54 protein-coding genes (1 of these 54 running past the window's edge) are annotated in these 54,365 nt (G+C 67.4%); 30 read left to right on the forward strand and 24 right to left on the reverse strand.

Annotation, left to right across the window (positions count from 1 at the left end; all coding sequences use genetic code 11):
- Nucleotides 1–41 precede the first annotated feature (41 nt).
- The 3 genes from glnK to DOM67_RS02235 all read right to left on the reverse strand — a co-directional run bounded on the left by glnK (nt 42) and on the right by DOM67_RS02235 (nt 2,234).
- Nucleotides 42–380 (reverse strand): P-II family nitrogen regulator, encoded by a 339-nt coding sequence (gene glnK, locus DOM67_RS02225; RefSeq protein WP_035476361.1) that lies wholly within the window; start codon nt 378–380, stop codon nt 42–44.
- A gap of 236 nt (nt 381–616) precedes the next feature.
- Nucleotides 617–1,867: an ammonium transporter gene (locus tag DOM67_RS02230; protein WP_110674057.1), complete on the reverse strand. Its 1,251-nt coding sequence runs from the start codon at nt 1,865–1,867 to the stop codon at nt 617–619.
- A gap of 28 nt (nt 1,868–1,895) precedes the next feature.
- Nucleotides 1,896–2,234, reverse strand: coding sequence for a P-II family nitrogen regulator (locus DOM67_RS02235; RefSeq protein WP_035476366.1), 339 nt, complete (start codon nt 2,232–2,234; stop codon nt 1,896–1,898).
- Nucleotides 2,235–2,517: 283 nt separating this feature from the next.
- On the opposite strand from DOM67_RS02235, the gene DOM67_RS02240 reads away from it, so the two are divergent.
- From DOM67_RS02240 to rhtB, 4 genes are all read left to right on the forward strand, one after another.
- Nucleotides 2,518–2,838, forward strand: a complete 321-nt coding sequence (locus DOM67_RS02240; RefSeq protein WP_110674058.1) for an accessory factor UbiK family protein — start codon at nt 2,518–2,520, stop codon at nt 2,836–2,838.
- Between the two features lie 216 nt (nt 2,839–3,054).
- On the forward strand, nt 3,055–4,578 hold the full coding sequence (locus DOM67_RS02245) for a YifB family Mg chelatase-like AAA ATPase (RefSeq protein ID WP_110674059.1): 1,524 nt from the start codon (nt 3,055–3,057) through the stop codon (nt 4,576–4,578).
- A gap of 156 nt (nt 4,579–4,734) precedes the next feature.
- Complete coding sequence (locus DOM67_RS02250) at nt 4,735–5,349, forward strand: HAD family phosphatase (protein ID WP_110674060.1); 615 nt, start codon at nt 4,735–4,737, stop codon at nt 5,347–5,349.
- 195 nt (nt 5,350–5,544) lie between these two features.
- On the forward strand, nt 5,545–6,168 hold the full coding sequence (gene rhtB, locus DOM67_RS02255) for a homoserine/homoserine lactone efflux protein (protein ID WP_110674061.1): 624 nt from the start codon (nt 5,545–5,547) through the stop codon (nt 6,166–6,168).
- A gap of 16 nt (nt 6,169–6,184) precedes the next feature.
- Here rhtB and DOM67_RS02260 read toward each other — a convergent pair whose 3' ends face one another.
- The 3 genes from DOM67_RS02260 to DOM67_RS02270 are packed head-to-tail and all read right to left on the reverse strand — an operon-like array spanning nt 6,185 to nt 8,933.
- Nucleotides 6,185–7,363: an aminotransferase class I/II-fold pyridoxal phosphate-dependent enzyme gene (locus DOM67_RS02260; protein WP_110674157.1), complete on the reverse strand. Its 1,179-nt coding sequence runs from the start codon at nt 7,361–7,363 to the stop codon at nt 6,185–6,187.
- Between the two features lie 38 nt (nt 7,364–7,401).
- Complete coding sequence (locus DOM67_RS19725) at nt 7,402–7,878, reverse strand: hypothetical protein (protein ID WP_157958771.1); 477 nt, start codon at nt 7,876–7,878, stop codon at nt 7,402–7,404.
- 38 nt (nt 7,879–7,916) lie between these two features.
- Nucleotides 7,917–8,933: an alpha/beta hydrolase gene (locus DOM67_RS02270; RefSeq protein ID WP_110674062.1), complete on the reverse strand. Its 1,017-nt coding sequence runs from the start codon at nt 8,931–8,933 to the stop codon at nt 7,917–7,919.
- Between the two features lie 254 nt (nt 8,934–9,187).
- On the opposite strand from DOM67_RS02270, the gene DOM67_RS02275 reads away from it, so the two are divergent.
- Both DOM67_RS02275 and DOM67_RS02280 read left to right on the forward strand, forming a co-directional pair.
- The gene (locus DOM67_RS02275) at nt 9,188–11,356 is read left to right on the forward strand and encodes a malate synthase G (protein ID WP_110674063.1); all 2,169 of its coding nucleotides are present in this window, start codon (nt 9,188–9,190) and stop codon (nt 11,354–11,356) included.
- A gap of 424 nt (nt 11,357–11,780) precedes the next feature.
- Nucleotides 11,781–12,197: a PaaI family thioesterase gene (locus DOM67_RS02280; protein WP_035476385.1), complete on the forward strand. Its 417-nt coding sequence runs from the start codon at nt 11,781–11,783 to the stop codon at nt 12,195–12,197.
- A 21-nt stretch (nt 12,198–12,218) separates the two neighbouring features.
- Here DOM67_RS02280 and DOM67_RS02285 read toward each other — a convergent pair whose 3' ends face one another.
- On the reverse strand, nt 12,219–12,617 hold the full coding sequence (locus DOM67_RS02285) for a DUF423 domain-containing protein (RefSeq protein WP_110674064.1): 399 nt from the start codon (nt 12,615–12,617) through the stop codon (nt 12,219–12,221).
- Nucleotides 12,618–12,883: 266 nt separating this feature from the next.
- On the opposite strand from DOM67_RS02285, the gene DOM67_RS02290 reads away from it, so the two are divergent.
- From DOM67_RS02290 to trmB, 4 genes are all read left to right on the forward strand, one after another.
- Nucleotides 12,884–14,356: an alanine/glycine:cation symporter family protein gene (locus tag DOM67_RS02290; RefSeq protein WP_110674065.1), complete on the forward strand. Its 1,473-nt coding sequence runs from the start codon at nt 12,884–12,886 to the stop codon at nt 14,354–14,356.
- Between the two features lie 159 nt (nt 14,357–14,515).
- Nucleotides 14,516–14,716 carry a sulfur carrier protein ThiS gene (thiS, locus tag DOM67_RS02295; RefSeq protein ID WP_035476393.1) on the forward strand — a complete coding sequence of 67 codons (201 nt, stop codon included), beginning with the start codon at nt 14,516–14,518 and terminating at the stop codon, nt 14,714–14,716.
- A 28-nt stretch (nt 14,717–14,744) separates the two neighbouring features.
- Nucleotides 14,745–15,542, forward strand: coding sequence for a thiazole synthase (locus DOM67_RS02300; RefSeq protein ID WP_110674066.1), 798 nt, complete (start codon nt 14,745–14,747; stop codon nt 15,540–15,542).
- A 64-nt stretch (nt 15,543–15,606) separates the two neighbouring features.
- Entirely contained in the window at nt 15,607–16,332 is a 726-nt protein-coding gene (gene trmB / locus DOM67_RS02305; protein ID WP_110674067.1) for a tRNA (guanosine(46)-N7)-methyltransferase TrmB, read from the forward strand.
- A gap of 152 nt (nt 16,333–16,484) precedes the next feature.
- Here trmB and DOM67_RS02310 read toward each other — a convergent pair whose 3' ends face one another.
- Entirely contained in the window at nt 16,485–17,426 is a 942-nt protein-coding gene (locus DOM67_RS02310) for a DMT family transporter (RefSeq protein ID WP_110674068.1), read from the reverse strand.
- Between the two features lie 93 nt (nt 17,427–17,519).
- Here DOM67_RS02310 and DOM67_RS02315 point away from each other — a divergent pair, with 93 nt between their 5' ends.
- On the forward strand, nt 17,520–18,440 hold the full coding sequence (locus tag DOM67_RS02315; RefSeq protein WP_110674069.1) for a LysR family transcriptional regulator: 921 nt from the start codon (nt 17,520–17,522) through the stop codon (nt 18,438–18,440).
- A 292-nt stretch (nt 18,441–18,732) separates the two neighbouring features.
- Here DOM67_RS02315 and DOM67_RS02320 read toward each other — a convergent pair whose 3' ends face one another.
- Nucleotides 18,733–19,653: an AEC family transporter gene (locus tag DOM67_RS02320; protein ID WP_110674070.1), complete on the reverse strand. Its 921-nt coding sequence runs from the start codon at nt 19,651–19,653 to the stop codon at nt 18,733–18,735.
- 87 nt (nt 19,654–19,740) lie between these two features.
- Here DOM67_RS02320 and DOM67_RS02325 point away from each other — a divergent pair, with 87 nt between their 5' ends.
- The gene (locus tag DOM67_RS02325) at nt 19,741–20,313 is read left to right on the forward strand and encodes a hypothetical protein (protein WP_157958772.1); all 573 of its coding nucleotides are present in this window, start codon (nt 19,741–19,743) and stop codon (nt 20,311–20,313) included.
- 202 nt (nt 20,314–20,515) lie between these two features.
- Here the strand turns inward: DOM67_RS02325 and DOM67_RS02330 are convergent, their stop codons facing one another.
- Both DOM67_RS02330 and DOM67_RS02335 read right to left on the reverse strand, forming a co-directional pair.
- Nucleotides 20,516–21,283, reverse strand: coding sequence for an FKBP-type peptidyl-prolyl cis-trans isomerase (locus tag DOM67_RS02330; RefSeq protein ID WP_110674072.1), 768 nt, complete (start codon nt 21,281–21,283; stop codon nt 20,516–20,518).
- Nucleotides 21,284–21,371: 88 nt separating this feature from the next.
- A complete protein-coding gene (locus DOM67_RS02335; protein ID WP_157958773.1) occupies nt 21,372–21,941 on the reverse strand; it encodes a TIGR02444 family protein in 570 nt (189 codons plus the stop codon).
- A gap of 67 nt (nt 21,942–22,008) precedes the next feature.
- On the opposite strand from DOM67_RS02335, the gene DOM67_RS02340 reads away from it, so the two are divergent.
- Both DOM67_RS02340 and chaB read left to right on the forward strand, forming a co-directional pair.
- On the forward strand, nt 22,009–23,922 hold the full coding sequence (locus tag DOM67_RS02340) for an ATP-binding cassette domain-containing protein (protein WP_110674073.1): 1,914 nt from the start codon (nt 22,009–22,011) through the stop codon (nt 23,920–23,922).
- A gap of 93 nt (nt 23,923–24,015) precedes the next feature.
- A complete protein-coding gene (gene chaB / locus DOM67_RS02345) occupies nt 24,016–24,246 on the forward strand; it encodes a putative cation transport regulator ChaB (RefSeq protein WP_110674074.1) in 231 nt (76 codons plus the stop codon).
- A gap of 250 nt (nt 24,247–24,496) precedes the next feature.
- Here chaB and DOM67_RS02350 read toward each other — a convergent pair whose 3' ends face one another.
- Both DOM67_RS02350 and dtd read right to left on the reverse strand, forming a co-directional pair.
- Entirely contained in the window at nt 24,497–25,273 is a 777-nt protein-coding gene (locus DOM67_RS02350; protein WP_110674075.1) for an SDR family oxidoreductase, read from the reverse strand.
- 150 nt (nt 25,274–25,423) lie between these two features.
- Complete coding sequence (gene dtd / locus DOM67_RS02355) at nt 25,424–25,861, reverse strand: D-aminoacyl-tRNA deacylase (RefSeq protein WP_110674076.1); 438 nt, start codon at nt 25,859–25,861, stop codon at nt 25,424–25,426.
- A 284-nt stretch (nt 25,862–26,145) separates the two neighbouring features.
- Here dtd and DOM67_RS02360 point away from each other — a divergent pair, with 284 nt between their 5' ends.
- Both DOM67_RS02360 and DOM67_RS02365 read left to right on the forward strand, forming a co-directional pair.
- Nucleotides 26,146–26,766, forward strand: a complete 621-nt coding sequence (locus DOM67_RS02360; protein WP_110674077.1) for a TRAP transporter small permease — start codon at nt 26,146–26,148, stop codon at nt 26,764–26,766.
- Between the two features lie 126 nt (nt 26,767–26,892).
- On the forward strand, nt 26,893–28,176 hold the full coding sequence (locus tag DOM67_RS02365; protein WP_110674078.1) for a TRAP transporter large permease: 1,284 nt from the start codon (nt 26,893–26,895) through the stop codon (nt 28,174–28,176).
- 303 nt (nt 28,177–28,479) lie between these two features.
- Here DOM67_RS02365 and dctP read toward each other — a convergent pair whose 3' ends face one another.
- Together dctP and thiD are read right to left on the reverse strand one after the other, a co-directional pair.
- The gene (gene dctP / locus DOM67_RS02370) at nt 28,480–29,523 is read right to left on the reverse strand and encodes a TRAP transporter substrate-binding protein DctP (protein WP_110674079.1); all 1,044 of its coding nucleotides are present in this window, start codon (nt 29,521–29,523) and stop codon (nt 28,480–28,482) included.
- Between the two features lie 224 nt (nt 29,524–29,747).
- Complete coding sequence (thiD, locus tag DOM67_RS02375) at nt 29,748–30,593, reverse strand: bifunctional hydroxymethylpyrimidine kinase/phosphomethylpyrimidine kinase (protein ID WP_110674080.1); 846 nt, start codon at nt 30,591–30,593, stop codon at nt 29,748–29,750.
- A gap of 355 nt (nt 30,594–30,948) precedes the next feature.
- Here thiD and DOM67_RS02380 point away from each other — a divergent pair, with 355 nt between their 5' ends.
- From DOM67_RS02380 to nuoN, 13 genes are all read left to right on the forward strand, one after another.
- A complete protein-coding gene (locus tag DOM67_RS02380) occupies nt 30,949–31,404 on the forward strand; it encodes an NADH-quinone oxidoreductase subunit A (protein WP_110674081.1) in 456 nt (151 codons plus the stop codon).
- 116 nt (nt 31,405–31,520) lie between these two features.
- On the forward strand, nt 31,521–32,198 hold the full coding sequence (locus DOM67_RS02385) for an NADH-quinone oxidoreductase subunit B (RefSeq protein WP_035476123.1): 678 nt from the start codon (nt 31,521–31,523) through the stop codon (nt 32,196–32,198).
- A gap of 88 nt (nt 32,199–32,286) precedes the next feature.
- A complete protein-coding gene (nuoC, locus tag DOM67_RS02390; protein WP_110674082.1) occupies nt 32,287–34,068 on the forward strand; it encodes an NADH-quinone oxidoreductase subunit C/D in 1,782 nt (593 codons plus the stop codon).
- 19 nt (nt 34,069–34,087) lie between these two features.
- Nucleotides 34,088–34,591 carry an NADH-quinone oxidoreductase subunit NuoE gene (gene nuoE, locus DOM67_RS02395; RefSeq protein WP_110674083.1) on the forward strand — a complete coding sequence of 168 codons (504 nt, stop codon included), beginning with the start codon at nt 34,088–34,090 and terminating at the stop codon, nt 34,589–34,591.
- A gap of 31 nt (nt 34,592–34,622) precedes the next feature.
- Complete coding sequence (gene nuoF / locus DOM67_RS02400) at nt 34,623–35,963, forward strand: NADH-quinone oxidoreductase subunit NuoF (protein WP_110674084.1); 1,341 nt, start codon at nt 34,623–34,625, stop codon at nt 35,961–35,963.
- 15 nt (nt 35,964–35,978) lie between these two features.
- Nucleotides 35,979–38,768, forward strand: a complete 2,790-nt coding sequence (gene nuoG / locus DOM67_RS02405; protein WP_110674085.1) for an NADH-quinone oxidoreductase subunit NuoG — start codon at nt 35,979–35,981, stop codon at nt 38,766–38,768.
- Nucleotides 38,765–39,748 carry an NADH-quinone oxidoreductase subunit NuoH gene (gene nuoH, locus DOM67_RS02410; protein ID WP_110674086.1) on the forward strand — a complete coding sequence of 328 codons (984 nt, stop codon included), beginning with the start codon at nt 38,765–38,767 and terminating at the stop codon, nt 39,746–39,748. The genes nuoG and nuoH overlap by 4 nt, the downstream gene beginning before the upstream one ends.
- Before the next feature lie 12 nt (nt 39,749–39,760).
- Nucleotides 39,761–40,309 carry an NADH-quinone oxidoreductase subunit NuoI gene (gene nuoI, locus DOM67_RS02415; protein WP_035476127.1) on the forward strand — a complete coding sequence of 183 codons (549 nt, stop codon included), beginning with the start codon at nt 39,761–39,763 and terminating at the stop codon, nt 40,307–40,309.
- 196 nt (nt 40,310–40,505) lie between these two features.
- The gene (gene nuoJ, locus DOM67_RS02420) at nt 40,506–41,150 is read left to right on the forward strand and encodes an NADH-quinone oxidoreductase subunit J (protein ID WP_110674087.1); all 645 of its coding nucleotides are present in this window, start codon (nt 40,506–40,508) and stop codon (nt 41,148–41,150) included.
- Nucleotides 41,147–41,455: an NADH-quinone oxidoreductase subunit NuoK gene (nuoK, locus tag DOM67_RS02425; protein WP_035476129.1), complete on the forward strand. Its 309-nt coding sequence runs from the start codon at nt 41,147–41,149 to the stop codon at nt 41,453–41,455. Before nuoJ ends, nuoK begins: the two co-directional genes overlap by 4 nt.
- Nucleotides 41,452–43,317, forward strand: coding sequence for an NADH-quinone oxidoreductase subunit L (nuoL, locus tag DOM67_RS02430; RefSeq protein ID WP_110674088.1), 1,866 nt, complete (start codon nt 41,452–41,454; stop codon nt 43,315–43,317). Before nuoK ends, nuoL begins: the two co-directional genes overlap by 4 nt.
- Nucleotides 43,318–43,407: 90 nt before the next feature.
- A complete protein-coding gene (gene nuoM, locus DOM67_RS02435; RefSeq protein WP_110674089.1) occupies nt 43,408–44,934 on the forward strand; it encodes an NADH-quinone oxidoreductase subunit M in 1,527 nt (508 codons plus the stop codon).
- Nucleotides 44,935–44,945: 11 nt separating this feature from the next.
- Complete coding sequence (nuoN, locus tag DOM67_RS02440; protein ID WP_232825110.1) at nt 44,946–46,388, forward strand: NADH-quinone oxidoreductase subunit NuoN; 1,443 nt, start codon at nt 44,946–44,948, stop codon at nt 46,386–46,388.
- A gap of 298 nt (nt 46,389–46,686) precedes the next feature.
- Here the strand turns inward: nuoN and DOM67_RS02445 are convergent, their stop codons facing one another.
- Together DOM67_RS02445 and DOM67_RS02450 are read right to left on the reverse strand one after the other, a co-directional pair.
- Nucleotides 46,687–47,517 carry an endonuclease/exonuclease/phosphatase family protein gene (locus DOM67_RS02445; RefSeq protein ID WP_110674090.1) on the reverse strand — a complete coding sequence of 277 codons (831 nt, stop codon included), beginning with the start codon at nt 47,515–47,517 and terminating at the stop codon, nt 46,687–46,689.
- A gap of 4 nt (nt 47,518–47,521) precedes the next feature.
- Complete coding sequence (locus DOM67_RS02450; protein WP_110674091.1) at nt 47,522–48,160, reverse strand: thiol:disulfide interchange protein DsbA/DsbL; 639 nt, start codon at nt 48,158–48,160, stop codon at nt 47,522–47,524.
- 283 nt (nt 48,161–48,443) lie between these two features.
- Here DOM67_RS02450 and yihA point away from each other — a divergent pair, with 283 nt between their 5' ends.
- Nucleotides 48,444–49,064, forward strand: a complete 621-nt coding sequence (gene yihA / locus DOM67_RS02455) for a ribosome biogenesis GTP-binding protein YihA/YsxC (protein ID WP_110674092.1) — start codon at nt 48,444–48,446, stop codon at nt 49,062–49,064.
- Nucleotides 49,065–49,111: 47 nt separating this feature from the next.
- On the opposite strand, the gene DOM67_RS02460 is transcribed toward yihA, so the two are convergent.
- From DOM67_RS02460 to argH, 7 genes are all read right to left on the reverse strand, one after another.
- Complete coding sequence (locus DOM67_RS02460; RefSeq protein ID WP_110674093.1) at nt 49,112–49,843, reverse strand: HAD family hydrolase; 732 nt, start codon at nt 49,841–49,843, stop codon at nt 49,112–49,114.
- A gap of 5 nt (nt 49,844–49,848) precedes the next feature.
- Nucleotides 49,849–50,751, reverse strand: coding sequence for a tyrosine recombinase XerC (locus DOM67_RS02465; protein WP_110674094.1), 903 nt, complete (start codon nt 50,749–50,751; stop codon nt 49,849–49,851).
- Complete coding sequence (locus tag DOM67_RS02470) at nt 50,735–51,475, reverse strand: DUF484 family protein (RefSeq protein ID WP_110674095.1); 741 nt, start codon at nt 51,473–51,475, stop codon at nt 50,735–50,737. The genes DOM67_RS02465 and DOM67_RS02470 overlap by 17 nt, the downstream gene beginning before the upstream one ends.
- A gap of 130 nt (nt 51,476–51,605) precedes the next feature.
- Nucleotides 51,606–52,439 (reverse strand): diaminopimelate epimerase, encoded by an 834-nt coding sequence (dapF, locus tag DOM67_RS02475; protein ID WP_110674096.1) that lies wholly within the window; start codon nt 52,437–52,439, stop codon nt 51,606–51,608.
- Nucleotides 52,439–53,701 (reverse strand): diaminopimelate decarboxylase, encoded by a 1,263-nt coding sequence (lysA, locus tag DOM67_RS02480; RefSeq protein WP_110674097.1) that lies wholly within the window; start codon nt 53,699–53,701, stop codon nt 52,439–52,441. The genes dapF and lysA overlap by 1 nt, the downstream gene beginning before the upstream one ends.
- Nucleotides 53,698–53,931 (reverse strand): lipoprotein, encoded by a 234-nt coding sequence (locus tag DOM67_RS02485; RefSeq protein ID WP_110674098.1) that lies wholly within the window; start codon nt 53,929–53,931, stop codon nt 53,698–53,700. The genes lysA and DOM67_RS02485 overlap by 4 nt, the downstream gene beginning before the upstream one ends.
- Nucleotides 53,921–54,365, reverse strand: the 3' end of a protein-coding gene (gene argH, locus DOM67_RS02490; protein WP_110674099.1) for an argininosuccinate lyase. Its footprint extends 968 nt past the window's final position; only the last 445 of its 1,413 coding nucleotides appear in the window; its start codon lies beyond the right edge, outside the window; the stop codon is at nt 53,921–53,923. Before argH ends, DOM67_RS02485 begins: the two co-directional genes overlap by 11 nt.

Here is a 54,365-nt window from a genome sequence, read left to right on the forward strand (position 1 = left end):
CGACGAGGGCTTTTTCGCGGTTGCGGGGTGAGCGCTTGCGCTTACACCGCGTCCTTGCCGGTCTCACCGGTACGGATACGAATCACCTGCTCCAGCGGCGAGACGAAGATCTTGCCGTCGCCGATCTTGCCGGTATTGGCGACCTTGGTGATGGCATCGATCACCTGGTCGCTCATGCTGTCGTCCACGGCCACTTCCAGCTTGATCTTGGGCAGGAAGTCGACCACGTACTCGGCACCACGATAGAGCTCGGTGTGGCCCTTCTGACGCCCGAAGCCCTTGACCTCGGTGACGGTGACGCCCTGCACCCCGATCTCGGACAGGGACTCTCGCACATCGTCCAGCTTGAAGGGTTTGATGATGGCGGTGACCAGTTTCATGGGGGAATTCTCCTCGCGTGCGTGGCGCTCTGTCTGAACGGATCGTCTCGTCGCGGTGTGCGGACGAGGCCTGTGCGAATGGGTGTAGCTCCAGGCTTGGCCCAGCCCTGGCCTAGCGCCTCTGACGACTGCCCGGCGACTCTCTCTATCTTAAACATACACCGCGATGGGCGGGAATGAAAAAAGGCCCCCCGAAGGGGGCCAGGGGAGCACGCCAGCTCACTCGGTGAATCGGCTCACTTCTTGCCGACATTGAATTCAGGATAGGCTTCCATACCGCACTCGGCGATATCGACACCTTCGTACTCTTCCTCTGCGGAGACGCGCAGTCCCATCACCGCCTTGATGATGCCCCAGACCACCAGACTGGCGATGAAGGTCCAGGCGAAGATCGAGGCAATACCCAGCAGCTGTGCGCCGAAGGACGCATCGCTATTGGAGAACGGCACCGCGATCAGGCCCCAGATACCCACCACGCCGTGCACCGAAATGGCGCCCACCGGGTCGTCGATCTTGAGCTTGTCGAGGGTGACGATGGCGAAGACCACCAGCAGGCCACCGACGGCACCGATCAGCGTCGCACCCAGCGCGGTAGGGGCCAGCGGTTCGGCGGTGATCGCGACCAGACCGGCCAGGGCGCCGTTGAGGGCCATGGTCAGGTCGGCCTTGCGGAACCACAGCTTGGCCAGGATGATCGCGGCGATCACACCACCGGCAGCGGCGGCGTTGGTGTTGACGAAGACCTGAGCGACCGCGTTGGCTTCGTCGACGTTGGAGACCATCAGCTCGGAGCCGCCGTTGAAGCCGAACCAGCCCAGCCACAGGATGAAGGTACCCAGCGTGGCCAGCGGCAGGTTGGCGCCCGGGATGGCGTAGATGGCGCCGTTCTTGCCGTACTTGCCCTTGCGTGCACCCAGCAGCAGCACGCCTGCCAGCGCGGCGGTGGCGCCACACAGGTGAACCACACCGGAGCCGGCGAAATCCTGGAAGCCGGCGGCGTCGAGGAAGCCACCGCCCCATTTCCAGTAGCCCTGAACCGGGTAGATGAAGCCGGTCATGACCACTGCGAAGGCCATGAACGCCCATAGCTTCATGCGTTCGGCCACGGCGCCGGAAACGATCGACATGGCGGTCGCGACGAACACCACCTGGAAGAAGAAGTCGGAGCGGGCCGAGTAGTAGACGTCGCCGCCGCTGCTCATCACGTCACTGACGCTGTGCTCGGCACCGATCAGGAAGCCCAGGCTGGGGATGACGCCGCCGCTCTCGCTGGAGTACATGATGTGGTAGCCGACCAGCAGATACATGGTACAGGCGATGGCATAGAGGACGACGTTCTTGGTCAGGATCTCGGTGGTGTTCTTGGCGCGCACCAGGCCGGCCTCGAGCATGGCGAACCCCGCCGCCATCCACATCACCAGCGCCCCGGTCACCAGGAAATAGAAGGTGTCGAGCGCATAGGAAAGTTGTACGACTTGATCGTTCATTCTGTGTGTCTCCTCGTTCCGCGCCGTTTTATACGGCGTCGGCCCCGCGTTCCCCGGTGCGAATCCGGATGACGTCTTCGAGTGGCGTGACGAACAGCTTGCCGTCACCGATCTTGCCGCTGTTGGCGGCCTCTCGGATGGCGTCCAGTACCCCGTCGACACGATCGTCTTCGACGGCGACCTCGATCTTCACCTTGGGCAGGAAGTCGACGACGTATTCCGCGCCGCGATAGAGTTCGGTGTGGCCTTTCTGACGGCCGAAGCCCTTTACCTCGGTGACCGTGATGCCCTGGACGCCGTTATCGGCCAGCGCCTCACGTACGTCATCGAGCTTGAAGGGTTTGATGATGGCGGTGATGAGCTTCATCCCTTGTCTCCCGTAGTCGGCTTGCGCCTGAACGGACCACGCAGAAGCCATGCCAGTTGGTGATAACGTCTTTACAATCATTCACTTATTTCTTGTCTTGAAGGTTGTCAGGTCTGCCATGGCGAGCGTGCCTCGGTTGTCCGCACCAAATTGATGCGCGGTGCGTGGTCCGCTGCACTGAGAAAGAGCGGCGGCCGGGCCATGGCGTCGGCAGGCATCCGGCGCGCGCCGGTGGCGCAGTTTGCGTATGCTGAAGGGCAGTCACGAATCAGGAGATCACACCATGTCGACACACGACCGTTTCGAGCGTCTGGCCAAGCAGCTCGGCGACAAGCTGCAGGGCGCCTCCCAGGCCCCGGGCGACATCCAGCGCAACGTCCAGGGGGTGCTGCGCGGCGCCATGGAGCGCATGGATATCGTCTCGCGCGAGGACTTCGACATCATGATGGACGTGCTCACCCGCACCCGGGAGCGGGTCGAGGCGCTGGAAACGCAGGTGGCGGCGCTCGAGAACGCCCTGCACAGCGAGCGCGCCTCCCAACCCGACACGGCGGCGCTGGCTGAGGACGATACCGACGGCAGCCGCGATGGCGCCCAGCCCTGAGTGGGGTGATGGTCAGCCTTGAGCGGGGTGATGGACAGCCCTGGGCGGGTTGATCGACACCCCTGAGCGGCGTCTTGACTCACCCGCGCTAAAGGGCCGGGCGGTAAAGGCGATAACAGGATAATCGGCCCCTTATCCTGTCCGGGCCGGCGGTGACGAGCCGCCGGTCCGCCTGTGTCCCGGGCATCCGCCGGGACGCGCCGTCACGGAGGCGACATGAGCCTAGCCATCGTGCGCACGCGCGCCAGCCTCGGGCTGGAGGCGCCGCAAGTGCTGATCGAAGTGCACCTCAGCAACGGCCTGCCGGGGGTGACTCTGGTGGGGCTGCCGGAGACCGCCGTGCGCGAGAGCCGCGAGCGGGTGCGCAGCGCACTGCTCACCGCCGGCTTCGAGTTCCCCACCCGTCGTATCACCCTCAATCTGGCGCCCGCCGACCTGCCCAAGGATGGCGGCCGCTTCGACCTGCCGATCGCGCTGGGGATCTTGATGGCCTCAGGCCAGATACCGGTAGAAGCGGCGCAGCAGCTGGAGGTGATCGGCGAGCTGGCGCTGGATGGCACGCTGCGCCCGGTCACCGGTGTACTGCCGACGGCGCTGGCTGCGCGGGCCGCCGGGCGGGGGCTGATCGTGCCCTCGGCCAACGCCGACGAGGCGGCGTTGGCCGAGGGGTGCCAGGTGTTCGCGGCGGCGCATCTGCTGGCGGTGGTGGGGCATCTGCTGGGCCGCGAGCGGCTCGCGGCGCACCAACTTGGGACACCGCCGCGCGCCGAGATGGTTCAGCCTGACATGGCCGATGTCAAAGGCCAGCACCAGGCGCGCCGGGCGCTGGAAGTGGCTGCGGCCGGTGGTCACAACCTGCTGCTGGCGGGTCCGCCGGGCACCGGCAAGACCATGCTGGCGAGCCGGCTGGCCGGCATCCTGCCGCCGCTGAGCGGTGACGAGGCGCTGGAGGTGGCGGCGGTGCGCTCGGTGTGCGGGCTCTCGATCATGGATCGCTGGGGCCAGCGCCCGTTTCGTAACCCGCATCACACCTCGAGCAGCGTGGCGCTGGTGGGCGGGGGCTCCAAGCCGCGCCCCGGCGAGATCTCGCTGGCGCATCACGGCGTGCTGTTCCTGGATGAGCTGCCCGAGTTCGACCGCCACGTGCTGGAGGTGCTGCGCGAACCGCTGGAGTCGGCCCAGATCCTGATCTCGCGGGCCAATCACCAGCGCCGTTTTCCGGCCCGATTCCAGCTGGTGGCGGCGATGAACCCGTGCCCCTGTGGCCACCTTGGCGATCCGCGCCAGCGCTGCCACTGCAGCCCGGCGCAGATCCAGCGCTATCAGTCGCGGCTCTCCGGGCCGCTGCTCGACCGTATCGATCTGCAGGTGGAGGTGCCGGCGCTACCGGCTACCCAGTTGACCGACCAGACGCCGGGCGAGTCCTCGGCCAGCGTGCGTCAGCGGGTGCTGGCGGCGCGCGAGCGTCAACGCGCCCGGGGCTGGCTCAACGCCCAGCTGCCCGGGCCCGAGCTGGAAGCTGCCTGTGCCCTCAGCGTGGCCGAGCGCGAGTGGTTCGCCGGCGTGCTGGACCGGCTCAAGCTCTCGGCCCGCGCCTACCACCGGGTGCTGCGTGTCGCCCTGACCCTGACCGATCTGGGCGAAGAGTCGCGGGTCGGGCGACCCCAACTGATGGAAGCGATCGGCTACCGTCAGTTGGACCGGCTGCTCAACGCTGGCGATCCGCTGCGGGGGGGATAGGTAGGTCTCGTCAGGCATGAGGCGTCACGCTCTGGTCTATGGGTTGTCATGAGCCGGGGGTAAGTTTCCGTCCAGCATCGGCTTGCTATCAGTTTTCATGGCTCAAGGCTGACTCAGGCGATGCCCGATACCTTCTCAACCAGGAACCGATCATCCATGGCAGCAGAGATTCAGCACATCGTCTTCGACATCGGCAAGGTGTTGATCCATTACGATCCGCACCTGCCCTATGCCCGGCTCATTCCGGACGAGGCCGAACGGCAGTGGTTCTTCGACCATGTCTGCACCCACGCCTGGAACATAGAGCAGGACCGCGGCCGCCGTTGGGAGGATGCCGAAGCTTTGCTGATTGCCGAGCATCCCGACCGGGCCGAGGAGATTCGCCATTTCCGTCGCTACTGGCACGAGATGGTGCCCCATGCCTATGACGACAGCGTCGCGCTGATGCTGGGGCTCATCGAGGCGGGTCACGATGTGACGCTGCTGACCAATTTCGCCGCAGACACCTTCGTCGAGGCGCGCGGCCGGTTTCCGTTCCTCGATCGGCCCCGCGGCGTCACCGTGTCCGGCGAAGTCGGCCTGATCAAACCCGATATCGCTATCTACGAAACCCACGCGACATCGTTCGGCCTCGATCCGCAAAAGAGCCTTTTCATCGACGATGCGCTGGTGAACGTCGAGGGCGCGCGCGCCGCCGGCTGGCATGCCGTCCATTTCACCGGCGCAGAGACGCTGAAGCGCGACCTCGCCGGCTACGGGATCAGGGCCTGACCTGCGTTGCCGATCGGGGGCCGCCGGTCGGTGCGCATCTGGACGCCATCGTTCGCGGCGCAGCGTCGGGTTGTGCACCCATCCTGAGCTGTCTTGTCTGGCGCCTGTGGCGAGCACATACGTGCCTTGGGTGTCGCCAAGCGGTCATTGCCCACCGGTAGACTAAATCCCCCCTACGATGGAGAGAGTAAGACGATGACCTTTGGCGTCTGGCTGACCTTTCTGCTGGCGGCTTGTCTGGTGAGCCTGTCTCCCGGCGCCGGTGCCATCAACACCATGAACAGCGGCATGACCCGAGGTATTCGCGCCACCCTGCCCACCATTCTGGGGCTGCAGCTGGGTTATGCGATCCAGATCCTGGTGGTGGCGGTCGGTCTCGGAGCGGTGTTGGCCTCTTCGACCACCGCTTTCCTGGTGATCAAGTGGATCGGGGTCGCCTACCTGGTGTGGCTGGGTATCCAGAAGTGGCGCACGAGCGGCGCGATCTCGACCCAGCGCGGCGCGCACCGAACCCCGCACCGGCAGTTCTGGCAGTCCGCGCTGGTCAATCTGACCAACCCCAAGGCGACGGTGTTTCTGGTCGCGCTGTTCCCGCAGTTTCTCAGCGCGGGCGAGCCAGGATCCCACGCCACCCAGCTACTGGTGATGGGGGCCACGCTGCTGGGGGTCGATATCCTTGTCATGGGCGGCTATGCGGCGCTGGCCAGCCAGTTCAAGGCCTTCATCACCTCGGCCACACGCATGCGCCTCATCAACCGTGTCTTTGGTTCGTTCTTCATCCTGGCGGCTGGGGTGCTGGCACTCTATCGTCGTACCTGAGCCGGAATCGAGAGGTTCAGCGCAGTGCCTCGGCGATGCCATCGAGCCGCCCCGGCACCAGGGCGTCTTCCAGCGCGCTGATCCGCAGCAGATGACCCAGGGCCGGATGCGCCGGGCGATGGATCAGGGTGCCCTCGTCGAGCAGACGGCGGTGCACGGCCGCGGCGCGCTCGGCGCTGTCGAGGCGCACGGCCACGAAGTTGGTGGCGCTGGGCAGCACCTCGGCGCCCTGCGCTGCGAGCCAGCCGGCAAGGGCCTCGCGCCGCTGGATGACCGCGGCGACATGGGCGCGGGTCTCCTGCGGGTTTGCCAGCAGGGTCTCGGCCGCCGCCTGCGCCAGCGACGAAACCGCGTAGTGAATCCTCACTTTCATCAAGACGGCCAGGATCTCCGGCGGGGCGATGGCGTAGCCGACGCGCAGCCCGGCCAGCCCGTGGGCCTTGGAGAAGGTGCGCAGGCGTATCACCCCCGGCCACACCGCACTCGCCGCCGGTGCCCAGGCGTCGTCGCGGAAGTCGTGATAGGCCTCGTCGAGCACCAGGGTGCAGTCGTCGGGCAGGGCGTCACGCAGGGCCAGGATGTCGGCGTCTTGGTGGAGATGGCCGCTGGGATTGTCAGGGTTGGCCAGATAGACCACCCGCGCGCCTTCGCGCACCGCCGCTGCGGCCAGGGCGTCGAGATCCGGCGCCAGGCGACCGGTGGCGCTGGCGTAGTCGACCTCGATCTCGCGGCAGCCGTGGCCGCGCACGAAGTAGCTCCAGGTGGGATAGGTGCCGGCGCTGGTGATCACCGGGCTGCCGGTGTCGCATGGTCCGGAATCACAGGGTCCAGAGTCACAGGGGCCAGAGTCACAGGGTCCAGAGTCACAGGGTCCAGAGTCACATAGTGCGCGCAGCGTCAGCGCCATCAGGCTGTCGGCACCGGCGTCCACCAGCAGGGCGTCGCGGGGCAGGTCGAGGGCCTGGCCCAGGCAGGTGCGCAGTGACCACGCCTCGGCGTCGCCGTAGGTACGCGCCAGGGCCGCGAGCTCGGGGCCGAAGCGGGCACTGAGCGCCTGGTGCGGCATGTCGAGCCCTTCATTGGAGCCGATCCGGTGCGGCAGCGCATGGCCGAGCCTGCGCTCCAGCGCGGGTAGCCCGGGGAAGGGGTTGTGCGGTCCATCCTGGGTGTCGAGGTGGCGGGCAAAGCGTGACATGGGCTCTCGGTCTGGCTGGAAATGAAATTGGAGATGGTTCAGGGCGCGCCGCGGGAGCCGGGCAGGGCGTCGAGATCGAGCGCGCCGCTGGCCTGCCACTGCCAGTGCTCGGACGGCGTGGCGACATGCGTCAGGTCGAAGCGTAGCCGGTAGGGTTGCAGGGTGCGGTCGCTCAGGGCCAGCGGCGGTGAGTCGGCGCTCAAGCTGGCCTGCAGCAGCCACTGGTCCGGGGTGGCGCCGTCGAGCTGTGCCGGCACCCAGTCGAGCACGTGGGGGGAGTCCTGCTGGCTCAGCAGGGCGCGCCCGAGGGCCTCGTTGAGTGCCGCGGCCGAGATCGGCAGGCGCGCGGCGACCTCCGCCGGACCCAGCAGCACGGTGATCGTCGGCGTACGCGCGGCGGGCCAGGGCGGTTTCTCCAGCAGCCCCGTGGCGGCGCTCGCCGCCAGGCCGCGCAGTGCCTGGCGCGGCGTCTCGGGGGCGCTCGAGAGGCCGCTGCAGGCGCTCAGCAGTGTCATCAGGCCAAGCCCGACGAGGGCTCTGGGCGCCCAGCGGCTCACGGTGTCGCTTCCGGGGGCTGTCCCGGCGGTGATGCCTGCGCCGCGTCTGGCGTGCCGGGATCGGCGAGAAAGCGGTCGAGCTGGCCGAACAGGGTGTCGCGGATGGCGGCGGACTCGTTGACCAGGTGGTGGCGCGCTTCGGGGTGGCGGATGATCTCGGCGCGGGGAAACTTGCGCTTGAGCGCCTTGAGATTCCAGCGCCAGTCGACCGTCATGTCCTGCTCGCCCTGCAGGATCAGCACCGGCAGCTCGGCCGGCGGGCGCTTGAGCAGGGTCGGCATCCAGCGGCGCATGGCACTGACCCAGGTCAAGGCCAGGCGGTCGTCCTGCAGCGGATCGTGCAGGCGCAGAAAGTCGGCGAAGGCGATATTGTTGGTATTGGGGCGGTACTTGCGCGGGATGGTATCGACGAACGGGCTGGCCAGGCTGTGCAGCCAGCGCGACTGATTCCAGCCCCAGGGTCGCACCAGCGGTGCCAGCAGCACCAGCGACTGCCACGGCGCCTCGCTACCGCGGGCCAGGGTGTCGGTGGCGACGATCGAGGCGCCGGTGCTCTGGCCGATCGCCAGCCACGGCCCCGGCGCCAGTTCGTGCGCCTGTATGGCTGCCTCGACGGCGTTGAAACAGAGCACGTAGTCGGTGAAGTCGTCGATGGTCGAGCGCGCGCCGCTGGAGAGACCGTGGCCGGGCAGGTCCCACAGCACCACCTGCCACTGCTGGGCCAGCAGGCGCGCGAGCAGATGGCCGTAGAGCCCCAGATGGTCGAAGTAGCCGTGGACCACGAACAGGGTGCCGCGCGGCGCCGGGGGGGCCCATACCTGGCACCACAGCTCGTAGGTCTTGCCCGCGTCACCCGAGGCGCTCAGAAAGCCGGCGTGGAGCTGGGTGCCGGGATGGACGTCGAGCAGCGGCGTCAGATGATAGTGGTCCAGGTAGGCGGCGAGTGGCGAGGTGCCGGGCGACGCGATACGGTGGATAGGACCGAGGGCCTTCAATGGCGAAAAGTCGAGCATGCGCGAGTCTCCTGAGGCCTCTCATGCTAACCGCCAGTGGCCTGCGAAACCATGACAGAGGTTACCGCGCACCGGCGTTGTCGCGCCGGTCTCGATGAGATGGACCAAGGTCGAACGAGACATCGTCGGCAGTGCGCTCTATCATGTGGGAATGATTTATGTGGAAATGATTTCCATAAACTGATTTCCGGGGCGCCGCCCGCGCGGCGCCCGTCTCTTCTGACGCCGGGCCGCGGCCCGCACTGGAGGCTAGTATGACGCAGCGTGTTTCCCACCACCGTCTGCAGGTGGCGACCGAGCTCGAACGCTTTCTCAATCAGGAAGCGCTGCCCGGTACCGGTGTCGATCCCGACACCTTCTGGCGCGGCTTCGATGCGCTGATCCACGAACTGGCGCCGCGCAACCGCGAGTTGCTCGCCGAGCGCGACCGGCTGCAGGCGGAGCTCGACCGCTGGCATGCCGAGCACCCGGGCGAGGTTCGCGACATGGCCGCCTACCGCCAGTTTCTCTCCGATATCGGCTACCTGGTCAAGGCGCCGGCCAGCGTGACGGCGAGCACCGCCAACGTCGATGCCGAGATCGCGCGCCAGGCCGGCCCGCAGCTGGTGGTGCCGGTGAGCAACGCGCGCTATGCGCTCAACGCCGCCAATGCGCGCTGGGGCAGCCTGTATGACGCGCTCTATGGCACCGACGTCATCGCCGAGAGCGACGGCGCCGAGAAGGGCAGCGGCTACAATCCCAAACGCGGCGAGAAGGTGATCGCCTATGCACGTAACGTGCTCGACATGGCGGCACCGTTGGCCACCGGCTCGCACCGCGATGCCACACGCTACCTGATCCGCGACGGCCGGCTGACGGTGGCGCTGGAGGGCGGGCGCGAGACCGGGCTTCAGCACCCCAGCCAGTTCGTCGGCTATCGCGGCGACGCCGCTGCGCCCGAGGCGGTGCTGCTCTCGAATCACGGCCTGCACCTGGAGATCCAGATCGATGCGAGCCACGCCATCGGCAAGACCGATCCGGCCGGGGTCAAGGATCTGCTGGTCGAGGCTGCGGTGACCACGATCATGGATTGCGAGGACTCGGTCGCTGCGGTCGACGCCGAGGACAAGACCCTGGTCTACCGCAACTGGCTGGGGCTGATGAAGGGCGATCTCGAGGAGCGCTTCGACAAGGGCGGCAAGACGGTCACCCGCCAGCTCGCCGCCGACCGCGAGTATACCCAGCCCGACGGCGGCAGCCTGACCCTGCCGGGGCGTTCACTGATGTTCGTGCGTAACGTCGGCCACCTGATGACCACGCCGGCGATCCTCGACGGCGACGGCAACGAGATTCCTGAAGGCATGCTCGATGCGGTGGTCACTGCGCTGGTCGCCATGCACGATCTGGCGCGCGACGGCGGCAACTCGCGCACCGGCTCGGTTTATATCGTCAAGCCGAAGATGCACGGCCCCCAGGAGGTCGCCTTCGCCGACGAGCTGTTCGCCCGCGTCGAGACGCTGCTCGGGCTGGCCGAGCACACCCTCAAGATGGGCATCATGGACGAGGAGCGGCGCACCTCGGTCAACCTCAAGGCGTGTATCGACGCCGCCCGCGAGCGGGTTGCCTTCATCAATACCGGCTTCCTCGACCGCACCGGCGACGAGATGCACACGGCGATGAACGCCGGGCCGATGTTGCGCAAGGGTGACATGAAGGGCAGCCGCTGGATCGCCGCCTACGAGCGCAGCAACGTGCAGATCGGGCTGGCCTGCGGCCTGCGTGGACGTGCCCAGATCGGCAAGGGCATGTGGGCGATGCCGGACCTGATGGCGGCGATGCTGGAGCAGAAGAGCGGGCACCCCAAGGCCGGTGCCAATACCGCCTGGGTGCCGTCGCCCACCGCTGCGGTGCTGCATGCGCTGCACTACCACCAGATCGATGTCGCCGCGATCCAGCGCGAGCTCGAGGAGCAGGGCGAGAGCGATCTGCTCGACGATCTGCTGACGGTGCCGGTGGACCCCCAGGCGGCCTGGAGCGCCGAGGAGATCCAGCAGGAGCTCGACAACAACTGCCAGGGCATCCTCGGCTACGTGGTGCGCTGGGTCGAGCATGGCGTGGGCTGCTCCAAGGTGCCGGACATCCATGACGTGGGGCTGATGGAGGATCGCGCCACCCTGCGTATCTCCAGCCAGCACATCGCCAACTGGCTGCACCACGGCATCGTCGACGAGGCCCAGGTGCGCGCGACGCTGGAGCGCATGGCCAAGGTGGTCGACGAGCAGAACGCGCATGATCCGGACTACACCCCGATGACCTCGCACCTGGCCGACTCCAGTGCCTTCCAGGCGGCCTCCGAGCTGATCTTCAAGGGGCGCGAGCAGCCCTCCGGCTACACCGAGCCGCTGCTGCATCACTGGCGCGCGGTGGACAAGGCCAAGGGCTGAGAACGCATTGCCAAACGCCTGTATGGGCGTCGGGGGCACGGCGAAGCGAGGGTCCTTTGCCAGGGATGGCAAAGGTAGCGCCCAGGGATGGGTTCACAGCGCCCTCGCAATGCCTTGCTACCGAGTCAGCCCATCCCAGCCACCGGTGTGAAAGAAACACTAGGTAAAGCCGGCAACCGCCCGATCTCGACGCCAGCGACCCCGGTCGCTGGCGTCGGTGTTATTGGGGGCAGCGAGTGCGCGGCGGCGAGTGTGGGGCGGCGCTACGGTCGCGATGATCGTCGGTATGATCTTAGGGACAGGCCAGAGCGCCTGGCTGTGCCTGGTGCGCGGCTTGCGCTATCTTGGGCGCAACGTTCTCGAGCGTCCTGTGCCTGGGCATGAGGTCCGGCGTGCCGAGAACCGCTGCCCGGGGGAGAGTTCGATGACCGTGATGACCGCCGCCGAGATCGAGGATTACCTCGACGACGTCTTTCCACATCGCCAGGGGACCATCGAAGCGGTCGACCATATGCGCGCCACCATGAGCCTGGCGATCGAGGACGAACATCTGCGTCCCGGCGCCAGCGTATCGGGGCCGTCGATGATGGGGCTGGCCGATGTCTGCCTCTATGTGGCGATCCTGGCCGAGATCGGCCCCGAGGCGATGGCCGTGACCAGCAGCCTCAACTGCCACTTCCTGCGCCGCGCCCGCGGCGACCGCGACCTGATCGCCAATGCGCGCATCCTCAAGCTGGGCCGCCGCCTGGCGGTGGGGGAGGTGCAGCTCTTCTCCACCGGCGACAACGACCCGGTGGCGCTGGTCACCGCGACCTATGTGCTGCCCGACCGCGACGACTGAGACCCGGCCCCGGGCCGAGTCTCAGGCCGGCGCCTGCTGGCGCCAGGCGGCGATTGCCAGCATCACCCAGCCCGCCATCAGCAAGAGTCCGCCGAACGGGGTGACGACGCCCAGTGCGGTGATCCCGCTCAGGGTGAGCAGGTAGAGCGAGCCGCTGAACAGCACCATCCCCGCGAACCACAGCACGACCGCCGCGAGCTGACCGCGCAGCGGCCGCTGCGCGCGCCACGCCAGCAGCGCCATGATCGCCAGGGTGTGCCAGGCCTGGTAACGCACTGCGGTATGGAAGACCTCGAGATAGCGTGGTGAGAGGCGATCGGCCAGGGCGTGGGCACCGAAGGCGCCGGCGACCACCACCAGCAGGCCGCTGATGGCCACGCCGACCCAGGCGCCGCGCCCGGGACTACACTTTTGGGGCATGTTGCGATTTCCTTGCGCTGACTATGCTGTAAGGCACTCCCGAGGTATCAGGCCAGGTGCCGGCAGCTGGCGGCGTATGCCTGCGACGCCAGGGCGGGAGATTTTCTGCGGAGTTCGTGCGCGTTGCAGGCGGCTTCGATGAGCGGCCCTGCCCGCCACGCGGCGCGGGCCGCGATTTGACGCTTGTCAGTCTAGCGCGTAAAAAGCCGCTTCGGCAGCCGTCTCGGACGGCTCGGCGTCACCGCTTTCCACCAAGGATCTCCGAAATGGAATTCATCGACACGCTCCGTGACGCGATTTACGCGATCATGAATCCGATCAGCAATTTCGTCTGGACCTATATCCTGCTCTACCTGCTGCTGGGGGCGGGCATTCTGTTTACCGTGCTGACCCGGGGCATGCAGTTCCGCCTGTTCGCGCACATGGCCAAGGTCACCTTCACCAGCCGCGGTTCCGGCTCCGGCGTCAGCGGCTTTCAGGCCTTCGCCACCTCGCTGGCCGCCAGGGTCGGCACCGGCAATCTGGCCGGCGTGGCGATCGCCCTGTGGGTCGGCGGCCCCGGCGCGATCTTCTGGATGTGGATGACCGCCCTGGTGGGCTTCGCCACCTCGTTCGTCGAGTCGACCCTGGCTCAGGTCTACAAGCAGCGCAATGCCGATGGCGTCTACCGCGGTGGGCCGGCCTACTATATCGAGCGGGCGCTGGGGCAGCGCTGGATGAGCGTGCTGTTCGCGATCTTCCTGCTCATCGCCTATGGCCTGGCGTTCAACGGCGCCCAGTCCAACACCATCGCCCAGGGCATGGCGCAGGCGTTCTCGATCCCCAACTGGGTCACCGGCCTGGTGCTGGTGGCGTTCACCGCGCTGGTCATCTACGGCGGGCTCAAGTCGGTGGCGCGCACCGCCGAGAAGATCGTGCCGATCATGGCCATCGGCTACTTCCTGGTGGCGCTGTGGGTGCTGCTCTCCAACCTCTCCGAAGTGCCGGCGATGCTGGCGCTGATCGTCAAGAGCGCCTTCGGCTATGGTCCGGCGGTGGGCGGTGCCGTGGGCTATACCATCAAGATCGCGATGGAGAACGGCATCAAGCGTGGCCTGTTCTCCAACGAGGCGGGCATGGGTTCGGCGCCCAACGCCGCCGCCCAGGCCGACGTCAAGCACCCGGCAGCGCAGGGGCTGGTGCAGTCGTTCGGGGTGTTCATCGATACCCTGGTGATCTGCAGCTGCACCGCGGTGGTGATTCTGCTCTCCGGGGTCTACGAGCAGCTGATGACCACCTCGCCGGGCAAGGATATCGTCGGTATCCAACTGACCCAGGATGCCATGGTCGATCACCTCGGCAGCTTCGGCGAGATCTTCATCGCCATCGCCATCCTGCTGTTCGCCTTCACCTCGATCATCGCCAACTTCTCCTACTCGCAGATCAACATCGAGTATCTGTTCAAGCGCCATGCCAAGAGCGCGGTATCGGTGCTGCGTATCGCCGTGCTGGCGATGGTGATGATCGGCTCGATCGCCAAGCTGCAGTTCGTGTGGGACTTCGCCGATCTCGCCATGGGCCTGATGGCGACCACCAACCTGATCGCCATCCTGCTGCTGTGCCCCATCGCCCTGCGCGTGCTGCGTGACTACGAGACACAGCGGCGCCAGGGCGTGCGCGAGCCGACTTTCGATCCCAAGGGGGTGCTCAAGCGTCCCGAGCAGGTCGAGGCCGACGTCTGGCCGCGCCGCGACGACTGAGACGCGCCATGCACGCTTGCCAGCCGGCCCCAGGGCCGGCTTTTTGTTGGCGCGCGTAGCGTCCGCGGCGGGGCTGACGAAGCGGTGGCGCGGGCGTGCCGTGTCCGGCGCAAGACGCTACAATACGCCCCCACGACTGGAGACCTCTGGAGCGTCGTCATGCAGATCCAGCTCAACGGTGAACCCCACCAGCTCGATCACGACCCCACGCTCGCGCGCCTGGTCGAGGCGCTGGGCCTGGGCGGGCGCCGTGTCGCCATCGAGCTCAACGAAGAGATCGTGCCACGCAGCCAGCATGCGCAGACCGCGCTTGCCGAGGGCGACCGCGTGGAGATCGTGCATGCCATCGGTGGCGGCTGAGCGCCGTCACGTCTATCAGGAGTCACGCATGTCGCAGCTGATCGAGGACACCCCGCTGACGGTCGCCGGCCGTCGCTTCCACTCCCGCCTGCTGGTTGGCACGGGCAAGTATCGCGATTTCGACGAGACCGCGGCCGCGGTCGCGGCCAGCGGGGCCGACGTGGTCACCTTCGCCGTGCGGCGCACCAATCTGGGCCAGGACGCGGCAGCGCCCAATCTGCTCGACGTGATCTCGCCCGAGCGCTACACCCTGCTGCCCAATACCGCTGGCTGCTACACCGCCAAGGATGCGGTGCGCACCTGCCGTCTGGCGCGGGAGCTGCTCGATGGCCACAACCTGGTCAAGCTCGAGGTGCTCGGCGACGAGCACACCCTCTACCCCAACGTGGTCGAAACCCTGGCCGCGGCCGAGACGCTGGTCAACGACGGCTTCGATGTCATGGTCTATACCAGCGACGACCCGATCGTGGCCAAGGAGCTCGAGCGTCGCGGCTGCTGTGCGGTGATGCCCCTGGGTTCGCTGATCGGCTCCGGCAACGGCCTGCTCAACCCGGCCACGCTGCGGCTGATTCTCGAGCAGGCCGAGGTGCCGGTGCTGGTGGATGCCGGTATCGGTACCGCTTCTGACGCCGCCCTGGCGATGGAGATGGGCTGCGCCGGGGTGCTGATGAACTCGGCCATTGCCCATGCCCGGCAGCCGGTGATGATGGCCGGCGCCATGCGCAAGGCGATCGAAGCGGGGCGCGAGGCGTTCCTCGCCGAGCGCATGCCGCGCCGCGACAGCGCCAGCCCCTCGTCGCCGTTCGCGGGGCGTATCAACCCCTGACCTGCTTATGTCCGCCGCCCACGCGGCGGGCCTCTTTCACCGACCAAGACGATAGCCACGCCGCATGACCGACAAGCCGACGGACCCCACCGACATCGCCACCGACACCCCGCATCAGCGCGGCATCAAGAGCTATGTGCTGCGCGCCGGGCGCATGACCGCTGCCCAGGAGCGGGGCCTCAAGGAGGTCTGGCCGCGCTGGGGGCTGACCCTGGATGCCGGGCTGCAGGACCCGGTGGTGCTGTTCGGGCGCGACGCGCCGCGGGTGGTCGAGATCGGCTTCGGGATGGGGCAGTCGCTGGTCGAGCAGGCCGAGACTCACCCGGAGACCGATTTCATCGGTATCGAAGTGCACGCCCCCGGCGTCGGCAAGCTGCTCGACGAAGCCGACAAGCGTGGGCTCACCAACCTGCGGGTCTATCGCGAAGACGCCCTGGCGGTGCTGGCTCAATGTCTGCCGGCGGAGAGCATCGATACCCTGCAGCTGTTCTTCCCCGACCCCTGGCCGAAGAAGAAGCACCACAAGCGACGGATCGTGCAGCTGCCGTTCGTCGAGCTGGTGCGTACCCGGCTCAAGCCTGACGGCACCCTGCACATGGCCACCGACTGGGAAGCCTATGCCGAGCACATGGCTGAGGTGATGGCGGCGGCGCCGGGCTATACCAACACCGCCCCCGCGGAGAGTGCGCCATACGTGGCGCGACCCGCCTTCCGTCCGCTGACCAAGTTCGAGAGCCGCGGCGAGCGTCTGGGACATGGGGTCTGGGACCTGATCTTTCGCCGCGACTGAGCCGCTAGGCTCTGTAGGAAAACTACCTGCGCTCGGCAATACGGCGTTAACAATCGGCTGGAGCGCCAGCCCGGTCCGTTTTCGCCGATGTTTGCCTTGGCTACGCGCCCCGGTCTGGCCGTCGCTCGCTGACTTTTCTTACCAATCCTAGCTCAGGCGCACTCGCCGCCTCCGGGGCGGCGCGGATAGTGCGCCGCGCCGCGGGTGTGGCGGCCGCTGCGCTGGGCGAGCAGGGCCAGTGCCACCCCGGCCAGCGCCAGCGCCATGCCGCCGAGCTGCAGCGGCGCCACGTGTTCGCCGAACATCCCCGCACTCCACGCCAGGGTCACCGGTGGCGTCAGGTAGATGGCGCTGGAGACCGCATTGACGCCGAGACGCCGCAGGCAGACGGTAAAGAAGCCGTAGCCGCCGAAGCTCGACAGCAGCACCAGCCAGCCCAGCGTCTGCCAGGTCAGCAGCGCGCTGCCGGGTAGCGCCAGGCCCCCCGTGCTTGCTGCGGCCACACCGAAGATCAGCGCCGCCGCGCTCAGTTGCGCGGTCAGCGAAGCCGCCAGCCCCAGCCCCGACGGGCGCCGGGCGGCGAGTACGCTGCCCAGGGTCACGCTGATCACCGCCAGCAGCGGCAGGGCATAGGCCCCACCACCGGCGCTGCCTGACCCCTGCCAGTCCCCCGCGACGCACAGCACCACGCCGCTGCCGGCCACGCCCAGGCCTAGCCAGGCCGCCGCCGGCAGCTGCTCGCGCAGCCATAGCGTGGCGATCGCCGCCGCCAGCAGCGGCTGCTGGGCGGTGATCAGCGCAGTGACGCTGGCGCTGACGCCCTCGCCGATGGCGAGCATCACGCACAGCAGATAGCCCCCCATGGTGAGAGCACCGACCGCCATCTCGCGCAGCCAGGCTGACAGCGCCAGCGGGCGCCGATCGAGAAGACGCCACCACAGCGCGGCCAGTGCGGCGGCGATGACGAAGCGCCAGGCGAACAGGTCCAGCGCGTTCAAAGGGGCGCGGCTGGCCAGTTCGCTGCCAATGAAACCTGAGCTCCAGCAGAGAACGAAGCCGGTCATCAGGGCTGCGTTCAGCGTCGCGGTGCGCATGCCAACTCCTCCTCTCGTCCCGGGGCGATGCGGCTTGAGTCTGGACGCTATGCAGGCTTCAATGAATCGAATAAAAATCGACAAGGGTTCAATATGTTTGAAGTCGGATCGACGCTCGACCTGGAGCTGTTGCGCACCTTCCAGGTGGTCGCCCAGAGCGGCTCACTGGCGGCCACCGCCGAGGTGCGCCATCGCACACTGAGTGCCATCAGCATGCAGATGAAGCGGCTGGAGACTGAGCTCGACGTGCGTCTGCTGGAGCGTGGGCCGCGCGGCGTGACCCTGACCGCCAGCGGCGAGCTGCTGCTGCGCGAGGCGCAGGCGTTGCTGCGGGCACACGACACCCTGGTCAGCCGCTTCAGTCGCGAGCGTCTGAGCGGGCGCGTGCGCCTGGGTATTCCCGAGGACTATGCACGCGAGCTGCTCGACGACACTCTGCCGCAGTTCATGGCACGCCACCCGGGCATCCTGCTCGATGTCACCACCGACACCAGCGGTCGGCTGGCACGGGGGCTGCGGGCGCGGCGTCTGGATCTGGCGGTGGTGCTCGACCACGCCGCCGGGCTGGAGGGTGGCGAGACTCTGTGGCACCCCACGCCGGTCTGGGCGGGGCCGGCCCAGGGCGCGCTGCACCAGGAGGCGATCGTGCCGCTGGCGGTGCATCCGGCGGAGTGCCCTTATCGCCAGCTGGCGGCCGATGCCCTCGATGCGGCGCAGCGGCCGTGGCGGGCGATCTTCACCAGCACCAGCATTCACGCGGTGGAGAAGGCGATCGAGACCGGCATGGCGATCGGGGTGCTCGATCGCGAGCGGGTGACCGGCGCCATGCGCGCGCTGGATGAGAACGACGGTCTGCCTGCACTGCGGCGCTGCGTGGCACGCCTGCACTTCTCCCGCACCATCGCTGCCGCCTCCCAGCCCGCGGTGGAGGCGCTGGCGGAGCTGCTGCGTCAGCGCCTGAGCGGGCGCGGGCCGTGGCAGTGGGATGCCCTGAGCGCGCGCAGCCCCGGCTAGGCACTGCCTGACCGCGTCGACTTGTCAGACTGAGCCTGGCGTTGCCACCCCGCAGGAGGCGTATCCGTCGCAGCGACGGCCCGAAGGGTGGGCGCCAGGGATGACGGCCATAAAAAAGGCCGCCCTGGGCAGGGCGGCACTAAGGACCGTGACTAGCTTGATGAGGAGATAACCATGGCAGGAACCTGACATTCCTGACGTTGGTCAGTGGCGTTTGGCGACGCCACAACTCAAAGGTAATCATTCTCATTTGTGATTGCAAGCGAAACGAGAATCTTTTTTATTTGGGTGCTCAGCCGACCCCGAGCAGTGGCAGCAGCAGCGGCAGTGAGAGCATCGCCAGCAGCGTCTGACCGGTGATCGTCGCCGCCATCAGCTCGGCGTCGCCGCCCAGTTGGCGCGCCAGGATATAGGCGGATGTTGCCGTCGGCAGGGCGGCGAACAGCAGCACCACGTCGCGCTCGATGCCGGAGAGACCCGCCAGCGCGGCCAGTGCAGCCACTACCAGCGGCGTGAGGATCAGCTTTAGCGCACTCGAGGTCCAGAACGCCCGCCCGCCGCGCCACAGCGCCTGCGGGCGCAGCGCCACGCCCACGGCGACCAGCCCCAGCGGCAGCGCGGCGCGTCCGAGCAGTTCCACGGCGGCCGCGCTCCAGCCGGGCAGGCCGAGGCCGCTGAGATTGAGCGCGACCCCCAGCAGGCAGGCCAGGATCAGCGGATTGCGTGCCAGTGCCAGGGCGCTGCGGCCCAGGCTGGCGCGACCGAGGGTGCCGCTGGCGATGAACGCCAGCACGCAGAGCAGATTGGCGGTAGGCACCATCAGTGCCACTGCGACTGCGGCCACGGTGGTGCCGGCGCTGCCGTGCAGGGCTGCAGCCCCGGCCACCCCGACATAGGTGTTGAAGCGCACCACGCCCTGGAAGGTGGAGGTGAAGGCGGCGGCCTCCAGCGCCAGGTACCGGCGCGACAGCCACACCACCAGCGCCAGCGCCAGCATCCCGCCGAGCAGTGCCACAGCCAGGCGCAGTACCGGCACCTGGGCGACATCGGCATCGGCCAGCGTCGCCACCAGCATGGCGGGGAACAGCAGGTAATAGATCAGGCGTTCCAGCTGGGGCCAGAAATTGCCGCCGGGAAAACGTGCCCAACCCAGGCCCGCACCGAGTAGAATCAGAAGGAAAAGCGGGCCGAGTGCCCCTGCGATATCGCTCATCTAGCGTCCTGAGTGTGGTTGTCGTCACGCTGCCTCGAACAGCTATGATAGCGATCCCCTCTTTTTGCCGGGAGCCCCGTCACGTCCATGGCTGTTTATGACGAAGACACTGCGCGGCCACGCATGCTCACGCTGCTGATCGGTGTCACCCTGGCGACCATCGTCGTCGCCCTGTGGTATCTGCTCGACTACTATCTGCGCGAGTCCGATAGCGAGGTCACCTGGTACCCGCCAAAGCATGGTTGCGTGCTGCTCGACGGCGGTTGCCAGGCCGGGCTGGGGCTCGACTCCGGATTGAGCTATTCGCTGCGCGAGGCGTCCGGGCACGACGGTCTGCGCTTCGAGGTCGATGTCTACGGGCTGGCGGCGAAGCAGGTCTACGTGGAGTTCATCGGACGCCACATGAACATCCGCTCCCAGCGCTTCACTCTGACGCGACTGCCGGGTAAGGGCGAGCGTTTCGTCGGCTTCGGCGATCTGGGGTTGTGCAGCGCCTACGTGGAGGCATGGCGCGCTCAGGTAGTGGTGGTCAGCGACCATGGCCTCAAGGGCAGTTGGTTCGACTTCGACAGCGCCGGGCTGGCCGATGCGCTGTCGCGGCGCGAGGCCACGCGCCGCGCCGGTGAAAAGGACTGCTTGTGGACGCAGACGCCGGCCTAGACCATGTCTGAAAAGTCCTGCGCTTGCCCATCCGGCGTTAAAAATCGGCTCCAGATGCTCATTTACACTGCGTAAATTGGAACGCCAGCCCGGTCCGCTCTTTCGCCGATTTTTGCCTTGTCCGGCCTTCGCTCGTCGACTTTTCCAGACGCCGGCCTGAGGGCCGGCGTCCGAAGAGGCAGGGCGGGATTGAGAGAGCGGCTTACTGGCTGTCGCTGCTCGCCTTGGCATCGCTGCCCTTGGCCGCCTTGTCGCCCTTGGCGTCACCCTCGTCCGGGTTGATGCCGAGCAGCTCGACCTTGAACTGCAGCGCCTGGTTGGGACCGATCGGGCCACCGGTGCCGGCCGCGCCGTAGGCCAGGTCGGAGGGCACGGTGATCAGCCAGGTGTCGCCGACGTGCATCATCTTGAGCGCTTCCTGCCAGCCCGGGATGACCTGGCCGACCTTGAACGAGATCGGCTCGCCGCGCTTGTAGGAGCTGTCGAACACGGTGCCGTCGGGGAGCTTGCCTTCGTAGTTGACCTTGACCGTGTCGTCGTCGCTGGGCGAGGCGCCGTCACCGGACTTCAGCACCTGGTACTGCAGGCCCGAATCGGTGGTCTTCACGCCCTTCTTCTTGGCGTTCTCGGCGAGGAAGGCTTCGCTCTTCTTACGGTTGGCGTCGGCGACCTTCTTCTGCTCGGCCTTCTGCTCGGCGATCTTCTGCTGCTGGTACTGGGTCAGCGCTTTGCTGATCTCATCGTCACTCATCTGCAGCTTTTGATCGCCGTAGACGTCACGAATCGCTGCCGCGAAGGCGTCGACATCCAGATTCTTGACGTCCTGCGACAGACCCTGGCCCAGGGTGGCGCCGATGCTGTAGCTCAGCTTGGCCTGGTCGCTATCGAGGTCGACCTTGTCCTGGGCGAAAGCCGCCAGCGGTAGAGTCATCATGCTGCCGATCGCGACGGCGGTTACCAAACGTTTCATGCAGTCTCCTTGGGGAGTCGGGGTTGAAGCCGATGCTGGCTCAGAGTGAAAACGCCTCAGGCATCGGTATAGCGCTGCTGTTGGGACTCTAACAGCTGGGGTTTGGTTCCGCATCCGGCGTCGCAGCCAGCCACAGCGTCAGCAGTGGCTGTAACGTCGCGTAAGCCGGTGGTGCCGTGTCAGCGTCTGCCATCGGCGCCTGTGCCCGCGTCGGCGTGGCCCAGGTGGCGCATAGCGCCAGCGCCGCGGCCACCCGGTCGTGCGGCGCCGTCAGCTCGCTCGCGGCGCTGCTCCGGCGGCTCGGCAGTTCGGCCAGACGGGCCAGGGTTTCGCGCTCTGCCAGCAGCTCCGCCTGCTGCAGGCGCTGGCGCAGCTCGCTCAGACGTGGGCGGGTCTCCAGCGTCGGCTTGAGTTCACGCCGACGCCGGCGCAGCGGCCGGGTCATCGTCTCTTGCCAGTGGCGTACCCCGGCCAGCCCCGGGGCCGCCTCGGGCGCGGGCTCGCGGCGCTGCTCGGCGAGCCAGGCGAGCCACAGCAGCTCGCACACGTCGTAGCCGTGGTCGTCCTGCAGGCTCAGGCAGCGTGCCTGGGCGCCGGGGCGGGCATAGCGTGCCAGGGCGAAATCCCACAGGGCGTCCGCGGCGTCGGCGGTGGTCATCGGCACTCCGTGTCGGCGGCGTTGGCTGATAGAATGAGCGCCCATTCGATGCGCTCTGGAGCCCGGCATGATTGCATTCCGCCAACTCGCCCTGCAACGCGGCACGCGCCGGCTGATCGAGGGTGCCGACCTGATGCTGCACGAGGGCCACAAGGTGGGCATCGTCGGCGCTAACGGGGCCGGCAAGTCGAGCCTGTTCGCGCTGATCCGCGGTGAGCTCGGCGCCGACGCCGGCAGCGTCGAGATTGCCGGCGGCAAGCGCATTGCGCACATGGCGCAGGAGGTGTCGGCGATCGAGCGCGCCCTGGTCGAGTTCGTGCTCGACGGTGACGTCGCCCTGCGCCAGGCGGAGCAGGCGCTGGCAGCGGCCCAGGCCGCGGGCGAGCATGATCGCGAGGCGGCGCTGCACGGCCAGATCGAGGCGCTCGACGGCTATACCGCGCGGGCCCGGGCCGAGCAGCTGCTGGCCGGGCTGGGCTTCGCCCAGAGCGACCTCTACCGTCCGCTGGCAGACTTCTCCGGCGGCTGGCGCATGCGCGTGGGGCTGGCCCGGACCCTGTTCACGCCGTCGGAGATCCTGCTGCTCGACGAGCCCACCAACCACCTCGATCTCGATGCGCTGCTGTGGCTGGAGCAGTGGCTCACCCGCTACCCCGGCACCCTGATGCTGATCTCCCACGACCGCGACTTCCTGGATGCGGTGTGCGACCACATCCTGCATATCGACCAGGCGCGGTTGACTCTCTACCGCGGCAACTACAGCGCCTTCGAGCGCGCCCGCGCCGAACGCCAGGCCCAGCAGCAGGCCGAGTTCGAGAAGCAGCAGGCGCGGCGTGCCGAGATCGAGCGCTTCGTCGAGCGCTTCCGGGCCAAGGCGACCAAGGCGCGTCAGGCCCAGAGCCGGCTCAAGATGCTCGAGCGCATGGAGACCATCGCCGCGGCGCGTGCCGACTCGCCGTTCCGTTTCGAGCTGCCCTGCGCCGACAAGATCTCCAGCCCGCTGCTGTCACTGGATCGCGCCGATCTCGGCTACCCGGAGTCACGCATTCTCGAGGGGGTCAATGTCTCGATTCTGCCCGGGGAGCGGATCGGGCTGCTCGGCCCCAACGGCGCCGGCAAGTCGACCCTGATCAAGACCCTGATCGGCGAGCTTTCGCCCCAGGCGGGTGCGCGGGTGCCAGGGGAGAACCTGGTGGTGGGCTATTTCGCCCAGCACCAGCTGGAGCATCTCGACCTCGGCGCCACGCCCTTCACCCATGTGCAGCGTCTCTCGCCCACCGCCAGTGACCAGTCGATCCGCGACTTCCTGGGCGGCTTCGGCTTCCGTGGCGATGACGTCTTCGGTGATGTGTCGCGCTTCTCCGGGGGCGAGAAGGCGCGGCTGGCGCTGTCGCTGGTGGCATGGGAGAAGCCCAACCTGCTGCTGCTCGATGAGCCCACCAACCACCTCGACCTGGATATGCGCGAGGCGCTGGCCGAGGCCCTGGCGGCCTATGAGGGCGCGGTGGTGATCGTTTCCCACGACCGCCATCTGCTGCGTGCCAGCGTCGATCTGTTCTGGCGCGTGGTCGACGGTCGGGTGACCCCGTTCGATGGCGATCTCGATGACTACCACCAGTGGCTCAAGGTGCGCGAGAGCGAGCAGCGCCAGGCCGCCCGCGACGAGCGTCGCCCCAGCGACAGCGGCGACCGCAAGGCGGCGCGGCGTGCCGCCGCCGAACTGCGCGAGCAGACCAAGCCGCTGCGCAAGCGCCGGGACGCCGCGGAAAAAGCGCTCGAGCGCGCCCAGGGCGAACTCTCCGCCCTGGAGACGCAGCTCGCCGATCCCACGCTCTACGACGCCGCGCGCAAGGAGGAACTGACCCGACTGGTGCGCGAGCAGGGTGAATTGCAGGGGCGGGTCGAGGCGCTCGAAGCCGAGTGGCTGGCGGCGGAGGAGGCGCTGGAGACGCTCGAGGCCGAGCTGCAGACGGCCTCCTGAGGCGGCCCGCAGGCGGGCCTGTCGTGGGCTGGCGTTGACACCGCTGCGGCGGGGCTACACTGGAAGTCGCACTCGACAGCCAGGTGAAGACCCATGCCCTACGACAGCCGTGACGACATTCCGGAGAGCGCGCGCAAGGTACTGCCGCCCCATGCTCGCACCATCTACAAGGAGGCGTTCAACAGCGCCTGGGCGCAGTACAAGAACCCCGAGGATCGCCGCGGCGACAGCTCCCGCGAGGAGGTCGCCCATGCTGTGGCGTGGAAGGCCGTCGAAGCCAAGTACGCCAAGGGCGACGACGGCAAGTGGCATCCTAAGGAGTGACGCTGCCCCGCCGAGTGCAATGGATTGCCGTCCGGCTTAGAGGGTGTTTACAAATTCGACGAGCGAAGACGAGACAAGGCGAAATCGGCCGAAAAGAGGACCGGGCTGGCGTTCCAGTTTACGTGGTGTAAATGAGTACTTTACTCGCTCCGCTCGCCCTTCGGGCCGTCCTTCGGACGTTCTGAACTTCGTTCAGTGAGGTCGATGTCAACGCCGTATCGTCAAGTGCAGGCATTTTGTTAACACCCTCTTACTCGGCGTAGATCATCTTCCTGGTCATCCCCCCATCGACACTGATGTGCTGCCCGGTGATGAACCCCGCCTTGTCGCTGGCCAGAAAGGCCACGGTGGCCGCGACGTCCTGCGGCTCGCCCACACGCCCCACCGGATGCTGCGCGCGGTCGATGTCGCGGTGCTCGGGGTGAGTGCGCTTGGCCGCCTTCTGCCACGGGCCGGTCTCGATCCAGCCGGGGCAGATCGCATTGACCCGAATCTCCGGCCCCAGGCTGACCGCCAGCGCGTGGGTCATTGCCAGCAGCCCGCCCTTGGCCGCGGCATAGGATTCGCAGTGGGGCTCTGACTGCAGCGCGCGGGTCGAGGCGATGTTGACGATCGCACCGTGACGCTGACGCAGCCCGGGGATGGCGGCGCGGGTACACAGGAAGGCGCCGGTCAGGTGACTCTCCTGCCAGCGGCGCCAGTCGGCCAGCGCCAGCGTCTCCAGCGGTCCGCACTCGGGATCGGCGAGACCGGCATTGTTGACCAGCAGGTCGAAGCCGTCGGCCTTGCCGTGCTCCTGTTGCCAGCCGTTGATATGGGTGAACGCCTCCTGCAACTGCAGCTCGTCGCTGACATCGACCGCCATCGCCAGCAGCGGTGCGCTGGCGTGCGCTTCGTCGAGTTCGGCGACCGCCTCGGGGTCGCGATCCAGGGCGGCGACGCGCCAGCCCTCCGTCAGCAGCAGCTCGACCGTGGCGCGGCCGATGCCCTGGGCGCCGCCGGTGATGATGGCGAGCGGTGTGGTCATGTGTTGGCTTCCTCTGCGTGGCGGCCGTGGCCGCGTTCCCTGTTGCTATATGTTGCTATTGTGCGGTGTGGCACCGTCGAAGTGCCGTCGTTGTCTTCGCGGCTGTGCCGGGCCAGGGATGGCCCGGTATGAGTGGGGCCACGACAGTGCTCAGGTCTCCAGCAGAAAGGTGACCGGCCCATCGTTGAGCAGCGAGACCTGCATGTCGGCGCCGAACTCGCCGCTGGCGACCTGCGGCCAGGCGGCACGTGCCTGATCCAGCAGGTAGTCGAACAGCTCGCGCCCCAGCGCCGGCGGCGCGGCGCTGGAGAAGCTCGGCCGCAGCCCCTTGTCGGTGGCCGCCACCAGGGTGAACTGCGACACCAGCAAGAGCCCACCCTCGGCCTGCTGCAGGTTACGGTTCATGCGCCCCTCGGCGTCGCTGAAGACGCGATAGTGGAGCAGCTTGTGCAGCAGGCGATCGGCGCGGGCGTGGTCGTCATCGGCGGCGACGCCGACCAGCGCCAGCAGCCCGTGGTCGATCGCGCCGACGCGCTCGCCGTCGACCTCCACGCTGGCGTGGGTGACGCGTTGAATCAGGGCTCGCATGGTATGGCGGGGGCTCCATCAGGGGACACTGAACGATATCGAAGCTTAGCACCGCTTGGCATCGACGGCAGCGCGTGTACCTCAGTCTCGAATTGGTAGAAACGCGGCTCGGCAAGGAGTTGCGTGGCAGACACCCGGGTTTACGCGTTAACCTTGGATACGCGCCCCCGCAGCCCTGGTGTCGCGCCTCGTTCTCCGGTGACGTATTCGCAGGGGGCGCAGGTGGTGGGCTCCGAGGTGCGGCGGCGCGGGCAATGACTTCCCTCCACAACAAGGACAACGTCATGAACTCGACTTCTGCCAAGCGCGACGAGCAGCGTTCTCGAGGCGGGTTTATCGGGGCTCTGCTGGCGTTCGATCGGCTGTTGGGTCTGCTCGAGCGCGTGGTGATCGGTGGCTGCATTCTGGCCATGGCACTGCTGATGAGCGCCCACGTGGTCGGCAATCTTCTGTTCAGCCAGGGTATCGCCGGCACCTACGAGATCACCGAGATGCTGATCGTGGTGATCACCTTCGTCGGGGTGAGCTACGCCGCCCGCCACGCCCGCCACATCAGCATGTCCGCGATCTACGACCAGCTCGGCGGTCGCGCGCGCAAGGTGCTGCTGATCGTGATCTCGCTGGGCACGGCGCTGTTGATGTTCTATTTCTGCTTCAAGTCCCTCGAGTACGTGGTGGCGCTGCAAGAGCGTGGTCGCACCAGCGCGGCGCTGCACATTCCCTTCTGGATGATCTATACCGCACTGCCGATCGGCTTCGTGCTGGCGGGTATTCAGTATGTACTCACCGCGGTGCGCAACATGATCAGCCCCGGCGTGTGGCGCTCGCTGACCGAGCGCGAGGGCTACGATGACAGCGTATTGGAAGACGCGGCCGCCGAGCGTACCGCCGACACCCAGCCGTGAGACGGGCAGCGCAGGGCACGGGAACGGGCATGCCGCGAGGCATCAGGCCGCCCCCGCGCCGGCCGCGACGATGACGATGCCAATGCCGACCACGCCAATAATGACAATCGAAGAAGGATGCCTCTCATGCTGATGGGATTAGGCTTGATCATGCTGGTGCTGCTACTGCTGGGCTTCCCCATGATGGTGCCGCTGGCAGCCGGCACGCTCTACATGATGTTCACCGGCATGACGTTCTTCGGCCCCGACCAGGCGGTCAGCTGGATGATCAGCGGCGTCGGCAGCTGGGTGCTGGCGGCGGTGCCGATGTTCATCTTTGCCGCGGATATCCTGACCAAGGGGCACACCGCCAATCGTCTGCTCGACGTGGTCGATGCCTTCACCCGGCATCTGCGCGGCGGCCTGCCGATCACCACCGCGGCTTCCTGCGCCCTGTTCGGCGCAGTCTCCGGCTCGACCCAGGCGACGGTGGTGGCGATGGGCGGGCCGATGCGCCCGCGGCTGTTGAAGAAGGGCTACTCGGACGACTTCACCCTGGCCCTGATCATCAATGCCAGCGACATCGCGCTGCTGATCCCACCGAGTATCGGCTTCATCATCTATGGCGTGGCGATGCAGACCTCGATCGGCGATCTGTTCCTCGCCGGTATCCTGCCGGGGCTGCTGATCCTGGCTCTGTTCGCGCTCTACTGCTGGATCGACTCGCGGATCAAGGGGATCGAGCCCGAGCCCAAGGCGAGCTGGGGCGAACGCGCCCAGGCGCTGAAGCGGGTGATCCTGCCCATGGGCTTCCCGCTGCTGGTGGTGGGCGGCATCTACGGCGGCTTCTTCAGTGCGGTAGAAGCGTCGGCGGTGGCGGTGGCCTATGCGCTGCTGCTGGAGGTGGTGATCTATCGTCAGGTGTCGATTCGCGATCTCGGCAGCATTGCGCTCTCCACCGGCCTGATCACCGCGGTGGTGTTCATCCTGGTGGCGATCGGTGCCGCCTTCTCCCAGGCGCTGGCGACCGCCGGGGTGCCGAACCAGATTCTCGGGCCGCTGATCGCCTCGATCGGCGACAACCAGTTTCTGGCGCTGCTGTTGATCGCCGCGGCGTTCTTCGTCGGCTGCATGTTCGTCGACCCGATCGTGGTGATTCTGATCCTGGTGCCGATCTTCAAGCCGCTGGTGCAGTCCGCCGGGCTCGATCCGATTCATGTCGGCGTGATCGTCACCCTGCAGGCGGCGATCGGCTCGGCGACGCCGCCCTTCGGCTGCGATATCTTCACCGCCATCGCGGTGTTCCGGCGTCCCTACATCGATGTGATCCGCGGCACGCCGCCGTTCATCGTCATTCTGCTGCTGGCGACGCTGATCCTGATCGCCTTCCCCGAGATTTCGCTGCTGCTGCCGTCGCTTGGCGGTGACTAAGGGGTCAGGGGGAAGTCGCCGTGTCCGGCAGGCGCCGGGCACGGCGCACCCCTGAGGGGCTCTCTCGATCGACCGGCCCCAGGCGGCCCGACCCGGCAGCAAGGGCGCCCGGGCGGGGAGACAGGGCGAGCCTGAGGCCGGCGCGGGGGCTGCGGAGATACAGGGGGAGTCAGCAGGATGAGATGGTAAGCTGAGGCCGCAGGAAAAGCGCCCCGCCAGCATGATGCTGGCGGGGCGCTTTCGGTTTCGGCTTGCAGAGTAGCGAGGGCCGGGCGCTCAGGCGAGCGCCCGGCGACGGGTCGATCAGTTGCTCTGGCTGTCGCCGTCCGACTTGTCGCCGCGCGCTTTTTCCTGCTCGAGCAGAATGTCCAGCGCCTTGCCACCACGCTCGCCGACCAGATTGACGAAGTCGTCGCGGATCGGCTTGGCGAGCTTGCGGAACTCGTCGCGCTGCGCCTGATCGAGACGAATGATCTTGATGTCACTCTTGTCTTCGATGGTCTTTAGACGATCCTGGTTGAGCTGCTTCTGGATCTCGTCACCTTTCTTGACCATCTCGTGGATGGTGGTGTCGAGCAGCTTGCGCTGATCGTCGGAGAGGCCGTCGTACCAATCTTCGTTGGCGATCAGGTTGGCGATGAACTGCGACTGCTCGGCGAAGATCATGTAATCCTGAACTTCGTAGAAGCCCATGTTCTCGTGTGCCCAGACCGGCTGGATGTTGCCCTCGGCCTGACCCTGCTGCAGGGCGCTGTAGAGCTCGCCGTAGGCGATGGTGATGGGCGAGGCACCGTAGGCCTGATAGGTCGCGCGCAGCAGGCTGTTGTCCATCACTCGGATCTGCAGCCCCTTCATGTCCGCCGGGGTGTGGATGGCCTTGTTGGCGGTCCACACCTGATAGCCCTCGGGCAGTGCCGCCAACGGTACCAGCCCGCGTGTGCGGAAGGACTGCTGCCAGGCATCGCTCTTCATGAAGGCGTCGGAGTTGAGGATCTCGGCCGTCTCCAACTGGTCGTTGGGCATGACGTAGTTGAGGCTCATCAACTGGCTCTCGGGCACCGTGCCGCCGAGGAAGCCCGAGCCGAAGGAGAGCGGGATGGAGCCGTTCTGGATGGCGTCGTAGAGCGTCGAGTAGCTCGACCCCCAGACGCCGTAGGGCAGGATCTGTACGGTGATATCACCGTCGCTCTTCTTTTCGATGAGCTGCTTGAAAGCCTGCGCGTATTCGTACTGCACGCTGCCTTCCGTCTCTTCGAGGCCGAACCGCCAGGTGTCGGCGAGGGCTACCGAAGCGCTGCCCATCATGCTCAGGGCAAGAATACCGGTGGCGATCTGTCGCGTTTGCATACGGATACCTCAAGTAGGTCGTTGTATTTAATCGTTCTTTCAATCCCATTTCAGAAGATAACAGGAAGCCCGGAGTGTCAAATTGCGTGACGCCAAGGTGGCTTCCCGTGATCGCGCCGTTTCACTGTATCACGTTAGCCGTTATCTGCCGGTCGTGCCCGGTGACCCCCTCGGGGCGTGCCACGGCGTCCGAATCCGGCGTTACCACCAGGCGTGAAAAGACGTTACCACCAGGCGTGGAAATGGTGCGGCGGCCCCTTGCCTTGACCCACGTCGAGACGCTCGCCCGCCGCCAGGGCCGCGTACAGCCACTGCTTTGCGGCCTCGATGGCGCTCTCCACCCGGGTCTCCGGGCAGGCCGTCGCGAGCTCACCTGTCGTGCTCGCCCGGGCCAGCTCGGCGGCGATCGCCGAGGAGAGGGCGCAGCCAGCGCCATGCAGGTTGCGCGTCTCCAGCCGCGGGGCGTCGAGCCAGCGGCTGCCGTGGGGTGTCCATAGCAGGTCGGGGCAGCGCGCCTGGGCCAGGTGGCCACCCTTGAGCAGGCCATAGGGGGCGCCGAGCGCGGCCAGCTCGTCGAGCAGCGCCTCCATGTCCGCGGCCGAGCGCGGTGTGTCGCGGCCGAGCAGGGCGGCGGCTTCCGGTAGGTTGGGGGTGATCACGTCGGCCAGCGGTACCAGGATGTCGCGTACCGCGGCCAGCCCGGCGTCGTCGACCAGGCGGTCGCCGCTCTTGGCCACCATCACCGGATCGAGCACGATCCAGCGCGGGCGTCGTGCGGCGAGCCCGGCGGCCAGGGTTTCGGCCACCTCGCGGCTGGTGACCATGCCGATCTTGACCGCGTCGATGGCGACGTCGTCGAGCAGGTTGTCGAGCTGGGTGCGGATCATCGTCGCGGAGACCGGCTCCACCCGCGCGACGCCACAGGTGTTCTGGGCGATGACCGCAGTGATCACGCTGGTGGCGTAGGCACCGAGGGCGGAAAAGGTCTTGATGTCAGCCTGCAGACCGGCACCGCCGGAGGGGTCGGAGCCGGCGATGGTGAGGACATTGGGAGGGCGGGAAAAAAGCATGTCGGGTCGTTGCAACAGTGGCTAAAAGGTCTAGCCTAAGGTAAAGCAAATCGCGGCATGGCCGATAGATCGCTTGTTCCCGGAGTCTGTCGTCCAGAGCATGCGCCGACGCAAGGGCGTGCCCACCAGCGTCACCAGCCGTACCGTGATGGCCGCCGTCGAGGCGTGCTCGAGTCGTTTGCGAGGTCTTTTGACAGTTTTGCAATTGGACGAATTAGCAAGCTGACGCCACCGTGGAATGGGCGTAAAGTAGTAAAATTACGAACACGCACGTGCTTGCCCGCGCGCCGTTCGGTCAGTCATATCACCCCGCCATTGCCGGCGTGTGCCGCATGGCCTTCGTGTGAGGGAGCACATGTCCGACCAAGTCACCGCCTGGATCGCTGAATATTGGGCCACGGGGCTTTTCGTGGTCGCGGTCATCGCACTGTGTGGCTTCATGATCGGTGCCGCCAGCCTGCTCGGTGGCAAGAGTCACGGACGCAGCAAATCCCTCCCGTTCGAATCCGGCATCGTCGGTACCGGCAGTGCGCGCCAGCGCTTCTCGGTCAAGTTCTACCTCGTCGCCATGCTCTTCGTGATTTTCGATATCGAGGCCGTCTACCTGTTCGGCTGGGCCGTCTCCGTGCGTGAGGTGGGCTGGACGGGATTCGCCGCGGCGGCGGTATTCATCCTCATTCTACTGGCAGGCCTGGTCTACGACGCCCGCGTCGGCGCCCTCGACTGGGCGCCGCGCAAGCGTGGGCGCGAAGACGCGCCGCGTGCCCGCGAGCTGTCTGCCGTGCCCGGTGCCGAGCGCCATGCGCGCTGAACCGGGCGAGAACGACCGCGTGAACGGTCGTCGATCAACGATTATTCGGCATGCCGGCGTCCTGACCGGCCGACATGCCCATGACCGCTACTTTATCTGGCTTGTCGAGGCTGACCATGCAATACACCCTGACCCGAGCGGAGGGAGGCGACACCGCGTCTGATCGCTATCCTCTCGATCAACGCCAACGCGTCGACGACCCCATGCGTGAACAGGTTCATCGCAACGTGTTCATGGGCAAGCTCGAAGACGTCCTCAACTCGGCGGTGAACTGGGGCCGCAAGAACTCGCTGTGGCCCTACAACTTCGGCCTCTCCTGCTGCTACGTGGAGATGACCACGGCATTCACCGCGCCCCACGACGTCGCCCGTTTCGGCGCCGAGGTCATTCGTGCCTCCCCGCGCCAGGCCGACTTCATGGTCATCGCCGGTACCTGCTTCATCAAGATGGCGCCCGTCATCCAGCAGCTCTACGACCAGATGCTCGAGCCCAAGTGGGTCATCTCGATGGGCTCCTGCGCCAACTCCGGCGGCATGTACGACATCTATTCGGTGGTTCAGGGTGTGGACAAGTTCCTGCCCATCGATGTCTATGTGCCCGGCTGCCCGCCCCGCCCGGAGGCCTTCCTGCAAGGGCTGCAGCTGCTCCAGGACTCGATCCAGGAAGAGCGGCGCCCGCTCTCCTGGGTGGTTGGCGACCAGGGCGTCTACCGCGCGGAGATGCCCTCCCAGCGCGAGAAGCATCGCGACCGGCGGATTGCGGTCAAGGAGCTGCGGACCCCGGACGGCATCTAGGCGACGCCTGGCGTGCATCACTGACGCTGATTTTCGTGGCCATCGCTGAGATGACCGTTGGTTGATCTATCTACCGGGACCGCCTGCCATGACCGCAGCCGATGACACCATGAATTCCCGTGCCACCGCGCCCGCCGCCGACGTGGTGGCGGAGCTTTGCCGGCACTTCGGCGACGCCGTGTTCACGCCGCAGGAGACGCTCACCGGCATGCCGGTGGTCTGGGTCGCCCGCGAGCGCCTGCGCGAGGTGCTCGAGCGCCTGCGCCGGCTCGAGGGTCCGTTCTCGATGCTCTTCGACCTGAGCGCGGTCGACGAGCGTCTGCGCACTCACCGCCGCGGCCTGCCGCCGGCGGACTTCACCGTCTTCTACCAGCTGCTCTCGGTGGAGCGTAACGCCGACATCATGCTCAAGGTGGCGCTCTCCGAGCGCGATCTGACGCTGCCCTCGATCAGCGATATCTTCCTCAACGCCAACTGGTACGAGCGCGAGGTCTTCGACCTTTTCGGTATCCACTTCAGCGGCCACCCGCATCTGACCCGGATCATGATGCCGCCGACCTGGAGCGGCCATCCGCTGCGCAAGGACTACTCTGCCCGCGCCACCGAGTTCGACCCCTATACCCTGACCGTCAAGGGCCAGGAGGTGGAGCAGGAGGCGCTGCGCTTCGACCCCGAGGCGTGGGGCATGCGGCGCCAGGGCGAAGAGACCGAGTTCATGTTCCTGAACCTCGGGCCCAACCACCCCTCGGCCCACGGTGCCTTCCGCATCGTGCTGCAGCTCGACGGCGAGGAGGTGGTCGACTGCGTGCCGGACATCGGCTATCACCACCGCGGTGCCGAGAAGATGGCCGAGCGCCAGTCGTGGCACAGCTTCATCCCCTATACCGACCGTATCGACTACACCGGCGGGGTGATGAACAACCTGCCCTACGTGCTGGCGGTGGAGAAGCTGGCCGGCATCACCGTCACCGATCGCGCCAAGACCATCCGCGTGATGATGGCGGAGATGTTCCGCATCAACAGCCACCTGCTGTTCCTGGGGACCTATCTGCAGGATCTGGGGGCGATGACCCCGGTCTTCTTCACCTTCACCGACCGCCAGAAGGCCTACGAGGTGATCGAGGCGATCACCGGGTTCCGCATGCACCCGGCGTGGTATCGCATCGGCGGTACCGCCCACGACCTGCCCCAGGGCTGGGACAAACTGGTGCAGGGCTTCGTCGACTGGATGCCCAAGCGTCTGGCCGAGTACGAGAAGGCGATGATGGACAACGCCATCGTGCGCGACCGCACCCGCTTCGTCGCTGCCTTCAATACCCGCGAGGCGCTCGACTGGGGCGTTACCGGCCCCAATCTGCGGGCCACCGGTCTCGACTTCGACCTGCGCAAGAAGCGTCCCTACTCCGGCTACGAGAACTTCGACTTCGAGGTGCCCACGGCGGCCAATGGCGATGCCTTCGACCGCGGCATGATGCGGATCGAGGAGATGCGCCAGAGCGTGCGCATCCTCAAGCAGTGCATCGATCACATGCCCGCCGGCGACTACAAGGCGGACCATCCGCTGACCACGCCGCCGCCGCGGGAAAAGATGCTGCAGCACATCGAGACCCTGATCACCCACTTTCTGCAGGTCTCGTGGGGCCCGGTGCTGCCGGCCAACGAATCCTTCCAGATGATCGAGGCGACCAAGGGCATCAACAGCTACTACCTGACCAGCGACGGCAGCACCATGAGCTACCGCACCCGGATTCGCACGCCGAGCTTCCCCCATCTGCAGCAGATTCCGGCGGTGATGCGCGGTGGTTTCGTGCCGGACCTGATCGCGCATCTGGGCAGTATCGACTTCGTCATGGCCGACGTGGATCGGTGAGGCCGCTGGAGAGACCGTTATGACGCAAAATACAGCCACCATCGCCAGCGACGCCTTCGCCCTCGACCCCGCCGACCGTGCGGCGATCCTCGAGGAGCGGGCGCACTACCCCTATCCGCAGGCGGCCAGCATCGGGGCGCTCAAGATCGTCCAGCAGCGCCACGGCTACGTGCCCGACGGCGCGATCCCGGCGATCGCCGAGACCCTGGGCATCGGGGTCGCCGACGTCGAGGGCGTGGCCACTTTCTACAGCCTGATCTTCCGTCAGCCGGTGGGGCGCCACGTGATCCTGGTCTGCGACAGCAGCTCGTGCTTTCTCACCGACTACGAGCAGCTGCGCGACGCGCTGATCGACCACCTTGGCATCCAGATGGGCCAGACCACGGCGGACGGGCGTTTCACCCTGCTGCCGGTGTGCTGCCTGGGGGCCTGCGACCGCGGGCCGACGCTGCTGATCGGCGAGGACCTGCACGGCCCGGTCACCCCCGAGGCGCTGCCGGCCCTGCTGGAGGCCTACGCATGAGCCCGATGCCCAAGACGCGGGAGAATCCGAGATGAGCCGCATTCTGCAGCCGGCCAGCGAACGCCGTGCCGAGACCCATCCGCTGACCTGGCGTCTGCACGACGACGCCAGCCCAGTGCTGTTGGCCGAGTATCGCGATACCGGCGGCTACGCCGCGGTGGCCAAGGCGCTGGAACAGCACACCTACGAGAGCCTCACTGCCGAGGTGAAGAGTGCCAACCTGCGAGGGCGCGGCGGCGCCGGCTTCTCCGCCGGCATGAAGTGGAGCCTGACCGCCAAGGGCGACGACGTGCCGCGCGGCTATATCGTCTGCAACGCCGACGAAATGGAGCCGGGCACCTTCAAGGATCGCCTGCTGATGGAGCAGCAGCCGCACCTGCTGATCGAAGGCATGATCCTGGCCGGCTACGCCAACCGCTCGAAGCAGGGCTATATCTTCCTGCGCGGCGAGTATCACCGCGCTGCCGCCTCGATCCTGCGCGCGCTCGACGACGCGCGGGCCGATGGCTGGCTGGGCGCAGACGTTCGCGGCAGCGGTTGGGACTTCGATATCGCCCTGCACACCGGTGCCGGGCGCTATATCTGCGGCGAAGAGACCGCGCTGATCAACTCGCTGGAGGGCAAGCGCGCCAACCCGCGGGCCAAGCCGCCCTTCCCGGGGCAGTCCGGCGCCTGGGGGCTGCCCACCGTGGTCAACAACGTCGAGACCCTGTGCAACGTGCCGGGCATCGTCAACCACGGCGCCGACTGGTTCCAGGCGCTCTCCGGCGAGCGCAGCAGTGACGGCGGTACCAAGCTCTACGGCGCTTCGGGCAAGGTCCAGCACCCGGGGCTGTGGGAGCTGCCGATGGGTACCACCGGGCGTGAGCTGTTCGAGCTCGCCGGTGGCATGCGCGATGGACTCACGCTCAAGAGCTGGCTCCCCGGTGGTGGCAGTACCGGCTTTCTGCTGCCGGAGCACCTCGATCTGGCGCTCGACTTCGACACCATCGGCAAGACCGGCAGCCGCCTCGGCACCGGGTTGATCACCGTGGTTGCCGACGACCAGAGCATGGTCTCGTTGACCCGCAACCTGGAGGAGTTCTTCGCCCGCGAGTCCTGCGGCTGGTGCACCCCGTGCCGCGACGGCCTGCCGTGGAGCGTCAAGCTGCTGCGCGCGCTGGAGGCGGGTGCGGGCGAGCCCGGCGATATCGAGCTGCTCGAGCAGATGGCGCGGGACCTGGGCCCCGGCAAGACCTTCTGCGCTCATGCGCCAGGCGCGGCGATGCCGCTTTCCTCGGCGATCCACTATTTCCGTGACGAGTTCGAGCGCGGCATCACCCGGCCCCGGGGCGAAGCGCACGCGGACCCGATTCCGGTCGGCAGCATCTAGGAGGCGCGTGACGCTATGGCCATCATTCATGTCGACGGCAACGACTACGAGGTCGAAGACAGCGACAACCTGCTCCACGCCTGTCTCTCGCTGGGCCTGGACATCCCCTATTTCTGCTGGCATCCGGCGATGGGCAGCGTGGGGGCCTGCCGCCAGTGTGCGGTGAAACAGTACAAGGACGCCGACGACACCCGCGGCATGCTGGTGATGTCGTGCATGGCGCCGGTGAAGGATGACGCCTATATCTCGATCGACGACGAGGAGGCCAAGGCCTTCCGCGAGACGGTGATCGAGTGGCTGATGGTCAACCACCCGCACGACTGCCCGGTGTGCGAGGAGGGCGGCCACTGCCACCTGCAGGACATGACGGTGATGACCGGCCACGACCGGCGCCGCTACCGCTTTCGCAAGCGCACCCACCGTAACCAGTACCTGGGGCCCTTCGTCGCCCACGAGATGAACCGCTGCATCACCTGCTACCGCTGCGTGCGCTTCTACAAGGACTACGCCGGCGGCGAGGATCTCGGCGCCTTCGGTGCCCACGACAACGTCTATTTCGGGCGCTATGAAGAGGGCACCCTGGAGAGCGAGTTCTCCGGCAACCTCACCGAGGTGTGCCCGACCGGGGTGTTCACCGACCAGACCCACTCCGATCACTACACCCGCAAGTGGGATCTGCAGTTCGCCCCCAGCATCTGTCATCAGTGCGCCAGCGGCTGCAACATCAGCCCCGGCGAGCGCTACGGTGATATCCGGCGCATCGAGAATCGCTACAACGGTGACGTCAACCGCTACTTCCTGTGCGACCGCGGTCGCTTCGGTTACGGCTACGTCAACCGCAAGGATCGTCCGACCCGGCCCGAGCTGTTCCAGCGCAGCCAGCGCGGCGTTGCCGCCCAGGGCGTGACCCTGATGGAGGTCGACGAAGCGCTCGACCGTGCCGCCGACGCGCTGCGCGGCGCCACCCGTCTGATCGGTATCGGCTCGCCCCGGGCCAGTCTCGAGAGCAACCACCGCCTGCGCGAGCTGGTCGGTGCGGATCGCTTCTCCACCGGTATCGAGGCCGGTGAGCTCGAGCGGCTGCGGCGCATGGAAGCGCTCAACCGCGACAGCGGCGTGGCCACGCCGAGCCTGCGCGAGATCGAAGCGTGCGATGCGGTGCTGGTGCTGGGCGAGGACCTGCTGCAGAGCGCCGCGCGACTCGCGCTGTCGGTGCGCCAGGCGGTGCGCGGCAAGGGCGTCGAGCTGGGCGCCGAGCGCGGCATCCCCGAGTGGAACGCCGAGGCGGTCAAGACCATTGCCCAGGACGCGGCCCATCCGCTGTTCCTGGCCACCCCGGAAGCGACCAAGCTCGATGCCATCGCCACCCGCACCCGGCGTGCGGCACCCGACGACATCGCGCGGCTGGGCTTCGCCGTGGCCCACGACCTCGACCCCACCGCACCGGCGGTGGAGGGACTCGATGACGATACCCAGGCCCTGGTCGGTGAGATCGCCGATGCGCTGCTGGCCGCCGAGCGGCCGCTGGTGATCGCCGGTGAGGCGCTCGCCTCGCTGGCGGTGATCGAGGCCGCGGGCAACGTGGCCCGGGCCCTGGCGCGGCGGCAGAAAGCCGGCGCCGGGCTCACCCTGGTACGCCGCGAGGCCAACAGTGTCGGCCTCGGCATGCTCGGCGGCGAGTCCCTGGACTGGGCCCTGGCCCAGCTCGAGCAGGGCGATGCCGACGGCGTGGTGATCCTGGAGAACGATCTCTATGCGCGGCTGCCGGCGGCGAAGATCGGCGCCGCACTGGATCGGGCCAGCGCGGTGGTGGTGATCGACCACCAGCGCACCCCGACCTGGGAGCAGGCCGACATCGGCCTGCCGGCGGGTACCTTTGCCGAGAGCGATGGCACCCTGGTCAGCCTGGAAGGCCGCGCCCAGCGCTTCTACCAGGTCTTCGACCCGAGCTATTTGCGTCCCGATACGCGCATCCGCGAGAGCTGGCGCTGGCTGCACGCGCTGCAGGCGACCCTCGAGCGCCAGCCGGTGACCACGATACTGCTCGACGATCTGACCGAGGCGGTTGCCGGCGATATGGCCGCCTTCGCTCCGCTGCACCACGCCATGCCCGAGGCCCAGTTCCGTATCCACGGTCTCAAGCTGGCGCGTGAACCGCACCGCTACAGCGGGCGCACCTCCATGCGCGCCAACCTGGATGTCAACGAGCCGCGGGCGCCGGTGGATCTGGATACCCCCTTCGCGTTCTCGATGGAGGGCTACGCCGGCTACCGCGAGCCGCGCCGCGAGGTGCCTTTCGCCTGGGCCCCGGGCTGGAACTCGCCGCAGGCGTGGAACAAGTTCCAGGACGAGGTCGGTGGCCACCTGCGCGCCGGCGACCCGGGCGTGCGACTGTTCCGGGATGCGGCTGCGACCCGCGATGAGGCGAGCTACTGTGACCGGATCCCCGCGGCCTTCGCCCCGCGCGACGGCGAGTGGCAGATGATCGCACTGCCGCAGCTGTTCGGCGGCGACGAGACCTCGCGCCGCGCCGAGCCGATCCAGGCGCGCATGGCGCCGCCGGCGGTGACGCTGAACGACGACGACGCCGCGGCGCTGGGCATTGCCGCCGGCGACCCGGTGGCGGTGAGCCTCGACGACACCCGGGTCACGCTGCCGGCACAGCTCGGACGTGACCTGCCACGGGGCCTGGTGGCACTGCCCCAGGGCACGCTCGAGCCGCTGGTGGGGGCGTTGCCCGCCGCGCTTGGCTGGGGGCGTATCGCCCTCGACACCTCGGCCGCTGATGGGGAGGCGCGCGCATGAGCTGGTGGACACCTCAGGTCGAGGCGAGCCTGATCGCGGTCATCCAGGCGGTGGTGATCCTGCTCGCGGTGGTGATCTCCGGGGCGCTGCTGAGCATGATCGAGCGGCGTCTGCTGGCGCTGTGGCAGGATCGCTACGGCCCCAACCGGGTCGGCCCCTTCGGGCTTCTGCAGATCGCCGCCGACATGCTCAAGATCTTCTTCAAGGAGGATTGGATCCCGCCGTTCGCCGATCGCACTTTCTTCGTGCTGGCGCCGGCCATCGCCATGGCGTCGCTGCTGCTGTCGTTCATGGTGATCCCGATCACCCCGAGCTGGGGCGTGGCGGATCTCAACATCGGTATCCTGTTCTTCTTCGCCATGGCCGGCATCAACGTCTATGCGGTGCTCTTCGCCGGTTGGGCCAGCGGCAACAAGTACGCCCTGCTGGGGGCGCTGCGCGCCTCGGCGCAGACGCTCTCCTACGAGGTCTTCATGGGCCTGGCGCTGATGGGCATCGTCGCCATGACCGGCTCGTTCAACATGCGCGACATCGTCAACGCTCAGGAGAGCCTGTGGTTCATCGTGCCGCAGTTCTTCGGTTTCTGTACCTTCGTCATCGCCGGCATCGCGGTCACCCACCGCCATCCGTTCGATCAGCCGGAGGCGGAGCAGGAGCTGGCCGACGGCTACCACATCGAGTATTCGGGGATGAAGTGGGGCATGTTCTTCGTCGGCGAGTACATCGGCATCGTGCTGATCTCGGCGCTGCTGGTGACGCTGTTCTTCGGCGGCTGGCACGGGCCGCTGCTGCCGCCGATCGTCTGGTTCCTGCTCAAGACGGTGTTCTTCGTCGTGCTGTTCGTGCTGCTGCGCGCGGCGCTGCCGCGGCCGCGCTACGACAAGGTGATGAGCTTCGGCTGGAAGGTCTGCCTGCCGCTGACGCTGATCAATCTGCTGGTTACCGGGGCGATGATTCTGCTCATCGACCCGAGCACATAAGGGAGGGAGCTCATGCTGAGTCAGATCAAGAAGATCGTCACCGGTACCGGGACGCAGCTGCGCACCCTGTGGATGGTGTTCAGCCACGCCTGGCGCAAGCGCGAGACGCTCTCGTACCCCGAGGAGCAGGTCTATCTGCCGCCGCGCTACCGCGGGCGTATCGTGCTCACCCGCGACCCCGACGGTGAGGAGCGCTGTGTTGCCTGCAACCTGTGTGCGGTGGCCTGCCCGGTGGCGTGCATTTCGCTGCAGAAGGGCGAACGCGACGACGGCCGCTGGTACCCGGAGTTCTTCCGCATCAACTTCTCGCGCTGCATCTTCTGCGGCATGTGCGAGGAGGCGTGTCCGACCTCGGCGATCCAGCTGACGCCGGACTTCGAGATGAGCGAGTTCAGACGTCAGGAGCTGGTCTACGAGAAGCAGGATCTGCTGATCGACGGACCGGGCAAGGATCACAACACCAACTTCTACCGGGTCGCCGGGCTGTCCATCGCAGGCAAGGACAAGGGGCAGGCGCAGAACGAGGCCGAGCCGATCGATGTGAAGTCGCTGCTGCCGTGAGAACTCAGGGTATGTACGAAAAGTCGGCGAGCGCAGACCGTTTCGTACAAAGCCTAGCCAGGCTCTGCTGCGGGTCGGCCTGCAGGCGTGGCGAGCCGCGATAGTGCCGCCGAGCGGGACGCTGCGGAACAGGCGAGAATCGGGTAGCCAGTGGGTCGGCCAGTGGGCCGGGTAGCCAGTTTGTCGGGAGAGAGTCATGCAACTCGCGTTTTACTTGAGCGGTCTGGTCGCGATTCTAGCGACCCTGCGCGTGGTCACCGGGACCCATCCGGTACACGCGCTGCTCTATCTGATCGTGTCGCTGATCAGCGTGGCGATGGTGTTCTTCGCCCTCGGCGCCCCCTTCGCCGGGGCGCTCGAGATCATCGTCTATGCCGGCGCGATCATGGTGCTGTTCGTGTTCGTGGTGATGATGCTCAACCTGGGCGAGTCGGCGGTGGAGCAGGAGCGCGCCTGGCTCGCGCCCAGACTGTGGGTGGGGCCGGCGGTGCTCGCCGGGGTGCTGCTGGTGGTGATGGTGGTGACCCTGGCACGTGGCGCCTATGACGGCACCATCAGCGGTGAGACGCTGACTGCCAAGATGGTCGGCATCACGCTGTTCGGCCCCTATCTGGTGGTGGTCGAGCTGGCGGCGATGCTGCTGCTGGCGGCGCTGGTGGCCGCCTCGCACCTGGGCCGCAGCGAGGCCCACGACGAGGCGGATCTGGCGCGCGAGCGCCAGCGTGAGCGGGCCGAGAAGATGGCGGCGGCCAACACGGCTTCCCACAACGCGGCGGCCAGCGCGCGGCCGGGCGCCGCGGCAGGCGACGAGACGGTGGATCGACAGGGGAGAGGGGCATGAGCGGCATACCCATGGAGCATGGCCTGCTACTGGCGGCGATTCTGTTCGTGCTGGGGCTGGCCGGATTGATGACGCGGCGTAACATGCTGTTCGTGCTGATGAGCCTGGAGATCATGATGAACGCCGCGGGCCTGGCGTTCATCGTCGGCGGTACCCACTGGCACCAGGCCGACGGCCAGGTGATGTTCCTGATGGTGATTACCCTGGCGGCGGCGGAAGCGAGCGTAGGGCTGGCGCTGCTGATGCAGCTCTACCGGCGCTTCAAGACTCTCGATATCGATGCGGCGAGCAGGTTGCGCGGATGAACCACTTCACAGACATATTGCTGACGGGCACCTTTCTCTTCCCGCTGCTGGGGGGCGTGATCCTGGCGCTCTCCTTCGGAAGCCTGAGCGAGCGCGCCAGCGCCACGGTCGGGGTGGTCTCGATCGGGCTCGCCGCGCTCTGCACCCTGGGGGTCGGTCTCGATTTCTACGACCACGGCGAGGCGGCGCACACGCTGACCCTATGGCACTGGATCTCGGTGGGCAATTTCCAGCCCACCGTGGGGCTGATGCTCGACGGCCTGTCGCTGACCATGCTCGGGGTGATCACCGGGGTCGGCTTCCTCATCCATCTGTTCGCCGCCTGGTACATGCGCGGCGAAGAGGGGGTGACGCGTTTCTTCTGCCACATGAACCTGTTCGTGTTCAGCATGATCCTGCTGGTGCTGGGCGACAACCTGCTGCTGCTCTACTTCGGCTGGGAGGGCGTGGGGCTGTGCAGCTATCTGCTGATCGGCTACTACTACCGCACTCCGGCCAACGGCTGGGCGGCGTTCAAGGCGTTCGTGATCACCCGTACCGGTGATGTCTTCCTCGCCATCGGCATGTTCCTGCTGTTCGTCCAGCTCGGTTCGCTCAACCTGCAGACGCTGCTGGCGCGGGCGCCGGAGCTGTGGGTCCAGGGCGACCCGATGGCGCAGCTGACGGCGCTGATGCTGCTCGGTGGCGCGGTGGGCAAGTCGGCCCAGCTACCGCTGCAGACCTGGCTCGCCGACGCCATGGCCGGCCCCACGCCGGTATCGGCGCTGATCCACGCGGCGACCATGGTCACCGCCGGGGTCTATCTGATCGCGCGCACCCACGGGCTGTTCGAGCTGGCCCCGGACGTGATGCTGCTGGTCGGCGTGATCGGGGCGCTGACACTGACGCTTGCCGGCTTCGCCGCCCTGGCGCAGACCGACATCAAACGCGTGCTCGCCTACTCGACCATGAGCCAGATCGGCTACATGTTCCTGGCGTTGGGCGTGGGCGCCTACAGCGCGGCGATCTTCCACCTGATGATTCACGCCTTCTTCAAGGCGCTGCTGTTCCTCTCCGCCGGCTCGGTGATCATCTGTACCCACCACGAGCAGGACATGCGCCGGCTCGGCGGGCTGTGGCGCAAGTTGCCGCTCACCTACGCCGGTTTCGTGGTGGGCGGGGCGGCGCTGGCGGCGCTGCCGCTGGTCTCCGCCGGCTTCTACAGCAAGGATGCGATCCTGGTCTCGGCGCTGGGCGCCGGACACTCGGTGCTGATGGCGGCGGGGGTGTTCGGTGCGCTGCTCACCTCGATCTACACCGTGCGCCTGATCCTCGGCACCTTCCACGGTCAGCCGAAGAGCGATCACGCCCGCGAGGCGCGCGCTGACAAGGGGCTGGTCCACGGTGTGCCGCTGGTGGTGCTGATCGTGCTGTCCACCGCGATCGGTGCCCAGATCACTCAGCCGCTGGGCAATGTGCTGCCGGCCGGTCCCAACACCGAGGGGGCCGGCGAACACATCCTCGAGCTGGTGGCCATGGCGGTGTCGGTCGGCGGCGTGCTGCTGGCGCTGTGGCTGTTCCGCCGCCGGCGCGATCTGATCCGGCGTGCGGTGGCCGATCGACGCGGCAACTGGCTGTGGCACTTCTGGCACGACGCCTGGGGATTCGATGCGCTCTACGACTGGCTGTTCGTGCGCCCTTATCGCGGCCTGGTACGGATCAACCGCGGCGACTGGATCAACTCGCTGTGCAATCTGCTGCCGTGGCTGGCGCGCCTCTCCCACGACGGACTGCGCCTGACCCAGACCGGACGGCTGCGCCACTACGCGGTATCGATGGTGCTCGGCGCCACGCTGCTGCTCGTCTATCTGCTGGTGGGGTGAGGCGATGCGCGTGCAGCAAGCAAGAGAGACGGGACGTTTGGCGGTGAACGCTCGAACGACGCTTTTCACATCATCGCGGGTGGCTGATTCATGATTCTGGTCTGGCTGATTCTGATCCCTTTCATCGGCGGGCTGCTGTGCTGGCAGGCCGAACGTTTCGGCGACCGGGCACCGCGCTGGATCGCCCTCGCTACCATGCTCCTGGAGCTGGTGATGGTGCTCGGGATCTGGGCGGGCAGCGACTTCTCGTTGCCCGCCCAGGGCGCTACCCACGCCTGGGTGCTGGAGTGGCAGGCGGACTGGATTCCACGCTTCGGTATCAAGCTGCACCTGGCGCTGGATGGGCTGTCGCTGCTGATGATCGCGCTGACCGGGCTGCTCGGGGCGATGGCGGTGGTCTGCTCGTGGAACGAGATCGTGCGCCGGGTCGGCTTCTTCCACCTCAACCTGCTGTGGATCCTCGGCGGGGTGGTCGGGGTCTTCCTCTCCATCGATCTGTTCCTGTTCTTCCTGTTCTGGGAAATGATGCTGGTGCCGATGTACTTCCTGATCGCGCTGTGGGGCCACAGCGGCTCCAAGGGGAGTTCGCGCATCGGCGCGGCGACCAAGTTCTTCATCTACACCCAGGCCAGCGGCCTGATGATGCTGATCGCGATCCTCGGGCTGGTGTTCGTCCACCATTCGGCGACCGGGGTCTACACCTTCGCCTACGGCGACCTGTTGAATACGCCGATGGACCCGCAGGTGGCGTGGTGGCTGATGCTCGGTTTCTTCGTTGCCTTCGCGGTCAAGCTGCCGGTGGTGCCGCTGCACGGCTGGCTGCCCGACGCCCACGCCCAGGCGCCGACCGCGGGCAGCGTCGACCTCGCCGGTATCCTGCTCAAGACGGCGGCCTACGGCATGCTGCGCTTCGCGCTGCCGCTGTTCCCCGAGGCGTCCCAGGCGTTCGCGCCGGTGGCGATGACGCTGGGGCTGATCGGGATCTTCTACGGTGCCATCCTGGCCTGCGGCCAGCAGGACCTGAAGCGCCTGATCGCCTACACCAGCATCTCCCACATGGGCTTCGTGCTGATCGGGATCTACGCCGGTACCGAGCTGGCACTGCAGGGCGTGGTTGCGCTGATGGTGGCCCACGCCTTCTCCGCCGCCGGTCTGTTCATTCTCTCCGGCCAGCTCTACGAGCGCCTGCACACCCGCGACATGCGGCAGATGGGGGGGCTCTGGGGGCGTATCCGCGGGCTGCCGGGCTTCGCCCTGGTGTTCGTGGCGGCCTCGCTGGGGCTGCCGGGCACCGCCAACTTCGTCGGCGAGTTCATGGTCATGTTCGGCAGCTTCGGCGTCGCTCCCTGGACCGTGGCGATCGCCAGCGTGGGGCTGGTCCTGGCCGCGGTCTACTCGCTGTTCATCATGCAGCGGGTCTACTATGGGCCACCCAAGGAGGAGAGCTCGCTGGGCGGGCTGGATCGACGTGAGCTGGCGCTGCTGTTCGGGATCGTGGCGCTGGTGATCTTCTTCGGGGTCTATCCGCAGCCCATGCTGGAGACCTCGGCCGGGGCGATGCAGGTGGTACAGCAGAGCTTTCAGCAAGCCGGTGCGATGATGGGAGGTGCACAATGATGGCGGCGCTGATGGCGATTTCTCCGCTGATTCTGGTCTGTCTCACCGTCATCGTGGTGATGCTCTCGATCGCCTGGCGGCGACACCATGCGCTAAGCGCCGTCATCACTGCGGTCGGCCTCAACGCCGCGCTGCTGGCGCTGCTGTTCGGCTGGTCCCAGGGCACGGTGGCGGTCACCGATCTGCTGGTGGTCGACGACCTGGCGCGCTTCGGCGGTGTGCTGGTGCTGATGTCGACGCTCGCCTGCGTGACCCTGGCGCACCACTATCTGGAGGGCTATGACGGGCCGCGGGACGAGTTCTACCTGCTGCTGACGAGTGCCGCCGCCGGGGGCCTGGTGCTGGTCTCGGCGCGCCACATGGCGACGCTGTTCTTCGGTATCGAGCTGTTGTCGATGCCGCTGTTCGGGATGCTCGCCTACACCCTGCGTGACCGCGGCGCGCTGGAGAGCGGCATCAAGTACATGGTGCTGTCGGCGGCGGCCACCGCCTTTTTGCTCTTCGGCATGGCGCTGCTCTATGCCATGACCGGTACCCTCGACTTCGACGCCCTGGGCCAGGCGCTGGCGACCCAGGGCAGCGATCCCTGGCTGCTGGCCGGTGCCGGGCTGCTGCTGGTGGGGCTGGCGTTCAAGCTGTCGATCGTACCGTTCCACCTGTGGACGCCGGACGTCTATCAGGGCGGGCCGGGGCCGGCGACCACCTTCCTCGCCACCGCGAGCAAGGTGGCGGTGTTCCTGGTCCTGCTGCGCCTGTTCCAGTCGGCGCTGGCGCTGCACGAGAACTGGTGGCACGACCTGCTCGGGGTCATCGCCGTGGTGACCATGCTGGTGGGCAACCTGCTGGCGCTGACCCAGAACGACCTCAAGCGGCTGCTCGGCTACTCCTCGATCGCCCACTTCGGCTATCTGCTGGTGGCGCTGGTGGTCAACGACGGCCTGGCGGTGGAGACAGTGGGGATCTACCTGGTGACCTATGTGATCACCACCCTGGGCGCCTTCGGCGTGGTCACCCTGGTCTCCAGCCCCTACACCCCCACCGGGGGGCCTGCCGACGCCAGCTCGCTGCACCACTACCGTGGCCTGTTCTGGCGCCGCCCCTACCTGACCGCGGTGATGACCGTGTCGATGCTGTCGCTGGCGGGGATTCCCTTCACCGCCGGTTTCATCGGCAAGTTCTACATCATTGCCGTGGGGGTGGAGGCGCATCGCTGGTGGCTGGTCGGCAGTGTGGTGCTGGGCAGCGCCATCGGGCTCTACTACTACCTGCGGGTGATGGTGACGCTGTTCCTGCACGAGCCGGGCATGCAGAGCCGCGACGCCACCCACGACTGGGCCGAACGCGCGGGGGGCATGGTGGTGCTCGGGGTGGCCACGCTGGTGATTCTGCTGGGACTCTACCCCACGCCGATGATCGACTGGGTCCACTGGGTCGCCGGCAACAGCGCCTATTGACGCCGCGAGCCGCCGTTTGCCCGCTCACCCAAGCGCCTCTTCGGAGGCGCTTTTGCGTGGTGCGTGGTGGGAGGTGGCTTGGGCGATGAGGGGCGTGCGCCTCATGGGCCTCGCGGTGGGCGTGTCCGCAAGCGGGGTGAGGCGTCGAGAGGGTGATGTCTCTAGAGGGCCACGTATCGAGAGGGTCACACATCGACAGGGCCTGGCGTCGAGCGACCGGAGCCGTCGAGCAGGAGGACTCGGCCCAACGCGGTGTGAGTCAGCCGGTCACGCGTGATCGGGCTGCTCTGGTGCGTGCTCAGGCGGGGTCGTCGTGGCGCCGATCCTGGCGCCCCAGGCCGATGCTGACGCGGCAGGCGGCGGGCAGATGGACATCGACGGCGACCGGCAGATGATCCGAGAACATCGCGTCGAGCACCCGCGAGCCTTCCGGCTTGAGCGAGGCCGACAGCAGGATATGGTCGAGCGCGCGCCGCGGCTGCCAGGCGGGGTAGCTCGGCAGCGGCTTGAGCGGTTCGAGCTCGAGGGCTTGGCAGAAGCGGGTGTGGCTCTGCAACTGATCGGGGGTGCAGTTGAGATCGCCCATCACCACCACGTGGCGCAGCGGGCGGATGATCTCGCCGAGATAGTCGAGCTGACGCGCCTGCCCGCGCTGGCTCAGGGCGAGATGAGCGACGAACACATGCAGCGCGTCAGGGCCACTGCCGTAGCGCGCATGGATGGCACCGCGGCCGCGCATTCCGGGCAGGCGGTGCTCGTCGATCTGGTTGGGCGAGAGTCGCGAGAGCAGCCCGTTGCTGTGCTGGGCGACCCGGCCCAGATTGCGGTTGAGCTGCTGGAAGTGGTACTCGAAGGCCGAGCGCCGGGCCAGATACTCGACCTGATTGACGTGGCTGGAGCGGAAGCTGCCGCCGTCGACCTCCTGCAGGCCGACGATGTCGAAGCCGGCCAGCGCGCCGGCGACCCGGTCCAGGCGCGAGCTGCGCTTGGGATGCGGCAGCAGGTGCTGCCAGCTGCGGGTCAGATAGTGGTGGTAGGCCGAGGTGTGAATGCCGACCTGCAGATTGCAGGTCAGCAGTTTCAGCGTCGGCGCGATCTCGCTGGCGGGCGTCGAGGCGGCTACGGACATGGTGTCACTTGGCCTCCTGGCGCTCCTCGCGCACCTTCTCGATCAGCGCGCTGGCGATTTTCGGCATGTTCTCGAGCGAGCCGGCGGAGTCCGGGGTCACCACATAGTGGTTGTCGACGATCAGGTCGGGCACGCCCATCAACTGATACGAGCGCATCTTGGCCGCCGCCTGCTGGATCTGGCTCTTCACGCCGAAGGAGTCGAGCGCCTTGAGCGCCTGCTCCTTGGTCACCCCGTAGTGGGTGAAGAACTCGGCGATGTCATCCTCGTCGGTCAGGCGCTTGCCCTGCTTGTGGATCGCGTCCATGAAGTCCTGGCGCATCTCGTGCTCGATGCCCAGCGACTTGGCGGCGTAGAAGGCCTTGGCATGCTGTTCCCACACTCTGCCCAGCGGCGCCGCCATACGGTCGAACTCGACATCGTCGGGGAGGCTGGCGACCCACTCGTTGAGCGGCTTCTCGAGCGCGTAGCAGTGCGGGCAGCCGTACCAGAACACCTCGGTGACTTCGATCTTGTTCGCCGGTGCCTCGGACTTCATCGGTTGCTCGATGACCTGATAATCCTTGCCTTCGACGATGCCGGCGGCCATCACGGCGCCGGAGAAGGTGAGACCTGCCATTAGCGCCACAAGCGACTTGATCATGCGTGTACTGCTCCTGATGGATCGAAAACGGACGTCTCGACGCGGGATCGATTCGGCGGCGAGCCATGGGGTTTTGAGCGCCCGGGATGCCGGAGGTTCCCTGGGCGTCGCGGCCGACGTCTCCTCATGTCACTGAGGGTAGCCTGCCAGAATGACACGTGAAAGTAGAGGGGCATACCCGGGGAGACACCTGGCGTGCCTGCCGCTGGCGCAGCACTCGCCCGCCCAGCAGGGCGTGATACACTGCGCACGACCGATCACGCCCGCCCGTAGAGCCCTTGCCATGACCTCGACGCCCCCGCGCCGCAACTACCAGACGGCCCGCTTTCTGATCAGCGCCCCCAAGCTGGCCCTGTGCCCGCCGGACGATGGTATCGAGATCGCCTTCGCCGGGCGCTCCAACGCCGGCAAATCGAGTGCGATCAATGCGCTCACCCAGCAGAATGCGCTGGCGCGTACCTCCAAGACCCCGGGGCGGACCCAGTTGATCAACTTCTTCGGTCTGGAGAATGGCGACACCCTGCGTCTGGTGGACCTGCCCGGCTACGGCTACGCCAAGGTGCCCGAGGCGATGAAGAAGGAGTGGCAGTCGCACCTCGCCGACTATCTGCGAAGGCGCAGCGGCCTCGCCGGCCTGATTCTGCTGATGGACGTGCGCCACCCGCTGAGCGACTTCGACATCCAGCTGCTGGAGCTGGCCGATGCCCGCGAACTGCCGGTGCATATCCTGCTGACCAAGGCCGACAAGCTGAAGCAGGGGCCGGCGAAGGCCTCGCTGCAGCAGGTCAAGCGCCAGCTCGCCGAGTGGGAGGATCTGGTCAGCGTGCAGCTGTTCTCCGCGCTCAAGCGCCAGGGGCTCGACCAGACCTACGCGGTGATGGATCGCTGGCTGGCTGCACGCTGAGCCCTCGGCGCCCGCGGCACGAGCCTCTCCCCGCGATCCGCTGCGCACTACTCGCCTCGATCGAGCCGGTCGACCACCGCCGGCAGCTCTCTGACATGGGTGATCCGCGTCACCCGCGGCGGTAGTTCGCGCTCTCCCTCCTGCTTGGCATCGATCCACACCGCGTGCATGCCCAGGCGCTGCGCCGCGAGCACGTCCTCCTGCCAGTGATCGCCCACGTGCAGCGCCCGGTGCGGCTGGGTGCCGAGACGCGCCATGGCGGTAAGAAACGGGCGGGTGTCGGGTTTGGGGGCATGCATTTCGCCGGCCAGGATGATCACGTCGAAATAGTCGCCCAGCGCCAGGCGGCGCACGTCGACGTTGCCGTTGGTGATCACTCCCAGGCGGTAGCGCCGCGCCCAGGCCTCGAGCATCGGCACCACTTCCGGGAAGGGCGTCACCGCGTGGCGCAGCTGCATGAAGCGCTCGAAGCCGGCGGCGGCCCAGCGCTGCGCCTCCGCCTCGGGCAGGCCGTGCTCGCGCAGCAGCTCGAGCATGGCGCGCTCGCGAATCCAGCTATGGTCGCCGCGGCTGAGCGGGAAGCGCTGCATCAGTTGCTGGCGCACCTGCTGGTAGGCCTCCAGCGGAAAGGTCTCGGCCAGGCGCCGGCCTTCCGCCTCCGGCCGGCCGTCGATCTGCTCGAGCAGCCAGGTGTAGTGGGTCGGTTCGGCATGGGCCATGACGGGCCCGTTGTGCCACAGGGTGTCGTCGAGATCGAAGGTGATGGCGTCGAGCGGCATGGCGATCAGGGTTCGTCGTGGGCAGCACCCGGCTTGCGCCGGGCCCGCGGGTGGGCTTGATCGTAGACCTCGGCGAGCTGCTGCCAGTCGAGGCGGGTATAGATCTGGGTCGTCGAAAGATTGGCATGGCCGAGCAGCTCCTGCACCGCGCGCAGGTCCTGGCTCGACTCGAGCAGATGGCTGGCGAAGGAGTGGCGCAGGCGGTGCGGGTGCAGGTGTTCGGGCAGACCGCGGCGCTTGGCGCACTCGGCCAGGCGGCTCTGGATTGCGCGGTGGCCGATCCGGCCGCCGTGCTGAGCCACGAACAGCGCACGTTCGCCGTCGCCGGCGAGCGTGCTGCGCACCCCCAGCCAGTCGCGAATGGCCGCCGCCGCGCGCCGTCCCAGCGGCACCTGGCGCGGCTTGCCGCCCTTGCCCAGCACGCGGACATGGCGGGCGTCGAGGGCCTCCAGGTCGAGCCCTGCCAGCTCCGCCAGGCGCAGCCCGCAGGAGTAGAACAGCTCGAGCATGGCCTGATCGCGGATGGCCAGCGGTTCGCCGTCGTGGGGCGTGTCGAGGAAACGACCGAGCAGGTCGACATCGACCGGGCTGGGCAGATGGCGCGGCTGGCGCGGTGCCTGGGTCAGCTTGACCGGATTGTGGTCGAGCTCGCCCTGGCTGACCAGGAAGTCGGCGAAGCGCGACAGCGCCGCACGGCGCCGGGCCAGAGTGCGCGGCGCCAGGCCGCGGGTGCGCTCATGCGCCAGGTAACGCCGTATCAGGGCGACGTCGAGTGCCTGCCAAGTGGCAATGCCCTGGGTGTCGAGCCAGGCCGCGAGCTGAGCCACGTCGCGCCGATAGGCATCGAGCGTGGCCGGACTGGCGCGCCGGGCCAGGCGCGCCAGGAAGGCGTCAAGCGTCGCCTGCATGGGGGCGCTCGGCGCGCTTGAGCAGGCGGCTGACCACCTCGCCGAGATACTCGGTGAAGAGGGTGTCGAGGGTGGCCCGGAAGTGCTCGCTGTCGTGGCTGGCCAGGATCAGAAAGCCCAGCGTCTCGCCCTGGGTGAGCCGGGTGATGGCGCAGGAGCCGGCACCCTCGGGTGCCTTGCAGTGGGGCAGCAGATGCGCCCAGTCGGCCTGCGACAGCGTGGTGCAGCGGCTGCTCTGCTCGTTGAGCAGAAGTTCCAGGCGCTGGCGCGCCTCGGCGTCGAGACGAAAACGCGGCGGCTGCCACTGGCGCGTGTCTCGGGGCGTGGCGTGGCACGCTGGCGGAGCGTCCAGCCACAGCCCGATGGCCTGGGTGCGAAAGCGTTCGGCGAGCTGGGTCGACAGCGCCTCGGCCAGGGCGTCGGCGTCCTCGGCTTCGATCAGCCCCAGCACCAGTTCGCGGGTGCGCCGATACTGCGCCTCGTTGTAGCGCGCCGACTCGAGCAGGTTCTCCAGCCGCCACTCGGCGCTCTCGGCACGCTGGCGCAGATCGACCACCAGGCGTTCGAGCAGCGAGACGGCGCCGGGGATATGCGGGTGCGGCACCTTGAGTTGCTGCAGCAGCCCCTCGCGACCGACAAAGAAGTCGGTGTGCTGGGCCAGCCACTCGGCGACCCGATCGGGGTCGAGCGTCTGACGCGGCTCGGGGACCTGGACACGTGACATGCGGCTGTTCTCCTGTCGTCCCGGGTGAAGTCGTGGCAGGGCGCCCTGTGGGAGCGCCCGGTCTCACCGGTGGTTGTCCGATCGTTGTTATAGGGCCGGCAAGGTGGCCGGCGCACGGCGGCGGCCGGGTTCAGCTCAGCGGCACGCGCCCCTCGAAGACCCGCTCGGCCGGGCCGGTCATGATCATCGGGGTGTCGCCCCCGGCCCACTCCAGGGTCAGCCGCCCGCCGCGCAGGGTCACCTCGACCGGACTCGCGAGCACGCCGCGGCGGATACCGCAGGCCACCGCCGCGCAGGCACCGGTACCGCAGGCCAGGGTCTCGCCGGCGCCGCGCTCGTAGACGCGCAGGCGGATGGCGTGGGGCGATTCGATCTGCATGAAGCCGACATTGACCTGACGCGGGAAGCTCGGGTGGCGCTGCAGCGCCGGGCCGAGGGTCTCGACCGGGGCGCTGTCGACGTCTTCGACCTCGATCACCGCGTGCGGGTTGCCCATCGAGGCGACGCTCAGTGCCAGCGGCTGGCCGTCGACCTCGAGCGGGTGCAGCGGGACATCTTCCTCGGCGCTGAACGGCAGCGCCGCCGGGGCGAAGCGCGGCGCGCCCATATCCACCCGCACCCGGCCATCGGGGTCGACCTTGAGCGTCAGCGGGCCACCCAGGGTCTCGACGCGCAGCTCGCGCTTGTGAGTCAGGCGCTGATCGATCACGAAGCGCGCGAAGCAGCGCGCACCGTTGCCGCAGTTCTCCACTTCACCGCCATCGGCGTTGAAGATGCGATAGCGAAAATCCATGTCGGGTTGCCGCGGTGGCTCCACCAGCAGCAGCTGGTCGAAGCCGATCCCGAAGTGCCGGTCGGCGAGGCGGCGGATCTGCTCGTCGCGCAGGTAGGCGCGCTGACTGATCAGATCGACCACCATGAAGTCGTTGCCGAGGCCGTGCATCTTGGTGAAATTCAACAGCATCAAGACGTCTCCGGCAGCCGCGACTCGAGGGCCCACAGCGACGCGAGCGACTCCCGCTGGCGCACCAGATGGCAGGTCTCGCCATCCACCAGCACCTCCGGCGGGCGGCCGCGGCTGTTGTAGTTCGAGGCCATGACGAAACCATAGGCGCCAGCGGCGTGCACCACCAGCAGATCGCCCTCGGCCACGGCGAGTTCGCGCGCCTTGCCCAGGAAGTCGCCGCTTTCGCATACCGGGCCGACCACGTCGTAGCAGGCGCTAGGGCGCGGGGCGCGGGTATCGACCGCCTCGATGCGCTGCCACGCCTGATAGAGCGAGGGACGGATCATGTCGTTCATGCCGGCGTCGACGATGGCGAAGTTCTTGCTTTCGCCCGGCTTGAGGTACTCGATCCGGGTCAGCAGCACGCCGGCGTTGGCGGCGATCGAGCGGCCCGGTTCGAAGATCAGGGTCAGCTCGCGTCCGGCCAGCCGCTCGCGCACGGCGGCTACCAGCGCCTGGGCCGGCGGCGGCGTCTCGTCCTGATAGACCACGCCGAGGCCGCCACCCAGATCGAGATGCTCGAGGGTGATGCCGCGCTCGGCGAGGCGATCGACCAGTGCGAGCAGGCGGTCGAGGGCATCCAGGAAGGGCGCCAGCTCGGTGAGCTGGGAGCCGATATGGCAGTCCAGCCCCACCACCCTGAGATGGTCGCGCCCGGCCGCCCAGGTATAGAGATCGAGCACCTCGTCGGCGGCGACGCCGAACTTGTTGTCCTTGAGACCGGTGGAGATATAGGGGTGAGTGCCGGCGTCGACGTCCGGATTGACCCGGATCGAGACGTTGGCCACCTGGCCGCGTTCGGCGGCGACACGTTCGAGGCGCTCGAGTTCGGGGCGCGACTCGACGTTGAAGCACTTGATGCCGACCTCCAGCGCCCGTGCCATCTCGTCGGCCTGCTTGGCGACCCCGGAGAAGACCACCTTGGCCGGGTCGCCGCCGGCGGCCAGTACCCGCTCCAGTTCACCCTGGGAGACGATGTCGAATCCGGCGCCGAGGCGCGCCAGCAGGTCGATCACCGCCAGGTTGGAGTTGGTCTTCAGCGCGTAGCAGACCAGATGTGGCATATCGCCCAGGGCATCGCTGTAGGCGCGGAACTGCTGCGTCAGCGCGGCGCGCGAGTAGACGTAGCAGGGCGTGCCGTAGTCGGCGGCGATCTGCGCCAGGGGGACCGATTCGGCGTGCAGCACGCCGTCATGCCGGGGGAAGGCTTCGAACGTCACGGCTGTGCCTCCGCCTGGGGTGTCTGGGACGGATGCTGAGGCTGGGCCTGCGCGGTGTCACCCTGCCGTGCGGGCTCGCCCTGCTGGGCGTCGTCGTGGGTGCCCTGGGGATCGTAGGTCTTGGCCGCCTGGTTGTCCTCGGGCAGATAGAGCGGGCCTTTCTGGCCGCAGCCGGCCACCGCCAGCCCGGTCAGGGCGAGCAGGGCGACGAGAAGCAGATTACGCGACATGCTGGGCCTCCTGAAGCGCGTCGAGGGCCGTGCGGGCGCGGCTGGCCGCGGCGCGCACCTGATCCGGAGCGGTACCGCCGATATGGTTGCGCGCCGCCACCGAGCCTTCCAGGGTCAGCACCTCGAAGACGTCTGCGCCGATGGTGGTGGAGAAGCGCTGGAGCTCGTCGAGGGACATCTCGGAGAGATCCTTGCCCGACTCGATGCCGTAGGCCACCGCCTTGCCGACGATCTCGTGGGCATCGCGGAAGGCCACCCCGGCGCGTACCAGGTAGTCGGCCAGGTCGGTGGCGGTGGAGAAGCCGCGGCGCGCCGCTTCGAGCATGTTGGCGCGCTTGGCGCGCAGCGCCGGCGCCATGTCGGCGAAGGCGCGCAGGCAGCCCTTGACCGTGTCGAGGGTGTCGAACAGCGGCTCCTTGTCCTCCTGATTGTCC

It is taken from the genome of Salinicola sp. RZ23, assembly GCF_003206675.1.
Lineage (GTDB): Bacteria > Pseudomonadota > Gammaproteobacteria > Pseudomonadales > Halomonadaceae > Salinicola > Salinicola endophyticus.

What these genes read in the sequence shown, in the direction of transcription:
- dtd (WP_110674076.1), bottom strand. Translation starts at nt 25,861, where the DNA reads ATGCGAGCCCTGATTCAACGCGTCACCCACGCCAGCGTGGAGGTCGAC.
- nuoH (WP_110674086.1), top strand. Translation starts at nt 38,765, where the DNA reads ATGAGCTGGTGGACACCTCAGGTCGAGGCGAGCCTGATCGCGGTCATC.
- DOM67_RS02280 (WP_035476385.1), top strand. Translation starts at nt 11,781, where the DNA reads ATGACCGTGATGACCGCCGCCGAGATCGAGGATTACCTCGACGACGTC.
- thiD (WP_110674080.1), bottom strand. Translation starts at nt 30,593, where the DNA reads ATGCTTTTTTCCCGCCCTCCCAATGTCCTCACCATCGCCGGCTCCGAC.
- DOM67_RS02485 (WP_110674098.1), bottom strand. Translation starts at nt 53,931, where the DNA reads ATGTCGCGTAATCTGCTTCTCGTCGCCCTGCTCGCCCTGACCGGGCTG.
- DOM67_RS02315 (WP_110674069.1), top strand. Translation starts at nt 17,520, where the DNA reads ATGTTTGAAGTCGGATCGACGCTCGACCTGGAGCTGTTGCGCACCTTC.
- chaB (WP_110674074.1), top strand. Translation starts at nt 24,016, where the DNA reads ATGCCCTACGACAGCCGTGACGACATTCCGGAGAGCGCGCGCAAGGTA.
- nuoJ (WP_110674087.1), top strand. Translation starts at nt 40,506, where the DNA reads ATGCAACTCGCGTTTTACTTGAGCGGTCTGGTCGCGATTCTAGCGACC.
- nuoL (WP_110674088.1), top strand. Translation starts at nt 41,452, where the DNA reads ATGAACCACTTCACAGACATATTGCTGACGGGCACCTTTCTCTTCCCG.
- DOM67_RS02460 (WP_110674093.1), bottom strand. Translation starts at nt 49,843, where the DNA reads ATGCCGCTCGACGCCATCACCTTCGATCTCGACGACACCCTGTGGCAC.
- nuoG (WP_110674085.1), top strand. Translation starts at nt 35,979, where the DNA reads ATGGCCATCATTCATGTCGACGGCAACGACTACGAGGTCGAAGACAGC.
- DOM67_RS02330 (WP_110674072.1), bottom strand. Translation starts at nt 21,283, where the DNA reads ATGAAACGTTTGGTAACCGCCGTCGCGATCGGCAGCATGATGACTCTA.
- DOM67_RS02285 (WP_110674064.1), bottom strand. Translation starts at nt 12,617, where the DNA reads ATGCCCCAAAAGTGTAGTCCCGGGCGCGGCGCCTGGGTCGGCGTGGCC.
- yihA (WP_110674092.1), top strand. Translation starts at nt 48,444, where the DNA reads ATGACCTCGACGCCCCCGCGCCGCAACTACCAGACGGCCCGCTTTCTG.
- nuoE (WP_110674083.1), top strand. Translation starts at nt 34,088, where the DNA reads ATGACGCAAAATACAGCCACCATCGCCAGCGACGCCTTCGCCCTCGAC.
- DOM67_RS02320 (WP_110674070.1), bottom strand. Translation starts at nt 19,653, where the DNA reads ATGAGCGATATCGCAGGGGCACTCGGCCCGCTTTTCCTTCTGATTCTA.
- DOM67_RS02445 (WP_110674090.1), bottom strand. Translation starts at nt 47,517, where the DNA reads ATGTCCGTAGCCGCCTCGACGCCCGCCAGCGAGATCGCGCCGACGCTG.
- DOM67_RS02240 (WP_110674058.1), top strand. Translation starts at nt 2,518, where the DNA reads ATGTCGACACACGACCGTTTCGAGCGTCTGGCCAAGCAGCTCGGCGAC.
- DOM67_RS02350 (WP_110674075.1), bottom strand. Translation starts at nt 25,273, where the DNA reads ATGACCACACCGCTCGCCATCATCACCGGCGGCGCCCAGGGCATCGGC.
- DOM67_RS02335 (WP_157958773.1), bottom strand. Translation starts at nt 21,941, where the DNA reads ATGACCACCGCCGACGCCGCGGACGCCCTGTGGGATTTCGCCCTGGCA.
- DOM67_RS02275 (WP_110674063.1), top strand. Translation starts at nt 9,188, where the DNA reads ATGACGCAGCGTGTTTCCCACCACCGTCTGCAGGTGGCGACCGAGCTC.
- DOM67_RS02250 (WP_110674060.1), top strand. Translation starts at nt 4,735, where the DNA reads ATGGCAGCAGAGATTCAGCACATCGTCTTCGACATCGGCAAGGTGTTG.
- DOM67_RS02465 (WP_110674094.1), bottom strand. Translation starts at nt 50,751, where the DNA reads ATGCAGGCGACGCTTGACGCCTTCCTGGCGCGCCTGGCCCGGCGCGCC.
- DOM67_RS02260 (WP_110674157.1), bottom strand. Translation starts at nt 7,363, where the DNA reads ATGTCACGCTTTGCCCGCCACCTCGACACCCAGGATGGACCGCACAAC.
- nuoF (WP_110674084.1), top strand. Translation starts at nt 34,623, where the DNA reads ATGAGCCGCATTCTGCAGCCGGCCAGCGAACGCCGTGCCGAGACCCAT.
- DOM67_RS02300 (WP_110674066.1), top strand. Translation starts at nt 14,745, where the DNA reads ATGTCGCAGCTGATCGAGGACACCCCGCTGACGGTCGCCGGCCGTCGC.
- nuoK (WP_035476129.1), top strand. Translation starts at nt 41,147, where the DNA reads ATGAGCGGCATACCCATGGAGCATGGCCTGCTACTGGCGGCGATTCTG.
- DOM67_RS02325 (WP_157958772.1), top strand. Translation starts at nt 19,741, where the DNA reads ATGGCTGTTTATGACGAAGACACTGCGCGGCCACGCATGCTCACGCTG.
- DOM67_RS02245 (WP_110674059.1), top strand. Translation starts at nt 3,055, where the DNA reads ATGAGCCTAGCCATCGTGCGCACGCGCGCCAGCCTCGGGCTGGAGGCG.
- DOM67_RS02310 (WP_110674068.1), bottom strand. Translation starts at nt 17,426, where the DNA reads ATGCGCACCGCGACGCTGAACGCAGCCCTGATGACCGGCTTCGTTCTC.
- DOM67_RS02290 (WP_110674065.1), top strand. Translation starts at nt 12,884, where the DNA reads ATGGAATTCATCGACACGCTCCGTGACGCGATTTACGCGATCATGAAT.
- DOM67_RS02470 (WP_110674095.1), bottom strand. Translation starts at nt 51,475, where the DNA reads ATGTCACGTGTCCAGGTCCCCGAGCCGCGTCAGACGCTCGACCCCGAT.
- DOM67_RS02360 (WP_110674077.1), top strand. Translation starts at nt 26,146, where the DNA reads ATGAACTCGACTTCTGCCAAGCGCGACGAGCAGCGTTCTCGAGGCGGG.
- rhtB (WP_110674061.1), top strand. Translation starts at nt 5,545, where the DNA reads ATGACCTTTGGCGTCTGGCTGACCTTTCTGCTGGCGGCTTGTCTGGTG.
- nuoN (WP_232825110.1), top strand. Translation starts at nt 44,946, where the DNA reads ATGGCGATTTCTCCGCTGATTCTGGTCTGTCTCACCGTCATCGTGGTG.
- nuoM (WP_110674089.1), top strand. Translation starts at nt 43,408, where the DNA reads ATGATTCTGGTCTGGCTGATTCTGATCCCTTTCATCGGCGGGCTGCTG.
- thiS (WP_035476393.1), top strand. Translation starts at nt 14,516, where the DNA reads ATGCAGATCCAGCTCAACGGTGAACCCCACCAGCTCGATCACGACCCC.
- dctP (WP_110674079.1), bottom strand. Translation starts at nt 29,523, where the DNA reads ATGCAAACGCGACAGATCGCCACCGGTATTCTTGCCCTGAGCATGATG.
- DOM67_RS02450 (WP_110674091.1), bottom strand. Translation starts at nt 48,160, where the DNA reads ATGATCAAGTCGCTTGTGGCGCTAATGGCAGGTCTCACCTTCTCCGGC.
- DOM67_RS02230 (WP_110674057.1), bottom strand. Translation starts at nt 1,867, where the DNA reads ATGAACGATCAAGTCGTACAACTTTCCTATGCGCTCGACACCTTCTAT.
- DOM67_RS02380 (WP_110674081.1), top strand. Translation starts at nt 30,949, where the DNA reads ATGTCCGACCAAGTCACCGCCTGGATCGCTGAATATTGGGCCACGGGG.
- DOM67_RS02385 (WP_035476123.1), top strand. Translation starts at nt 31,521, where the DNA reads ATGCAATACACCCTGACCCGAGCGGAGGGAGGCGACACCGCGTCTGAT.
- DOM67_RS02270 (WP_110674062.1), bottom strand. Translation starts at nt 8,933, where the DNA reads ATGCTCGACTTTTCGCCATTGAAGGCCCTCGGTCCTATCCACCGTATC.
- glnK (WP_035476361.1), bottom strand. Translation starts at nt 380, where the DNA reads ATGAAACTGGTCACCGCCATCATCAAACCCTTCAAGCTGGACGATGTG.
- DOM67_RS02365 (WP_110674078.1), top strand. Translation starts at nt 26,893, where the DNA reads ATGCTGATGGGATTAGGCTTGATCATGCTGGTGCTGCTACTGCTGGGC.
- nuoI (WP_035476127.1), top strand. Translation starts at nt 39,761, where the DNA reads ATGCTGAGTCAGATCAAGAAGATCGTCACCGGTACCGGGACGCAGCTG.
- DOM67_RS02340 (WP_110674073.1), top strand. Translation starts at nt 22,009, where the DNA reads ATGATTGCATTCCGCCAACTCGCCCTGCAACGCGGCACGCGCCGGCTG.
- nuoC (WP_110674082.1), top strand. Translation starts at nt 32,287, where the DNA reads ATGACCGCAGCCGATGACACCATGAATTCCCGTGCCACCGCGCCCGCC.
- DOM67_RS02235 (WP_035476366.1), bottom strand. Translation starts at nt 2,234, where the DNA reads ATGAAGCTCATCACCGCCATCATCAAACCCTTCAAGCTCGATGACGTA.
- dapF (WP_110674096.1), bottom strand. Translation starts at nt 52,439, where the DNA reads ATGCTGTTGAATTTCACCAAGATGCACGGCCTCGGCAACGACTTCATG.
- trmB (WP_110674067.1), top strand. Translation starts at nt 15,607, where the DNA reads ATGACCGACAAGCCGACGGACCCCACCGACATCGCCACCGACACCCCG.
- DOM67_RS19725 (WP_157958771.1), bottom strand. Translation starts at nt 7,878, where the DNA reads ATGACACTGCTGAGCGCCTGCAGCGGCCTCTCGAGCGCCCCCGAGACG.